This is a genomic window from Clostridium sp. BIOML-A1, from assembly GCF_009874105.1.
Classification (GTDB): domain Bacteria; phylum Bacillota; class Clostridia; order Lachnospirales; family Lachnospiraceae; genus Coprococcus.
In genome coordinates, this window is sequence record NZ_WWTL01000002.1 from 173015 (window position 1) to 230685 (window position 57671).

Sequence of the window (57671 nt, forward strand, 5' to 3'; positions counted from 1 at the left end):
TGGAACTGTTGCATCTGCATATGCATTTGTAAGCTTTGCAAGAGCCTTTGAGATGGTCTTCTCTTCTTCAACTGTTGCAGCAAAACCTGTTACATTTACAAGTGTAAGAACAGGAATGTTAAATGCATCACAGAAATCTACAAATTCTTCTGCTTTATATGCACCCGCTGTTGTGATCGTATCTTCCTGATTACCAACACATCCAACTGTGATACCATCCATACGGATCAGAGCTGTAACAACATCTCCTGCATATTCCTTCTTCATCTCAAGCACAAGAGAATCATCGGCAATATTCTGGATCACTGCTCTTGGATCGTTCTTGTAAGAATCAAGATTTGGGATAATTCTGTTTGGATTGTCATTTGCAGAAGCTTCCTTGTCGTCCAGATTACAGCTTGGAAGAACCTCAACCAATGCACGGATCATACCAAGTAATTCTTCTTCTGTCTCAAATACACCATCTACATTTGCTGTATTCTCACTTACATAATCAGCTGCGGAAGTATCTAACTTTGTAATATTGTTCTCTGCTAAAGCGTTTGGAGAATTTACAAATAACTTTGCACCTTCCTTTGTCATGAAAGTGAAGTCTGATAATGATGGAACAAGGGAAGCACCGCCGCCACATGCACCAAAAACAGCTGTGATCTGAGGAATAACACCTGAAGCCATAACCTGCTTGCCATATACTTCACCAAATGCATTCAGTGCATCTGTAGCTTCCTGAAGTCTGAGTCCTGCACAGTCGATCATACCGATGACAGGTGCACCCATCTTCATAGCCATATCATAAATTTTTGCAATCTTCTTAGCATGCATCTCACCAACAGAACCGCCTAAAACTTTAGCGTCCTGACTGTATACATACACTAAATTGCCATTGATAACACCATATCCGGTGATAACACCATCTTTTGGAGTATCCTTATCCTGAATGTTAAAATCAGTATTTCTTGCTTTCACATAAGCACCGATTTCAACAAAGCTTGCGTCATCAAGCAATGCATTAATTCTATCGCTTGCTGACAGGGTGAGTTTGTTGCTCATTTCTAGTCCTCCATTAAATTTATTTTTAGGAGTTACATAAAAGTAATTCCAAATTTATGCCGATTTTATTGTAAAGCCTTTACGAATTTATTTCAAGTAAAATTATCATTACGACACAGTTTTTTCAGCACTTTTTAACAATCGAACATCCCTGCTATTTTTACTTAAAAAACAAAAGGGGAAAGTGGAAGTAATTGTCAGAAAATACCCCATTTTCCCCATAATTGTCTATTTTGTGGTTAGTTGTTCATAACTATACAGCTTTTAACTTTATATTAATCCTTCAGGACATTTTTGTTTGATACCAGATAATCGATCAGTGAAATGATCGTTAATACAAGTGCAGCGTAGATCAGCACCTGTTCGATTACAAATATCACTTTTCCACCAAGATTACCGATCAGGAAACAAACCATGACCATCTGGACAACAGTCTTTAATTTGCCCCAGATACCAGCCGCAATAACAACACCCTTTTCTGCTGCAATCAGCCGGAATCCGCTAATGATAAATTCTCTCGCAATGATGATAATAACGATCCATGCAGGAATCCGTCCCTGATCGACCAGTGCGATCATTGCAGAACATACCAGAAGCTTGTCTGCTAACGGATCCATGAATTTTCCAAATGTTGTGACCAGATTACATCTTCTTGCGATCTGTCCATCTAATGTATCCGTGATCGCTGCAGCGATAAAGATACCAAGCGCAATCCATTTGGCTGCTGCAAAATCAAGATACATAAACACAACAAAAAATGGAATCATTATAACTCTCAATATTGTTAATTTGTTTGGTAAATTCATTCTATCATCTCCCCTGTCAGATCATATTCATTTGCATCTGTGATCCGAACCTGTACAAAGGTGCCGGACATCAGCTCATACGGTGCATCAACAAATACCATACCATCTACATCGGGCGCATCCCGATAAGTTCTTCCGACATATACATCGTCTTCTGCAACATAGCCTTCGATCAGTACTGTAAGACTCTTGCCAAGCAGCTCCTGATTCTTGTCGTATGATACTTCCTGCTGCAATGCCATTATATCATCCCGCCATTTTTCTGCAACCTCATTTTCAATCTGATTAGGAAATGATGCTGCCGGAGTCCCTTCCTCCGGTGAATATGTAAACACACCCAGGCGGTCAAATTCCGACTCATTCACAAACTCCATAAGCGCTTCATGATCCGCTTCTGTTTCACCGGGAAATCCTGCGATCAGCGTTGTACGGATCGCAATATCAGGAATCCGCATACGAAGCTTTGCGATCAATTCCACAATATTCTTTTTACAGGTACGTCTTCCCATGCGTCGCAATACAGGATCTTCTGAATGTTGGATCGGTATATCGAGATAATGACAGACCTTTTCTTCCTCTGCGATCGTATCGATCAGCTCGTCTGTGATCTCCTCCGGATAGCAGTACATCAAACGTATCCACTGGATTTCCTCGATCTTGCAGAGTTCATGTAATAATTTTGAAAGTGTCTTTTCACCATACAAATCCACTCCATAGAGTGTTGTTTCCTGTGCAACAAGGATCAGTTCTTTTACTCCCTGTGCAGCAAGCTCTTTTGCAGATGCCAGAAGCTGTTCCATCGGAATACTTCTGTATTTTCCTCTGATATATGGGATTGCACAGTAAGTACACATTTTTCCGCACCCCTCTGCGATCTTCAGATATGCCATAGAAGCTCCGGTCGTAACGATACGTCCGCCAACTGTCTCCGGCATATAATTAATATCCGTAACAAAGGAATGTTTCTCCTCAGAACTGATCGCATCTACGATCGCGTCATAATTTGCAGCTCCGACGATCGTATCGATCTCCGGCAGTTCTGCAAGGATATCATCTTTATATCGCTGTGACAGGCAGCCGGTAACGATCAGCTTCTTTAATGATCCTGTCTTCTTCAGCTCTCCGTATTCTATTATCGTATTAATACTTTCTTCCTGCGCATCTTTGATAAATGCACAGGTATTGATAACAACTGCCTCTGCCTCATGTTCATCATTTGTGATCTCATGTCCTGCCTTATGCAGAAGTCCGAGCATTACCTCACTGTCCACAAGGTTCTTATCGCAGCCCAATGATACCATCAATACTTTCATATATGTTCTTTCCTCAGGTTATTTTATATTGATCGAATCTACACAGTTATGCATAAGCATTGCGATCGTCATAGGACCAACTCCGCCCGGTACAGGTGTAATTGCTCCTGCAACTTTGCTTGCTGATTCAAAATCAACGTCACCACATAATTTGTTATTCTCGTCTCTGTGTATTCCGACATCGATCACTGTTGCACCCTCTTTGATATAGGATGCATCGATCATCTTCGGTCTGCCGATCGCAACTACAAGAATATCTGCGCGCTTACATACCTCTTTCAGATCCTTTGTCTTTGAATGACAGATCGTAACCGTTCCATTCTCGCGTAATAACAGCATTGCCATAGGCTTGCCTACGATATTGCTTCTGCCAATCACAACACATTCTTTTCCTGCGATCTCGATTCCGGAACGCTTTAAGAGCTGGATCACACCAGCCGGTGTGCAGGATACAAATCCAGGCTGACCGATACTTAATGCTCCGACGCTCATCGGATGGAAGCCATCAACATCCTTTAATGGTGAGATTGCTTTGATGATCTTGTCCTCATCGATATGTTTTGGAACCGGAAGCTGTACCAGAATTCCATTTACAGCATCGTCCTTATTCAATTTATCGATCAGCTCTAACAGTTCTTTCTCCGTTGTCTCTTCCGGAAGCTCATAAGACAAAGAATCAATACCGATATAAGCACATGCCTTTTTCTTATTGCCGACATATACGGAAGATGCCGGATCATTCCCTACCTGAATAACTGCCAGACAAATCTTTATACCTTTTGCCGAAAGCTCTGCTACCTGTTCCTTTAATTCATCTTTTATCTGTTTTGATATTGCTTTTCCATCAATCAGTTGAACCATATTCAATTTATTCCTCCTTAGAATAATCCGCAGATTACACCGTCATCATTTACACTGATATTTTCAGCGGCCGGTACCTTAGGCAGACCAGGCATTGTCATGATTGTTCCTGTGATTGCAACCACAAAGCCGGCACCTGCACTGACATATACTTCACGGATATTAATATCAAATCCTTCCGGTCTTCCAAGCTTCTTCGGATCATCCGAAAGTGAATACTGATTCTTTGCCATACATACAGGGAAGTTTCCAAATCCCATTTCTTCAATCTTAGCGATCGCACGATCTGCTTCCGGACTGTATGTTACATTTGCTGCACCATAAATCTCTGTTGCAATGCATGAGATCTTTTCTTTAATTGACAACTCATCTTTATATAAAACTTTAAAATCACTCTTTTTGTTCTCAAGTGTATTTAATACTGCATTTGCAAGCTCGATACCGCCTTCGCCGCCTTTTTCCCATACATTTGCAAGAGCGAAATCACAGTTTCTGTCCTTACAGAATTTCTCCACAAACGCAAGTTCCGCATCTGTGTCTGTGATGAAACGGTTTAAAGTAACGACAACAGGAACCTGATACTTCTGAAGATTCTCGATGTGCTTTTCAAGGTTTACGATACCTTTCTTTAATGCTTCCAGATTCTCCTGACCAAGCTCTGTCTTCGGTACACCGCCGTTGTACTTCAATGCCTTTACGGTCGCAACCAGAACAACTGCATCCGGCTTCAGTCCGTTCATACGGCACTTGATATCAAAGAACTTCTCTGCACCAAGATCTGCTCCGAATCCAGCCTCTGTAATTACATAGTCTGCCAGCTTTAATGCTGTCTTTGTTGCGATTACACTGTTACAGCCATGTGCGATATTTGCAAATGGTCCACCATGCACAAGTGCAGGTGTATGCTCCAACGTCTGGATCATATTCGGCTTGATCGCATCCTTTAATAATGCAGCCATAGCACCAACCGCTTTCAGATCCTTTGCTGTTACAGGCTCGTTCTGATAATTATAAGCAACAATGATCCTGCCAAGTCTCTCTTTCAGATCATTGAAATCCGCTGCAAGACAGAGGATTGCCATGATCTCTGATGCAACCGTGATCACGAAGCCATCTTCTCTCGGTACACCATCTACACGCTTTCCAAGTCCGATCACGGTATGACGAAGCGCACGGTCATTCATATCCATACATCTTTTAAATACAATACGGTTCACATCAATGCCGAGTGCATTTCCCTGATGAATATGGTTATCCATCATTGCTGCAAGCAGATTGTTTGCAGATGTGATCGCATGGAAATCACCCGTAAAATGAAGATTCAGATCCTCCATCGGAACTACCTGTGCATATCCGCCGCCGGCAGCACCGCCCTTGATACCAAAGCAAGGACCAAGTGATGGTTCACGAAGTGCGATAACCGCTTTCTTGTTCAGCCTTCCCATAGCTTCACCAAGTCCGACTGTGATCGTTGTTTTTCCTTCTCCTGCCGGAGTCGGATTGATCGCTGTAACTAAGATCAGCTTACCATTCTCATTTTTCTGTACGGAAGCGATCAGCTCATCTGACAATTTTGCTTTATATTTGCCATACATCTCGATATCATCTTCTTTGATGTCAAGCTTTGCCGCAACCTCCTTTATATTCTTCATCTCTGCCTGCTGTGCAATTTCGATGTCGTTTAACATTTAATATGTCCTCCCTGAGTGTAATTTTATCCTATATCAGGTAAAATCTGCCTATGCACGCTATATCCCTTCACCGGCATTTTCCCTGTATAAATATCATTTGAATCTGTATTATAGATTATTATCTATATATTCGTCAAATTCTTCCTGCGTCATAAGTATCTTTCTTGCCTTTGTGCCCTCCTCCGGACCTACAACCCCGGCACCTGCAAGCTGATCCATGATACGTGCCGCACGGTTAAAGCCAATCTTAAACGCGCGCTGCAGCATTCCGATCGAGGCCTTTTCTTTATCAATGATAAAGCGTCCGGCTTCTACAAAATAATCATCCTTATCACTTCCACCGCTCATACCGGGTGCACCGGCCGCTCCGGTCTGTGTAATAGACTTAGATATATCATCATCATAAGTTCCGACACCGTTCTGTTTCTTCAGATACTCCACAACGGCTGACACTTCTTCATCCGAAACAAAAGCTCCCTGCACACGAACCGGTTTTGGATAACCGGTCGGATAGAATAACATATCACCCTTACCAAGAAGTTTCTCTGCACCATTCATATCTAAGATGGTTCTGGAATCTACACCGGATGATACAGCAAATGCAATTCTCGATGGAACATTTGCCTTGATCAGACCGGTAATAACATCTACCGATGGACGCTGAGTTGCTATAACCAGATGGATACCTGCCGCTCTGGCAAGCTGTGACAGACGGACAATCGCATCTTCCACTTCTCCGTGAGCAACCATCATCAGATCGGCAAGCTCGTCCACGATCACAACGATCGTCGGCATCTTCTTTAGCTTCTCATCATCTACTGATCCGGAAGCAAGTGCCTGTTCTACTTTGTCATTATATCCCTGTATATTTCTGACTCCACATTCTGCAAACATCTGATATCTTCTGGTCATTTCCTCTACTGCCCAGTTAAGTGCGCCAGATGCCTTCTTCGGATCGGTTACAACCGGGATCAGCAGATGCGGGATGCCATTATAACAGGCAAGCTCAACCATCTTCGGATCGATCATGATCAGTTTTACTTCTTCCGGTTTTGCCTTATATAAGATACTCATGATCAGCGTATTGATACAGACCGATTTACCGGAACCTGTCGCACCGGCGATCAAAAGGTGCGGCATCTTGGCTATATCCGTAACGATAACCTGTCCACTGATATCTTTACCGACTGCAAACGCGATCTTAGATTTGGAATTCTTGAAATTATCCGATTCCACCAGTTCACGGAATGCAACGATTGAATTTTCTTTGTTTGGCACTTCGATTCCGATTGCTGCCTTACCGGGGATCGGGGCTTCGATACGAATATCCGCGGCTGCAAGATTTAACTTAATATCATCGGCAAGACCAAGGATCTTACTGACCTTCACGCCCTGCTCCGGCTGCATCTCAAACCGGGTAACCGCCGGTCCGCAGCTATAATTTGTGATCGTAACATTAACACCGAAGTTTTCCAATGTATTCTTCAGCTTGATCGCTGTAGAGCGTACCTGTGCATCCCGGTTCGCATTGTGATTCTTCGGCGGCTGTGCCAGAAGATTGGGTCCCGGAAATTTATACTTTGCTCCCTCTTTATAGTTCTTCTGTCCGGGCTTGTCTGCCGCCGGTGCAGGCTTCTTCACCGTCTGAGAGTTCTCTGCCTTTCCTGTCACACTGGAAAATGCAGAATCCATATCCGGATCATAATCATCCGGTATCACACTGACAACCTCCGGATGCTCATTTCCATTGATCGCACCGGAAAGAACATCTTCCTCATCATCAAATTCAGCATCAAAGATGTCTTTTGTCTGCTGAACAGGAATCTCCTGTGTATCACCCATAGGAACTGCCGACGAAACACCGGCTGCCGTTTCCACAGAAGCAGGCTCTGATTTTCTCCTGCTCTTTGTAACCGACGTTTTCTTCGAAAACGATACCGGTATCTGTTCTTCTCTTTCATCATGAAGTACAATCTTCTCTACATCATTATTGAATGTAAGGAAATCGTCATCCGGTACATTTATTTCATGGATCTCATCCTCATTCTCAAAGAAGTCTTTCGCTTTACCCTTATGCTTTTCATCGCTTTCATAGACTTTCAGATTCTCAAGCCTTACCTGATTATTTGCAGACTTTTTCTTATTCTTCTTGACCGGTCTGTGTTCCTGCTCCGGTTCTTCATACTCTTCTTCCCTGTAAAAACTATTGATCAGATTCTTAAAGGTATCAATCACAGAGATTCCTGTGATCAAAACAAACATAACAAGCGCACCAAGTATAATTACCAATGTTACACCCACAATACCGATCGTATTCCGGAAGATAAAGAACAGACCGCCACAGATAATTCCACCGCCCATATGCTCCTTATATCCATCCAGATATAACTGTTTTACCGATAAATAATCAGTTGTGAAGATCATCTGGCTGATCATCGATATGATCATCAGAACCACACCGATATAGATTACTTCATTTCTGACCTTTTTATTGCCCAAATTGGAAATAACAAATGCCGATGATATAAAAAGATACACCGGGAATATGTACTCAGCAAATCCGATCACCCCAAACAGAAACCCGGATATTGCATCGCCGACCTTTCCACATTTGCCAAAGTTAGCGATCATCAAAAATATGGAAAAAGCAAGAATGACTAAAAGGATTACTTCCAGACGTACTTCCCTGTTATCTTCTTCTATCTGCTGTTCCATCTGCTTTTTTGATGTATTGGGGTTTGATACTGTATTTGACTTTTTAGCTGTACTATTTTTCTTTCCCGTCCCGTTTTTCTTTCTGGTTTCAGCCATTTTCTTCTCCCACTTACTTACTTAAATTAACGTACAAAATAATAAACAACAGATATCACACCTGCGCATAAACAATAGATGGAATATCCTTTGAATTTATTGTTCTTTACTGATTTCAGCATCACTTTGATACAAAGGAAGCCTACAACGCCCGCAACGATCATACCGCTCACATAATTCAGGATCTCTGACCCGGTAAGACTTGCTCCTGCCAGATCCGGAATCTGAAGAATACATGCTCCAAGGATTGTCGGAATCGACATGATGAATGAATATTTTACTGCAAATTCTCTGTTGAATCCACATGCCAGACCTGCTGTAATCGTAGAACCCGATCTGGAAATACCGGGAAGAGTTGCAATACCCTGCGCCAGACCGATAAATAACGAATTCTTATATGTAGCCTCTGCAGGTCCTTTATTACCCTTCTGAACACGATCAGCAATAAATAAGATCACAGATGTGATACAGAGACAAAATCCCGGAACTAATAAAGTATTTCCGGCATTTTCAATCTTGCTCTCAAACGGAAGTGCGATCACCATAGTTACAAGTGTTGATAAAATAACAAGCATTACAAATTTACGGTATTCCGTTTCAATGATCTTACGATATGGTTTCTTCTCCTTGGAAAACAGATTTGCAAAAAATCTCCCTACATTGCAGCAGGCAAGACCGATAATAGTAAATCCTTCTACAATCAGTTCAACAATATCCTTCCAATACACAATAAAAATGGCAACCAACGTACCAAAATGAAGCAGAATATCAAACATGATACCTGTATCTGTATTTACATGAAACATGTTCTTAAAAATTGCGAGATGTCCTGAGCTGCTGACGGGAAGGAACTCGGTTGCTCCCTGAATGATTCCCATAATGATTGATTCTAATAGTGACATAATTGCTCCGATCTGCTGTATGAACCAGCACTGTTTTATTATTTTTCTCTATCTATACCGTTTTTCTATGTACTGGCCAAAAGCCGTAAAAAAACGAACCATCAGCCTATTTTACTATCATTCCATCAATTTATCAAGTCATAGAGTATGTTTAATGCATCCGATATTCCTCCTATCCGGTCAATAATGCCGCATTTGACTGCTTCTTTTCCGACGAGAACCGAACCGATATCTTTGGATAATTCCTGTGTATTGAACATGATCGATCTTAATGAGTCTTCATCGATCTTGGAATGGCAGGACGTAAACTGTATGATTCGATCCTGCATCCGTTCGATATATTCGTAATTTTGTCTCACACCTAATACGGTATCGGACACTCTGAGAGGATGTACGACCATTGTTGCTGTCGGTACAATAAATGATACATCACCCGATACCGCAAGCGGCACACCGATCGAATGACTTCCTCCAAGCACCAGTGTAACAACCGGTTTGCTGATCGATGCCAGCATCTCTGCTATTGCAAGACCAGCTTCTACATCCCCGCCTACTGTATTTAATAATACGAGTACACCTTTGATGCTCTCATCATCCTGAACAACCGCAAGCTCCGGCAATACATGCTCATATTTTGTAGTCTTGGTATCAGATGGCAGACTGACATGCCCCTCAATCTCCCCGATGATATCAAGTAACAATATATTATATTTTTCTTTGTTTCCGTTTATGATGATCTGACCATTTTCTACAATAAGTTCCTGTCTTTTTAATTCCTGATCCATATAAACGACTTCCTTTCTTATAGTCAGAAATGTTCCACCTGTATAAATACGAATATCATTTTTGTTTTTCCATTCAACCACAACTTTTTTTGCAAAAAATAACAGGCAGGAAGATTTTTTCATTTCTTCCTGCCTATTGTTTGATACTTTATATGAAATTATTCATAAATTACATAACGAGTGTAATCTCATTTACATCATCCAGTTCATCAAACCGAATGTAGTTATCTTCCATTACCTTTCCATTTACAGTCATGCTCTGGCAGCCACTTTCATGTCCATCCGGATTTGTAACATGAATATTTAACTTCTTACCACGATAGTTCTTTGTGATATCGAACTCTTTCCAGTCAGATGGTACTGCAGGCGCGATCTTAATTCCATAGAAATCAGGACGCATACCCATGATACCTTCAACACATCCAACCATACAGGTAGATGCTGTTCCTGTCAGCCAGTGAACATGGGAACGGCCTTCATAAGGACTTCCAACTGACTCCGTGAACTGACCATGGCAGTAAGGCTCTAACTTACGAACCTCGGCCTTATCATTCATAGATGCCGGTGAACTCTCGTCAAAGTATTCAAATGCACGATTACCATGTCCCATCAATGCTTCAGCAAGGATGATCCAACCCTGTGGCTGTGAAAAGATACCTGCATTCTCCTTTGTTCCTGCATTGAACAGAAGCATTAACGCTCCGTCAAACGCATGCTCCTTATATGGCGGGAACATCAGTCTGACACCATATGGTGTATTTAATTCTCTGTGAACAGATTCCAATGCAAGCTCGCTCTGTTCTCTGGTAGCAAGGCCACTGATAACTGCCCATGACTGAGGGTTCAGCCACATGCTTGCTTCAGGATCATTCTTGGAACCGATCACCATACCGCCCTCTTTATATCCACGGATATAACGGTCATCCTCCCAGCACTTCTCCTGAATGGTGTTACCCATCTTATACTGGATCTCATTGATATAGTCAATATAATCTGCATCATCTTTTAACTCTGCAAAATACTTAATTACAGTCATTGCATAATAAAGCTGCATTGCTACAAATGTAGACTCTCCACGCTTGCCAAGTCTTAAGCAGTCGTTCCAATCCGCATGAAGTCCTGCAGGCATTCCATTGTCACCCAGACGATTCATAGAGAAGTCGATTGCTCTCTTCAAATGCTCGTATACGGTTCCTTCATCCTTATTTGCAAATGGGATAACCTCATCTATAAAACCGATATTACCTGACTCTGCGATATATTTGTAAATGGTCGGGAATAACCATAATGCATCATCTGCACGATATGCAGGATGTCCGGTCTCTTTTACATAAGATGGATCATCTGGTGTATCCTCATGACCAGGGTTGTGTGTGTACTTAACCAGCGGAAGTCCGCCACCATTATCTACCTGAGCGGATAACATGAAACGAATCTTTTCCAGTGCCATTTCCGGTGCAAGATGGATGATACCCTGAATATCCTGTACGGTATCTCTGTAGCCATAACCGTTTCTCAGGCCACAGTATGTAAAGGATGCAGCTCTTGACCAGATAAAGGTCATAAAGCACTGATAAGAATTCCATGTATTGATCATGTTGTTAAATGACTCGCTCGGTGTCTTAACCTGGAAGTTATCTAACTTGCCATGCCAGTAATCGATCAGCTCCTGAAGCTCTGCAGCGCAGGTCTTCTCATCTTCATAGGCTTTCATGATCTCATTTGCTGTAGCTTCATCCTTCATGCCAAGAATAAATGAAAATGTCTTTGATTCGCCCGGCTCAAGTGTGATCTTTGTCTGAAGTGCACCACAGGAATTCTCGTTATAATTTAATTTATTACCACAGTCACCATTGATAACAGCAACCGGATCAGCATATGTGTGATACATACCAAGGAATTCTTCTTTATCTCCACAGTAAGAAGCAACTTCACTGCCTGCAAGTCCGAAGAAACGCTTGTTTACAGCATTTCCATCCACTGAATCATTCACTACATTCTCATTGATCACCTGAAGGATTTTCTGATCTCTGTAGTAGGTTCTTGAAATAAATAATGTATACTGTAAGTTTACCTGATCCTGCTCATAGTTGCAGTCGTTTGTAAATTCACAGAAACCGATCGCAGACAGATGTCTGGTCTTATCGGATTTGTTTGTAAGAGTTACATTCCATACCTCATGTGTCTTATCCAGCGGTACATAATAAAGTACCTCAGAATGGATACCGGAATAATCTGCCATGATATTGGTATAAGCAGTTCCGTGATGACACTCGCTCTTATACTCATCCAGGCTCTTGCCTACCGGCTGCCAGGATGCTGACCAGAAATCTGAAGTATCGTCATCCCTTAAGTATACATATCTTCCAGGTTGATCAAAGCTGTTGAAGATGTAACGGATGATTCTTCCGTTTGCACCGCTCTTTTCAAAGCTGTAACCGCCTGCATTATTAGAGATGATCGCACCATAGGCAGGCGAACCAAGGTAGTTCGCCCAAGGTGCAGGAGTATCCGGTCTGTCTATTACATATTCTTTTCTGGTTTCATCAAAATGTCCGTATTTCACACACATACCCTCCCGTATAATTTTTGTATTTATTTATTCTCAACATCCTTTAAGCTGAGACTGATACGTCCAGCTCTTTCATCGATCTTGATAACCTTAACAACAACATCGTCGCCTACATTTACAACGTCTTCTACCTTTGCAACTCTCTTGTCAGAAAGCTTTGAAATGTGGATCAGACCATCTTTGTTTGGTGCAAGTGAAACGATCGCACCACAGTCAAGGATCTTAACAACCTTACCCTTGTAGTCATCACCAACAACAAGCGGCTCAACGATCATCTTGATCATGTTCATAGCCTTGTCCATGCTCTCCTGCTCAACACCGCATACAGATACATTGCCGTCATCATCGATATCGATCTTAACGCCTGTCTCCTCGATAATCGTATTGATCGTCTTTCCTCTCTGACCGATTACTTCACCGATCTTATCAGGATCGATCTTGATCTGAACGATCTTTGGAGCAAATTCATTAACATGTGTTCTTGGTGCAGGAATTGCACTGCTCATAACGCCATCCATAATGAATAATCTTGCTTCTCTTGTTCTTGCGATAGCTTCTTCTACAATCGGTCTTGTCAGTCCGTGGATCTTGATATCCATCTGGATTGCTGTGATACCCTTATAAGTACCTGTTACCTTGAAGTCCATATCTCCGAAGAAATCTTCCAGACCCTGAATATCTGTTAATACTACATAATCATCATCTGTATCGCCTGTAACCAGACCACAGGAAATACCTGCAACCATTGACTTTAATGGTACACCGGCAGCCATCAGTGACATACAGGATGCACAGGTAGATGCCATGGAAGTAGAACCATTTGACTCAAATGTCTCAGATACGGCACGGATCGCATATGGGAACTCTTCTATAGATGGTAATACAGGAAGTAATGCACGCTCAGCAAGTGCACCATGTCCGATCTCACGACGTCCCGGTCCTCTGGATACCTTTGTCTCACCTACAGAATATGATGGGAAATTATAATGATGCATATATCTCTTAGATACTACATTCTCATCTAAGCCATCGATCTTCTGGATCTCTGATAATGGAGCCAGAGTTACGATATCGCAGATCTGTGTCTGTCCACGAGTGAACATTGCAGAACCATGTACTCTAGGGATGATATCAACCTCTGCAGCAAGTGGTCTGATCTGGTTGATCGCACGTCCATCCGGTCTCTTACGATCTTTTAAGATCATCTTTCTTACTGTCTTCTTCTGATACTGATATAATGCTTCAGGAATCAGAGCAAGCCATTCTTCATTGTCAGCAAATGCTTCTTCGAATTTCTCTCTGATCTGTCTGATATTTTCTTCTCTTACCTGCTTCTCGTCTGTAAATACAGCAACTTCCATCTCAGCAGGAGTTACGATCTCTTTCATAGCTGCAAATAATTCTTCCGGAATTGCACAGCTTACATAATCATGCTTTGGCTTACCAACTTCTTCTACCATCTTGTTGATGAATTCAATGATAGAAAGGTTTACATCATGTGCCTTGTAGATTGCTTCGATCATCTTGTCCTCAGGGATCTCATTTGCACCAGCCTCGATCATGATAACCTTTGTGCTTGTAGATGCAACTGTAAGCTTCAGATCACCCTCGTCCCACTGTTTCTGGGATGGGTTAATGATGAATTCTCCATCGATCATACCAACCTGTGTCATTGCACATGGTCCGCAGAATGGAACATCTGAAATAGCTGTTGCAATTGCAGAACCAAGCATGGCAACCAGCTCCGGTCTGCACTCAGGGTCAACAGATGTAACAAGGTTGTTTAATGTAACATCATTTCTGTAATCCTTAGGGAATAACGGACGCATCGGACGGTCGATAACACGAGATGTAAGTACTGCATTCTCAGATGCTTTTCCCTCTCTCTTGTTGAATCCGCCTGGGATCTTTCCTACTGCATACATCTTCTCTTCATATTCAACGCTTAATGGGAAGAAGTCGATTCCGTCTCTTGGTTTCTCGGATGCAGTAATTGTTGATAATACAGTTGTATCACCATAATGCATAAATGCGGCGCCGTTTGCCTGTGCTGCTACTCTGCCGATATCAACACGAAGTGTCTTGCCAGCAATGTCCATAGAATAAGTCTTGAATTCTTTGCTCATTTTCTTTTCTCCTGTTTTTCTGTTATTAACCGCAGCAGGCTCGAAACAACTACAAGACGCACCTTATAGATACAGCTTGTAGAAGTCTCGAATTGCCATGCCGCAATCTCTTAAAGTTTAGCATACTCATATGTCAAATACAAGATTGAATCAAAAAAAAACAGGTCAAAAAAAAACAGGTCATCCCAACATACATCGGAACAACCTGTCTTTCTTATCTGTGATGCAGAAATTATTTTCTTAAGCCAAGGCTCTCGATCAGCTTTCTGTAACGCTCAATGTCTTTGCTCTTTAAGTAAGCAAGCATGTTTCTTCTCTGACCAACCATCTTTAACAGACCACGATTTGAGTGGTGATCCTTAGGATTAGCCTTGAAGTGCTGGTTTAAGTCATTGATTCTTGCTGTAAGAAGTGCGATCTGTACTTCTGCTGAACCTGTGTCATTTGTATCCTTGCCGTACTTAGCAACGATTTCCTGTTTCTGCTCTTTTGTTATCATAATAACAATCCTCCATAATATTATACTTGGCCTGAACTGGGTAAAAGGACGGAGACTCCTTAAACTAAGTACAGGCTGACCTTTGTCAGACTACCACACTTTCAAAGGTGTGTCAACTTTAAAATCAAGGTTTTCTGTGTTTTTCACTGCACAAAACGTATTTTTTGTTTTTCAACTACTATATAATAAGCATTTTCTGTTGCTTTTTGTTTTTCAACTACTATATAATAGCATCGTGATGGTATGAAGAGCAATATAAATATACTGTTCTTCCGGCATCTGACACAGATACATCAAATGCAACATGCTGTCTGTGTTTATTCTATCTGAAGGAGATTACATATTATGTCAGGTTCAACATTTGGAAATAAATTCAAGATCACAACATGGGGCGAATCACATGGAAAAGCACTCGGTGTTGTCGTTGACGGCTGTCCTGCCGGTCTTCCACTTACCGAGGATGATATTCAGGTATACTTAAACCGCAGACGTCCGGGCTTCTCCCAGTTCTCAACGCCAAGGAAGGAATCCGATCAGGTAGAGATCCTTTCCGGCGTATTTGAGGGAAAGACCACCGGCACTCCGATCTCACTGATGGTGCGGAACACCTCCCAGCGTTCCGGTGATTACGGCGATATCGCTACCTACTATCGTCCGGGACATGCTGATTATACCTTCGATCAAAAATATGGTTTTCGCGATTACCGTGGTGGCGGCCGTTCCTCCGGCAGAGAAACAATCGGCAGAGTTGCCGCCGGTGCGATCGCTGCAAAGATCTTAAAGACATTAAATATCTCATTTACAACCTATGTATCATCGATTGGTGATATCGTATCCGACCCTGCCGACTTTGATGCAGACTATATTACAAAGAACGAACTGAACATGCCGGATGCCAAAAGCTGCGAAGCTGCATCTGCATATCTTTCCGATATCATGGCACAAAATGACTCAATCGGTTCTACTGTCAAATGTATCGTATCCGGTGTTCCGGCCGGTCTGGGTGATCCGGTCTTTGATAAATTAGATGCCAATCTCGCCAAAGCCCTTATGTCGATCGGTGCTGTGAAAGCAGTTGAGATCGGTGATGGCGTCATGGTATCTGAAAATACCGGCTCTTATGATAATGACGGTTTCCATATCGAAGATGGTGTTGTAAATAAGAACTCGAATCATGCCGGTGGAATCCTTGGGGGAATCAGCGATGGTTCTGATCTGTTGCTCACCTGCCATTTCAAGGCAACGCCATCGATCGCCAGCACACAGAAAACGATCAACAAATCCGGTGAAAATATCGATGTATCGATCCGTGGCAGACATGACCCGATCATCGGTCCCCGCGCTGTAGTCGTTGTAGAATCCATGGCTGCGATCACGATCGTGAATGCGCTGTTTGACAACATGTCCGCAAGAATGGACAGGCTGGTGGAGTTTTATAAATAGTGGAGGGCTTTCCTCTACAGCATGGGATTCCCTACATACAACCAAACTGCCCTATACAGATAACTTGTTGCGATTTCTATTCGATGCATATGCCTGATTCGTAATACTCCTGTGTTAACTCACCTACGGATCAAACAAGCATTTGTATTTACTGGCAATATACATCGAAAAACGAAATCTTCACAATGTTATTCTATATAGGGCAGTTGTATTTTGTATATCTGGAATATTATTTTATTTCTACAAATCTTCCATTTCTTGCATCCAGTAGAATAAGCTGATCTGGAACCTGTAACTGCGCATCAATATTTGCCAAAAGCCATACAGGAATATAACAATATCCCTCCTCTGTTTCTTCTAAATAGTATGTTAGTTCTACATGATTAAATGCAATTTGCGAATATGACGCACCATGCTTTTTGATGTATTCCGGCAAGCCATTTTTCAAGGCTTCCATAATCTCATCCCACGTTAAAAGCTGTTCCACTTTTTTCGCTTTTTCATCCTGTTTCACCGGCATTACACAACCAATGCCAACCACACCTTTCGAAGATATTACAATGCGTAATATTGAACCATTTGTCATAATGCTTGATTGGCTGTCATTTCTGTTGTCATATTGACCTGCTATACTTTCTACATAATACAAATCTGACACAAAAGGAGTAACTTGTTCAATTTTCGGAAGAAATGTTATAGAATATCCATCACACAAAAGTACTTCTTCCTCTGTTTCACCCTTTATATAGGATACACAAAATGGTTCTACACATCCCGTATCAACAGGCAATGAGACACATGCACCAGCATAGCCCAAAGCGGTATCTATCGCTTCCTCTATTGTTTTACTACATCGATTCCCGGCTGAAAGATCTTCTTCATTTTCACTATAATTCAAAAGATCCGAATACAGCAACTCATTTTCAGACAAGATATCTGTCGGTTGAACAAATCCATATCCGTTATCAATCTCAAAAAATTTCTCCATTGAATTCTCCGGATACAACATTAGTTCAAAGGATTCACAATAGTCTTCGTTTCCATAAAATGTAAGAAGATATTTTTGATCGTTAATCATACCAATGTACTGATCCGCCGAAAAATCAATATTCTTTTCTCTTATCTCCTGTGCAGTTTTTTTCTGTTGCTCTAGCTCCTCAATACTCGCCTGGTAATATTGTTTATAAAAGGTATCCGAAATATTTTGCTTGTTTTTGCAATATTGGATTTGTTCATCACATTCAGATATTAATGGGGTGCCATCATATATATACAGGACTGTTTCGCCAAATATTGCTTCTGAAATCTTCTTTTTGTATGATGCATCCAGTCTCTCTCTGCTGCACTTCATTGTATAAAGTTGTTCTACATCTGGAATACAGACAGACTTATCTGATATCAATATTGCTTGTAAGTCGGCATCTTCTGTTTTCATCTTGCAATCGATGCTTTGCGGTACCTTCATTTTTTTCCCTAATTCACTATTTTGAACTTCTCCCTGTATCGACATTTCCTCCTGATCCAGCACAAACATATCATCACTTTCTTTTTTTTCACAACCTGAAAGCAATATAACAATTCCGCCTATCAATAATAAATATTTTTTAATTCTTTTTTGTATCAGCAACAATCTTTCCATCCTCAATCTGTATTATACGATCAGCATGTTCTGCTATATCCATATCATGTGTTACAATTATCAAGGTCTTTCCCTGCTCATGCAGTCCTTCTAAAAGTTCCATAACCTTAATGCCTGAGTTTTTATCCAGAGAACCTGTCGGTTCATCCGCAAGTACAACAGGAGTATCCATAACCAAAGCTCTGGCAATTGCACACCGCTGTTGTTCCCCACCCGAAAGTTCACTTGGCTTTTTCTTATACAAATCCTGAATTCCAACCTGCATCAATGCGGAAAGAACTTTTTTCTTACGTTCTTTCTTCTCTATTCCCTTTGCCAAAAGCGGTACTTCGACATTTTCATATACACTATACTGATTCAATAGTGCAAATCGTTGGAATACAAAGCTCACATATTCCTTTCGAAACAAATGAAGCGCATGAGAATTCATTTTGCTAACATTCTTTTCATCATACAGATACTGACCATCTGTTGTCTGATCCATCCCACCTATGATATTTAAAAGTGTACTTTTTCCCGATCCGGATGTTCCAATAATTGCAACATATTCTCCATTTTCTATAGTCAGGTCTATCCCATTCAACGCAGGATATTCTGTCCTGCCATTTTTGTATATTTTTTTTGCTTCTTTTAATTGAATCATTTATTTTCCTCCAAGTAATTCCGCCGGAGATATTTTCTTTAACAGAATTGACGGTACAATACAGACCAAAAGAACAAGCAATATCCCTATCATTCCAATCGTCAAGATTAACCGACTGTAAATCGTATTCTTCAACATATAAAATGTCATATTCTCTACCATAATGTTCGCTGCCAGTTTACCGGCTATTACGCACGTCATAATCAGAATTGCAATGATCATTTTTTTTATATTATCGATCAATACCATCTTTATAATATCTCTATGCGATAACCCATAAGCAAGAAGTATCCCAAACTCTCTTCTCTGTGCCAATATCGTGTTAATTTCAAAGCACGACAGAATCAAACACACAATCACAGTGACATACACAAATAACCCAGTCATTTCTTTTCTTTCTGATTCCCTGCTCATATTATCCAGATATTTTTCTACACTATTGATGTAAAATTCTACATCCGGGTTCAAATTTAACGCATCCAGATAACTTTGAACATCATCAAATGAATAACCATCTTTTAATGTAAAAAAACAATTATATGTATTGTCCATTTCTGAATTTAAAATTATCAAAATGCTATAATCAAGTATTTGATAGGGTATCGCATTCTGGTCTTCCGGATACATGTTCATCAGATCATCACTATTTGGAGCTAATACACTGTTCTTCTTCAGAATTCCCTCTACAACATAAACCTCTTCTCCATGTATAAGGCGGGTTCCCGGCTGCACTTTATCTTTATAACGATACCCCAGATAGATTGGAATCGCGTCACCATATAAAGCATAATCAATCTCATAAGGACATCTGCCTTGCAGCAGATCAATTTTCATCATATCCCACGCTCCAGCGTCTAGCCAGGTAGTTTCCAAACTTTTCCCCTGTATTGCATATCCGGGATCATAAACATTCTTTTTTTGTATATCTTGCAGTAATTTCAAGTCTTCATCTCTGTATTCCGATGCATCATATTCGATACGCCAGTCTCCGGATATTGCCAGTGAACCATTTCCCCATCCAGATGAACATGCATCTATGCCACTAAAACTTTTAACAACTTTCAAAAGATTAAAATTTGAATTATACTGAATATCTGAAGGATTCCCTTCAATACTTATGCTTCCTAATGTTTTTATTTCTTTTCGTATAGAACGCTCTACCGACTTCTTCGTATCTGTTTCAAGACTGACAAAATACACCAGAAGTCCAATTATTGTAATTCCAACAATATATAGAATAACATTAAAAAAACTTCGAATTCCTTGTTTCCATTCATTATCCAACGTGATTTTCCATAAATACCTAAGTTTCATTTATAGATCCATAATCCCTTCTGCCAGATTAATCCGACGCAACTTCATAATTATGATGAAAATTGACATATAAACAAGAACAACCGATGTTCCTGCCATAAACGCAACACCTTCATATGAAATACTATACCATACAGAATCTGTCAGCCAGACATTATATACGCTATTTGCAATAAAAACTGCAATAAATGAACAGATAAACATTGGCAGCATCTCCATAAATAATCTTCTTGCGATCATATTGCAGTTGCAACCACAGGCACGATATATTACATAATCTTTATATCTTTTTTTTGTAAACATATCAATCACCTGAATATAAACAACAATACAAAAGAATAACAATAATACATATATTATAATTAACACTTTTATTTTTTCATTCGGTGATGCAATCGAACGATCTATTACTTTTATATCAAATGTTGTATCGGATATTTTTTCAAGTTCCGAAATAAATTCATCTATTTCATTTATATCAAAACTATTTTCTGATCCAATATAAACTCCAAATATTCCCCACTTCATATTAGAAATTGAAAAAATATTATCTATAAAATTCCTGCAGAATTCCTCAAATTGATATTCTGTTTGAGGAAAATAGGCAAAACACACATCTGCCTTATCTGCAACAGGTTCATAAATTCCAACAACTTGATACTCTTCATTATTAATTTTTATGTAATAATATTCTTCTTTTTTCACCATTGTATTTATCATATCCTCAGATACAATTGCAACACGAGCTTTTTTCTCTAAATCGTCCGAACATATTGATCGTCCTTTAGTGATATTAAATGGCAATTCATCCTTCAATGAAAAAACTGCCAGTTCTGACCTTTCCTGAAGCATTCCACTAACCCGAACATTGGCATATGAATACACTGTGAACTTTCTTCCATACATTGCTTTTATAATCATTTTGGCAGTTTCAAGATGTTCCTTCTGTCTATGCTTATCTGGAACATCAATCGACATAGCTTCAAGTTCACCCGCCTGATTATATTCTGCCTTAAGATGATTCATACATACATCACACTTTGTTTCAATTCCCGCCAAATTAGAATAATTGCCATTATATAACCTTCCCTTTAACTCAGCCTGCATTTTATTAATAATATCAAAGCACTGAAAAATAATCACAAACATAAGTGTATATACGATCAAAAACAATCTAAAAAATTCTTTATCTCTTATCTTCATTTTAACTTCCTTTGATAATCTACAACCATTATATGTACATCTTCTTGTATTATATATTAATCGTGTGCATATATTTCTTTAGAATCTGCACCTTTTAATGATATTGTAACAGTAAAAACACTGTACGCATCACTAACAATTTTTGAATCAGAATAGGTTTTATTGCTTTTATCTAAATAACCTGTATCCAATCTTTTTACTTTTACATCTATACCCTGTATTTTACCAGATATCGAACCTGATGTAACTTCAGATGCATTTCCTCCCCCAAATGCTGCAGTCATGATGCATTTATCTTTTTTCTTACTATAATCATACATACGCGCCGATCCTGTTAATGTTGCAACCCCATCAGTTATAGAGTTGCTCGCCGATGTTGCCGAAACAACAAATGAGCTAAATAATGTAATACAACATGCTAATAATATTATATTTCTTTTTATCTTCTTCATTTTTCCTCCCTTTTATGCAATATAATGGTTGCAATTATAGTATTGCATATACGCATTACATATGTCAACATATATTTATATTTTCTAAATATATGTTGACATATAGTATATTAAAATTACAAAAAAAGACCTTGTAGTCGTACATAACTACAAGGTCTTTTTTATCATATCTAAAATACTGTTTTCTTTTTTATTTCTCTTTCTTATCAAGTACCAGATGCGCTGCATACAGTCCCAGTGATACAATGATGCCGCCACCAATAATGTTACCAAGTGTAACCGGCAGCAGGTTGTGAACAAAACCACCAACTGTAAGTGTATCTGAAATCTGTGTGGATGTATATCCATAAAGCTCACAGGCTTTATCTACATATTTGCTGTTGCCTGATGCAATGATTCCTGCCGGAATGTAGTACATATTTGCAACACAGTGTTCGAAACCTGAGATAACGAAGATCAGAATTGGAAAAAATGCTCCAAACAGCTTACCGATCAGATCTTTCGCTGCACTGCTCATCAATACTGCGATACATACCAGAATATTACAAAGGATACCGGAAAAGATTGCTTTGCTGATATCGATATCTGCCTTACCCATGGCAACCTTGATCGTGAATGCACCAAGTGCTCCATCTGAGTAATCATATTGACCGGAAGCATATACACAAGCTGCTGTCAATATAGATCCAAGCATATTGCTGAAATATACAACTACCCAGTTCTTTATCATCTGTAATGCTTTGATCTTATGGTCTGCAAGTGCCATTGTAAGCATACAGTTTCCTGTAAATAACTCACCGCCGGTTACAACTAACATCATAAGACCGATCGGGAAGATCACGCCGGTTAACGTTCTTGCAACACCAACGCCTGTCAGATTATGAGCTGCAAGGTTTGAACCCTCTGCTCCGATCGCAATGAACATACCTGCGAACATACCAAGCAATATCATCTTAAGCAGGCCCATGTTTGCTTTATTGATACCTGCCTTTATATTATTTTCCAGAATCTGTACCGGTGAGTAATAATTGTTCTCCATTTTTTCTTTCTCCTGTCGTCCTTCACTTTTAAACTTTTATCAACCGAAAGGATTATATTCTATTTTACAGACAAGATGCAACTATTTCCATGTACTTTTTTTCGTACAATCCATACTTTACTGCGTATTAACCTTGTATACGGCATAACCGCCCACAAATATGTTTCTGCTATGTACATTCAGCAGCTTATGCTTTGCCCAGCCAATAGCCCGTCGGCTGGCGTTTATCGTTTTCTGCTATATTCATTCCGCTTATGCCCGCGGATGTGCTTTCTGATATTCCTCTTTTAAGCGGCTCTGCTTGCTGTTCAGATAAATCTGTGTCGTTGAGATATCTGCATGTCCCAACATTTCCTGTACAGCCTTTAAATCCGCACCATTATTTACAAGATGTGATGCAAACGAATGACGGATCATATGTGGTGTAATATCCTTATCAATTCCTGCTTTATCAGCATATACCTTGATGATCTTCCAGAAGCCTTGTCTGGTCATCGGTGTTCCCTTGCAGTTTGAGAATAAATATTCTGAATCCTTACACATATCTCCTCGAACATTCGAGATATAATTATCAAGTGCGCGCTGTGCCGAATCTTCGATTGGAATAATTCTCGACTTTCTGAGGTCATGGCATTCAATATACCCCATCTTCAGATTCACATCTGTAATCTTCAATGTAACAAGCTCCGATACACGGATTCCTGTTGCATATAACAGTTCCAGCATTGCACGGTCACGGATCTCCTTCGGAGACTGGTCTCCCGGCTGGTCAAGAAGCCGGTTCACTTCCTCTATCGTTAAGATATCCGGCATTTTCTTTTCAATCTTTGGCGGCTTGATATTAACTGACGGGTCATCCATCAGTATCTTCTCCCGGAAAAGGAATCCGAAAAACGACTTGATCGAGGCTATGCTTCTTGATACAGTTGCCATTGATTTTCCGTTTTTTTCTAAATACAGAACATAAGTGTTGATATTTGTCTCATTTATCGAACGAATATCCTCTGTTCCATTCTCCCGATAGAAATCAGAAAACTTAACCAGATCACGCCGGTAAGAAGCTACTGTATTTTCACTTGATTTCTTAATATTTTTGAGATAATCAACATATTTCTCTATGTAAATTTCCACGCATTTTTCCCCTTATTATGTAGACTAAATATCATTATAAATACAAATTTCTATAAAATCAAACATAATTTTTACAAGTAAAATCAAGGTTTTTCACTATTTTCTGTATTTTTACCAAATCATGTGTCCATCCAGAATTATGTATACCACATGTAGTAAAACTCTTTTCAAAAAAATTTCAGAATTTTTAACTCAAAAATGCAGTTTATTAATACAATTGTAATAATAACTAATCGTTTCACCAGATTTTTTCGCCCTTGCGGCTCACGAATACCACATTTTTCCGACCCATCTACAAGAATCCAACGAATCAATCCCATATAAACCATCACCATTACACAAACTATCATACCATACAGCAGACATCCAAAAAAATATCCGCTATATGCCCGTATGGATACCGTCACTCCGATTATGCATCCCGCCAGACAGGCGAGCGCGGGCATTCTTATTTTTTCAGGAAGAATATATATAAACCAATAGCATAATATAAGCCCCAACCCACGTTTTAACACAAGCATCCCATAAACAGGCAAGCTCCACGCCATCGGTTCACCGGAAATAAATGCTGTCATATCAAATTGCGTATTTATCAGCACAGTTCCAAGGATCAGACCAATAACGTAAACATAGATAAGCAGATTCTTCTTCATTACACCCTCCCCATGCATTCAGGATACTTGTATTTTATATGTCGGAATGAAATATTATATACCCTGTCTGATCTGCTTTTTTAATACATGATTCGCATATGCATAGATTGCTATCAATGTCTTTGAATCGATGATTTTTCCATCTTCAATCATCTGCATTGTATCTTCCAGTGAGTACTTTTCAAGTTTGATAAATTCTTCCCGATCGGGCATCTGTTCCCCATGCGTCAGACCAGTTGCTATATAAACATATGTCATCTCATTGCTGGTTCCTATCGCCAGACATGTTTTTGTCACAAACATAAGCTGTTCTGCTGTATATCCTGTTTCTTCTTTTAATTCGCGTCTGATACACTGTTCCGGCGTTTCCCCTTTATCCATACAACCGGCAGGCACTTCCAATGTCATATCATCCAATGCATTTCTATATTGTCTGACAAATATCAACTGTCCATTCTCATCCACCGGCAGAACACAGCACCCGGGTATATGATCGATAAGATCATATATCACCTTCTGTCCATCCGGCAGGATCAGATAATCATTATATACATCAAATATATGTGCATGATAAGCCAGTTCCTTTTTCTCTCTGATAAATCGTTCTTCCATATTTCTCTCCTTATCTAAACATCTTATCTATAAATAACGTCTCCTGTAAATCTTCCATCCATTTATAAACAATTATATATACTTAACTCTTATTTATAGTTAAATTTTCTTTATAGTTAAATCTTCTTTATAGTTAAAAACAGCCTGTGGAATTTCTTCCACAGGCTGTAAAACTTTTACTTAGCATAATCAACTACGCGAGACTCTCTAATAATATTAACCTTAATCTGACCAGGATACTCAAGCTCATTTTCAATCTGCTTTGCAATATCTCTTGCCAGTAATACCATATCGGAATCATTGACGTGTTCAGGAACAACTATTACTCGAATCTCTCTACCTGCCTGAATAGCATATGTCTTCTCCACGCCCTTGTAGGAATTTGCAATATCCTCAAGTTTCTTAAGACGTGTAGTATAGGTTTCCAGTGTTTCTCGTCTAGCACCCGGTCTTGCAGCTGAAATTGCATCAGCAGCCTGTACAAGACATGCTATCAAAGATTCTGGCTCAACATCACCGTGATGGGCTTCCACTGCATTTACAATAATCGGAGACTCTTTGTACTTTCTACATAAGTCTGCACCAATCTGTACATGGGAACCTTCCATATCATGATCGATTGATTTACCGATATCATGAAGTAATCCGGCACGTTTTGCAACCTTGACATCGACACCTATCTCTCCGGCCAATAAACCACATAAATGTGCTACCTCAATCGAATGCTTTAATGCATTCTGACCGTAGCTTGTTCTAAACTTCATCTTACCAAGAAGTCTTACTAATTCAGGATGAATACCGTGAATACCAACTTCCAGAGTTGCTGCTTCACCTTCTTCACGCATCATGGTTTCAACTTCCTTCTGCGCTTTTTCTACCATTTCTTCGATTCTTGCTGGATGGATTCTTCCATCAACAATCAGCTTCTCAAGTGCAATTCTTGCAACTTCCCTTCTTACCGGGTCGAAGCTGGAAAGGATAACTGCTTCCGGTGTATCATCAATGATCAAATCTACACCTGTCATTGTTTCGAGTGTACGGATATTACGTCCCTCTCGACCAATGATTCTTCCCTTCATCTCGTCATTTGGCAACTGTACCAGTGAAATTGTTGTCTCAGCAACGTGATCAACTGCACATTTCTGAATTGCAGAAACAACATACTCCTTTGCCTTCTTGTTCGCTTCTTCTTTAGCTCTGGTTTCTAATTCCTTGACCATGACTGCTGTTTCATGTTTTACTTCATCTTCAACAGTCTTTAATAAGTATTCCTTTGCTTGTTCAGAGGTTAAACCTGAAATTCTTTCCAGTTCCTGTAAACGTTTTGCCTGAAGCTCTTCCACTCTTGCTTTCTGCTTTTCGAGCTGACCTTCCTTGGATGCAAGACTTGCTTCCTTTTTCTCGATTGCTTCGGTCTTTCTGTCAATGCTTTCTTCACGTGCAAGAACTCGTTTCTCCATTCTGGAAATTTCACCACGTCTGTCCTTGACTTCTTTTTCAAGATCATTCCGTGTCTTTAAAGCATCTTCCTTAGCTTCGAGTAAGATCTCACGTTTCTTTGCTTCAGCATCTTTCTGAGCTTCATCTATAATTTCTCTTGCTGCAACTTCTGCTTTGCCGATCTTTGCTTCTGCAATATTTTTTCTATATGCAATAGCAATGAACCATGTAGCTACAATACATACAACAAGGATGCAAATATAAATGATTATCCACGCAACATCACTCACAGGAGCACCTCCTTATTAAGTTTTCATTGTACACTTATACAACTATTTTAGTTTAATATTTTTTACTAATTATGTCAAGTGAAAACAAACAAAAACAACAATTTTCTGCCTCATTTTCTGTGCAAATTTTCTTATATAACCGCTGTTTCATCTCTTAAAATATCGTCTACGCAGGTCACAACCAACCTATATGGATATCCTTTTCGAAGCAGATATGCAATAACCTTATCCCTTCTGTCCTTCAATTCTGAAGCCGGACATTTCTTTTGTATCAATCTCATCACTATCTCACGTTCGTCAGGAAGCGGATTTTCTTCAAAGGCTTCCTCAATCCATTCATCCGATATCTTCTTTGCTGATAACGCATATGTGATTTCCCTTCTGCTTTTACGATTAATATGACTTCTGACATATACAGATGCATATCTGGCATCATCTACATATTTATATTTTTTTAATTTCTCAACCGTAGTTTCAATCACTTCGTTATCATAACAAAGCTCTTGTAGCTTCTGCCTGATATCATATTCACATTTTTCTGAATATTTAATCGCCGCAATGGCTTTATCCATTGCTCTCTTAAAGAAATAATCTTTTCGGAACTGTGTAAGCTTCTCCGCATCTGTATTCTCTCCTACAATCAGCTTTAACCGCTTGATATCCGAAGCATACAATGGTCCAAACGCCTCATAATCAAGATACAGACAGAATCTTTTATCGTCAATCCGTTTTAAATCCGTTACCAGCATATATAAACAGCCTTTCTATTTCTCTGTTCCTACTCCTCTGTTCCTTTTTCTTCAGCATCCTCAGATTCAACCAGACCAAGCTTCTCTCGGATCTTCTCATCTATCTCATCACAGATTGCCTGATTCTCTGCCAGAAATGTCTTCGCATTCTCACGTCCCTGTCCGATCTTATCGCCCATGTAAGCATACCATGCACCGGATTTATCAACGATATCATTTGCAACGGCAAGATCCAGTATATCACCTTCTCTGGAAATGCCCTTTCCAAACATGATATCAAATTCTGCCTCTTTAAACGGAGGAGCAACCTTGTTCTTTACTACTTTAACTCTGGTACGGTTACCTACGATCTCTCCACCCATCTTCAGAGTATCGATTCTTCTGACATCCATTCGCACGGATGCGTAGAACTTCAACGCACGTCCACCGGTCGTTACCTCAGGATTACCAAATACAACACCAACCTTTTCACGTAACTGGTTGATAAAGATAACAACACAGTTCGTCTTACTGACAACAGCCGTCAGCTTACGAAGTGCCTGTGACATCAGTCTGGCATGAAGGCCCATGTGTGAATCACCCATCTCTCCATCGATCTCTGCCTTTGGAACAAGAGCCGCTACAGAGTCAACGATAATTACATCTACCGCACCGGAGCGGACCATCGTCTCTGTGATCTCAAGTGCCTGTTCACCACAATCCGGCTGTGATATATATAAATCGTCAATATTAACACCTATATTCTTCGCATATACCGGATCAAGTGCATGTTCAGCATCAATAAATCCGGCAATACCTCCTCTTTTCTGGATCTCGGCAACAATATGCAAAGCAACTGTTGTCTTACCACTGGACTCAGGTCCGAATACTTCTATAATTCTTCCTCTCGGAACTCCACCAAGGCCAAGTGCAATATCAAGGCTTAATGATCCTGTTGGTATTACTTCTATATTCATATTGGCTGAAGAATCTCCTAACTTCATAACAGATCCTTTACCATACTGCTTCTCAATCTGTGCTAATGCAGCATCCAATGCCTTCTTCTTATCATCATCTTTTATCATCTTTCTACCTCCATAAACAAATGTTCGATTCCTGTTATTATACTACTAGCCTTTCTCTTAAATGTCAATCCTGAAAATCGAATTCACTCCTGTTTTTTTCTGCAAGACTTCTTCTTATCTGTCCTGTTTAACAGCTCCCGAAATCTTCTGTTTCATCATACATGAACCCATGTGATAAAAATCGTACATCTTCACGAAAAAAAGGCCAGACTACGCCGACCATGCACATTCCAATTATACCATACTTTACAGAAAATAAAATATAAAATATAATGAAGAAAAAAAGCACTTGCTTGCAAGGGATGCTTTTTTTCGAATGCATTGAATATGCGAAGCATATGAAATAATGAAGAAAAAATCCACTTGCTTGCAAGGGATGTTTTTCTTTGAATGCATTGAATATGCGAAGCATATGAAATAATGAAGAAAAATCCACTTGCTTGCAAGGGATGTTTTTAAAAACACGGAGGTATAATATGTCAACAGCCGGAATCATAGCAGAATACAATCCTTTTCACAACGGCCATCTGTATCAGGCGGAACAGATTCGTTCCACGCTTGGATGCGAGCATATTATCTCTGTTATGAGCGGTGATTATATCCAGCGTGGTCTTCCTGCCGTTTGCAGCAAATATCTGCGTGCGGATATGACTGTTTCAAACGGCATTGATGCTGTATTTGAACTTCCAATGGTCTTTGCGACAGCCAGTGCCGGAGATTTCGCATTTGCCGGAGTCTCCCTGCTTGAAAAACTTCATGCTGTTGATTATCTTGTCTTTGGTGCGGAATGTGATGATGTTGATCTTTTAAATACAATTGCAAATTTTCTTATAGATGAGCCTACCGAATTCTCAGATTTGATCCGGCTGTATCTTTCAGACGGTAACAGTTATCCGGCTGCACGTGCAAAAGCATTTGCCGGCCTTTTACCGGATGCTGTTCCTGTTATTGCTGAACCAAATAATATTCTTGCGATCGAATATCTTGCCGCCTTAAAGAAATTGAATTCATCGATAAAACCATACATCATCAAACGTGAACATGCTGCATATAACAGCACCGATATTAATGGTACGATCTGCTCCGCTTCTGCCATTCGATCTCTTATTCAGGAAACAAATAAAGCTAATATTTCTTCAAATATTACTGATACCATAAAGCAGATCCTGCCGGATGCATCTGCCTCTTTATTTTTGCCTGAATATGGCAAATCACTCCCTGTATTTGAAAATGATCTCTCTGCTTTGTTACAGTACCGGCTGTTGCAGCAAACAACCATGCCGGATACAGCCGATATGACACCTGAGCTTTATAATAAGCTCAAAAAGGCAGATACATGCAGCTGCTATCATGACATCCTTGAATCTGTAAAATCAAAAGAGATCACTCAGACACGTATCAATCGTGCGATCCTGCATTTGCTGCTTGATGTGAAGAAAACAGATATGGAACAGTTCAAGGATAAAGGCTGGAGCTTTTACGGACATATCCTTGCCCTTCGCAGAAACGGTTCATCCGTCTTAAAAGAGATAAAGCAAAATGCCGCCTTTCCTGTTTTTACAAAAACAGCAGACGGCATCAGGCAATTAGATACTGTAGGATATAAAATGCTTTCTTATGATATAACAGCTACAAGAATTTATAATCATACAGTTTATAATAAATTCGGAAATAAGCTTCCGGATGATTTTACTGTACAGATCCCTGTAAGATAAATATTAACGCAAATCTAATCTATACCATATACAGCTGATTTACCGAGTTCCTCCTCAATCCGGATCAGCTGATTGTATTTTGCGGTTCTTTCACTTCTCGCCGGAGCACCGGTTTTTATCTGCCCACAGTTCATGGCTACTGCAAGATCTGCAATAAACGTATCCTCTGTTTCTCCTGAACGATGTGATATCACAGATGAATACCCTGCTTTATGAGCTGTCTCAACTGCATCCATTGCTTCTGTCAGCGTTCCGATCTGGTTTACCTTCACAAGAATTGAATTTGCAATTCCATCTTCAATTCCGTTTAACAAACGCTTTTTATTTGTAACAAACAGATCGTCTCCTACAAGCTGTATCTGTTTTCCAAGTCTGTATGTCAGAACCTTCCATCCGTTCATATCATTTTCATCCAGTCCGTCCTCAATTGAATAAATCGGATATCTGGTAACAAGGTCCTCATAAAATTGTACCATTTCCTCTGAATTTCTTCGGATCTCTTTTCCGGTCATTCTCGACTCTCCCGGGAAGATATACCGGTCAGATGCTACATCATATAATTCAGATGCAGCTGCATCCATTGCTATCTGCACATCCACGCCGGGATTATATCCGGCTTTTGCGATTGCTTCCACAAGAAGATTTAATACATCATATGTCGTTGCCAGATTCGGCGCAAAACCTCCCTCATCCCCGACACCTGTACTTAAATTTCTGATATTTAATTCTATCTTTAATGTATGATAGATCTCACAGGCAATCTCCATTGCTTCCCGAAAGGATTCTGCCCCAACCGGAGCGATCATAAATTCCTGAAAATCTACTGTATTATCGGCATGTCTTCCTCCATTTAATATATTCATCATCGGAACAGGAAGTCTTTTTGCATTAACACCTCCCAAATACCTGTAAAGCGGCATTCCAAGTGCCATCGAAGCCGCCTTTGCGCAGGCCAGAGACACACTGAGCATTGCATTTGCACCATAACGTGTCTTATTGTCCGTTCCATCTGCTTCTATCATGATCCTGTCGATCTCGTTCTGTCTTGAAACATCCATACCGATCAACTTATCTGCAATTCTGTTATTTACATTATTACATGCCCCATATACGCCTTGTCCCATATATCGTTTCTCTCCATCACGGAGTTCATGTGCTTCATACTGTCCGGTTGATGCACCGGATGGAACCATTGCCCGGCCTTTACATCCACATGCCAGTGTAACATCTGTTTCAACTGTCGGATTTCCTCTTGAATCAAGTATTTCTCTTGCTTTAATTTCAATTATTTCCAATCTGTTCATATGATTCTCCATTCTGCCTTTCTATCCGTACAATTATTGGCAATTTTTATTCTTTTATAGTATTCACACTTTTTATCAAAGTATTCATCTTATAACGAATCGGATTTCATATGATGTAAACAGATCGTAGAAACTCTATATGATCTTAATAAAATGTTTTTATCTGACAAAAAACTTTCCTGCAATAAAAAAATACCTGTCGGAGAAATCATCTGTTACCATGATCCTCCGACGGGTATTTTCAATTCATTCTTATTCTGATACATGAATACGAATAATGTAGAATATCAATCATTTTTATTCTTCTGCTTTTACTGTCGGTTCTACATCAGATGTACAATACATACACTTTGTAGCCTTAACATCAATGTCACCATAACAATATGGACATTTTCTTGTTAAAGGTGCCGCAGCTTCCTCTTTCTTACCGAGAGATAACAGCTTTTTTATTCCCTTCATCAGAAGGAAAATGATAAACGCCATGATGATGAAGTTGATCACTGCTGTAATGAAAGAACCATAATCAATATACTGATCTCCCAGCAGATGAATCTTACCCTGTACTTCAGCACCACCGATGCATCCAATGATCGGATTGATAAAACAGTCTGTCAGCGACGTTACCAGTCCTGAAAATGCACCACCGATGATAACGCCGATCGCCATATCCAGAACATTTCCCTTTAATGCAAATTCTTTAAACTCCTGAAAAAATTTCTTCATTTATTTGTACGTTCCTATTTTTTATTTCTTAATAAGCAGTGATTTACCTGTCATTTCCTTTGGCTGTGGAAGCTCCATGATCTCAAGAAGTGTAGGTGCGATATCTGCAAGACATCCACCTTCTCTTAAACCATAGCTCTCATCATAGTTTACAAGTACAAATGGTACCGGGTTTGTTGTATGAGCTGTATGTGGCTCACCGGTCTCATAATTGATCATCTGCTCTGCATTACCGTGATCTGCACAGATAAATAATACACCATCTGCCTTCTTAACTGCTTCTACTGCCTTTCCTACGCAAGCATCAACAGTCTCTACAGCCTTGATCGCTGCCGGAATAACACCTGTATGACCTACCATATCAGGATTTGCAAAGTTAATAATGATCACATCGTATTTATCAGAACCGATAGCATCCACCAGCTTCTCACATACTTCCGGAGCACTCATCTCAGGCTGAAGATCGTAGGTTGCAACAGCAGGGGATTTTACAAGGATTCTGTCTTCACCCTTATTTGGTTCTTCTACACCGCCATTAAAGAAGAAAGTAACATGTGCATACTTCTCTGTCTCTGCAAGACGAACCTGTGTCTTGCCATTTGCTGCAAGATACTCACCAAATGTATTGTCGATTTCTTCTTTCTTAAATGCAACAATCTTGTTTGGTATAGACTCATCATAATCTTTGAAGCATACATATACCAGTGGGAATCTTCCGTTTGGTCTGTTAAAGCCATCAAAATCATCACAGCAGAATGCTCTGGTGATCTCTCTTGCTCTGTCTGGTCTAAAGTTAAAGAAAATAACCGAATCATTTGGCTTTACAAGTGATACCGGCTTACCATTCTCTGTAATAACGGTAGGAAGGATAAACTCATCATATACTTCTTTGTCATAAGATGCCTGTACTGCAGCAACAGGATCTTCTGCCTGTACACCCTCACCTGTTACAAGTGACTTGTACGCAAGTTCAACACGATCCCATCTGTTATCACGATCCATAGCATAATAACGACCGGATAGAGAAGCGACCTTACCTACGCCGATCTTCTTCATCTCTGCAATCAATTCCTCTAAAAATCCTTTTCCTGATGCAGGAGCAGTATCTCTACCATCAAAGAACGGATGAACATATACATTTTCAAAATTCTGTTTCTTACACAACTCAAGGATCGCATACAAATGTGTATTATGGCTGTGTACACCACCACTTGATAATAATCCCCATACATGAAGATCAGAATTGTTCTTCTTGCAGTTCTCGATAGCTTCTAACATTTCTGCATTATCAAAGAATTCACCATCCTGAATGGACTTTGTAATTCTGGTTAATTCCTGATATATAATTCTTCCTGCACCGATATTCATATGACCAACCTCAGAGTTACCCATCTGTCCGTCCGGAAGTCCAACTGCAAGACCGGAAGCAGCCCCCTTTACATAAGGATACTCAGCCTTTAGCTTATCCATAACAGGAGTATTTGCAAGTGCGATCGCATTGCCTTCTGTCTTATCACTAATTCCATAACCATCAAGTACCATTAAAACTACAGGTTTTTTACTCATTGTTATTCTCCTTCTACTTTTTCTTTTTACCAGTATCCGTCGCTTCTATCATCGCTTCATACTGATTTGATATCTCATCTATTCCTCCAATGGCTTTTAACGTGCCATGGTCAAGGATCATTGCCCGATCACAGATTCTTCGAACCTGTGCAAGAGAATGAGAAACAAATAAAACGGTTGTTCCACCCTCCATAAGCTGCATGATCTTAGCCTCACTCTTTTTTCGGAACTTTGCATCTCCTACGGATAACACTTCATCCAGGATTAAAATATCCGGATTCGCAATCGTTGCAATCGAAAATCCAAGTTTGGACTTCATACCGGATGAATAATTCTTGATCGGCACATCGATAAATTTCCCAAGCTCGGAAAATTCTACGATCTCATCATATTTTTCTTCCAGATATCCCTTTGTATATCCAAGAACAGTTCCATATAAAAATATATTTTCTTTACCGGTGTACTGCTGGTCAAAGCCTGCCCCAAGCTCCAACAGAGGCACCACTTTCCCATGACGGATCACTTTACCTTCCGTTGGTTTATAAACGCCGGAAATAACCTTTAACAGCGTACTCTTTCCAGCACCGTTTAATCCAAGGATTCCCATTCGTTCACCCTTGTTCATTGTAAAACTGACATTCCTTAAAGACCAGAATTCATCATAACTGATCTGATGTTTAATAGATTTAATAATATATTCTTTTATATTATCAACCTTTTCACTGCTCAGGTTGAATTTCATACTGACATTATCAACAATAAGTGCTTCTTTACCCATTCCTGTCCCCTTAAATATGAAGAATAAATTTATCCTGTTTCTTATAGAACGTGTATGTTCCGATTATAATAGCAACTATCGAAAAAATAAATGCATACAGCATATAATTCCAATTCAATGGATCACCCATCACACATGCACGGAAATTGTGTATAACACAATATAATGGATTATACTTTAACAGCCAGGAATATCCACTTTTTAACAAACGCGTCGGATAATAGAAAATCGCACATGTATACATAATGATCATTAGAAATACATCCCACAGATATTCCATATCCCGGAAAAATACCGTAACAGTTGCTAGGATCATTCCAACACCGAATGTCATAAGCAGCAGAATCAACAACGGGATAAACATCAGAAGTATCTGCAGCTTCGGCACATGATGACAAAAAACAAATAATGGTATCATTACTAATAATGATATCATAAAAATTATAAAATTAAAAAGAACCGATGACATTGGATACAGATACTTTGGTACATATACCTTTTTAATCATACCGGCATTTGCACGAATTGCCTTGGAACATGCCTTTGTTCCACTGCTAAAAAACGAATACAACAAACGTCCGCTTAAAATATAAAGCGGGAATAACTTATTTTTGTTGTCAAACAATGTTCCGAATACAACAGTTAATACTGCTGTTGTCATCAACGGTTCCAGCAAGGACCATAAAATACCAAGATACGAACGTCTGTATTTTAATTTGATTCCCTTCTTTACCAGTTCAGCAAGCAGATATCTTCTGCTCCAGAATGTCTTTAAATATTCCATATTTACATCCTTTTTCTTTTAATTTGTTCAAAAATCGTTTGAATTATATCACAGTTAAACATAATCGTCAACGAAGTATAGATTGCCGGGATGTACAAAAACCATTGTATGAATCTATTCATTTAGCACGAATTACCAATTAAAATAAAAATACCGCAAAATACACAGTGCACATTTTGTCGTCATCTGGTATTTTACGGTATCTTTATTGCATTAACTTTGTATATTTCAAATATATGAGTTACAAAAATTACTGCAAAATTAATTACTTATTGTAATTTACAATCTTTCCAAAGTCAGCCTTCAGTGAAGCACCACCTACAAGACCACCATCAATATCAGGCTTTGCAAGAAGCTCTGCTGCGTTACCGGCGTTCATAGATCCACCATACTGGATTCTTACAGCTTCTGCTGTGTCTGTATCATATACTTCAGCGATGCAGTCACGGATTGCCTTACATACTTCCTGTGCCTGATCGGATGTAGCTGTCTTGCCTGTTCCGATAGCCCAGATCGGCTCGTAAGCGATTACCATGCTCTTAACCTGATCTGCTGTGATATCTTTCAGATCACTCTTGATCTGAAGGCGGATGAAGTCAAGTGTGATACCCATTTCTCTCTGCTCTAATGACTCACCACAGCAAAGGATAGGTGTAAGGCCTGCTTCAAATGCCTTCTTAACTTTCTTATTTAAGAGACAGTCACACTCTTTGAAGTAGTCACGACGCTCTGAATGTCCGATGATGACATACTTAACACCGGCATCAACTAACATTTCTGCTGAAATCTCACCTGTGTATGCACCCTTTTCTTCGAAGTACATATTCTCAGCACCAACTTCTACATTTGTGCCCTTAACAGCTTCTACTACAGGTACAATATCAATTGCAGGTACGCAGTATACAACATCTACGTCGTCATTTGCAACTAATGGCTTTAACTCTTCACATAATTTTACAGCCTGGCTTGGAGTCATGTTCATCTTCCAGTTACCAGCGATGATTTTCTTTCTTGACATGTCTTTTATCTCCTTGAAAATATTATTTTCATTATCTGCATATTTTTCCATCCGATTCAGATGGAGCATGTACATAATTTATTTGTCGTTTGCAGCAGCAACGCCCGGAAGTTCCTTACCCTCTAAGAATTCAAGGGAAGCTCCACCACCTGTTGAGATGTGGCTCATCTTAGAACCATATCCTAACTGGTTAACAGCAGCAGCAGAATCACCACCACCGATGATAGTTGTAGCATCTGTCTCAGCAAGAGCAGCAGCTACAGCCTTTGTACCGGCAGCAAGTGTAGGATTCTCGAATACACCCATAGGTCCGTTCCATACAACTGTCTTAGCTGTCTTAACAGCATCTGCATATAATTTGATTGTCTTAGGTCCGATATCACAGCCCTCTTTGTCTGCTGACATCTTGTCTGCATCAAAGATCTCTGTCTCAACCGGAGCATCGATCGGATTAGGGAAATCGTCGATCATAACGGAATCAACCGGAAGTAATAACTTCTTACCAAGCTTCTCAGCCTTTTCCATCATTTCCTTACAGTAGTCGATCTTAGACTCGTCAACTAATGATTTACCGATCTCATATCCCTTTGCCTTTAAGAATGTATACGCCATACCACCACCGATGATCAGTGTATCGCACTTCTCAAGTAAGTTAGAGATAACATTTAACTTGTCTGCAACTTTTGCTCCACCAAGGATAGCTACGAATGGTCTTACCGGATTCTCTACCGCATTTCCAAGGAAGTCGATCTCCTTCTGCATTAAGTATCCAACAACTGCTGTATCAACAAGACCTGCAACACCTACATTTGAGCAGTGTGCTCTGTGAGCTGTACCAAATGCATCATTTACAAATACATCACAGATAGAAGCAAGATCCTTAGAGAATGCTTCACCGTTCTTTGTCTCTTCCGGTCTGAAACGTGTGTTCTCAAGTAAGATAACTTCGCCATCTTTCATAGCTGCTACAGCTTCTCTTACCTTTGGTCCAACAACTTCAGGCTCAGCAACAAACTTAACTTCCTGTCCAAGAAGCTCTGAAAGTCTTACCGCAACCGGTGCAAGAGTCTTTGTCTTCTTGTCTTCTTCTGTCTTAACCTTGCCAAGGTGTGAGCAAAGAATAACCTTTCCACCATCAGCAATTAATTTCTTGATTGTAGGAAGTGCTGCTACAAGACGATTCTCGTCTGTGATCTTACCTTCCTTTAATGGTACATTAAAGTCACATCTGCAAAGGACACGCTGTCCCTTTACATTAATATCATCTACTGATTTTTTGTTTAATGACATTACTATTAAACCTCCTGATTTTTATACTTTTATCTTCATATTTGTACAGAGTGCAAATACATCTCCGTAAAAGAAATATAGGGTCCGGTCCATGAAGACCGGACCCCTTGTAAGGTCAAATTAATTACTACAATTTGTCAGTCAATTATGCTAACTCTGCGAAGTACTTAATTGTTCTAACCATCTGGCTTGTGTATGAGTTCTCATTATCATACCATGATACAACCTGAACCTCATATAAGTCATCAGCGATCTTTGATACCATTGTCTGAGTTGAATCAAATAATGAACCATATCTCATACCGATTACATCTGATGAAACGATAGGATCTGTGTTGTAACCGAATGACTCTGATGCAGCAGCCTTCATTGCAGCGTTGATTCCATCAACTGTTACGTCAGCACCCTTAACAACTGCTGTAAGGATTGTTGTTGAACCTGTTGGAACTGGAACTCTCTGAGCTGATCCGATTAACTTACCATTTAACTCTGGGATAACAAGACCGATAGCCTTAGCAGCACCTGTTGAGTTAGGAACGATATTAGCAGCACCTGCTCTTGCTCTTCTTAAGTCGCCCTTTCTGTGTGGTCCGTCAAGAATCATCTGATCGCCTGTGTAAGCGTGGATTGTTGACATGATACCTGACTGGATTGGAGCATAATCATTAAGAGCCTTAGCCATTGGTGCAAGACAGTTTGTTGTACATGAAGCAGCTGAGATGATCTGATCATCTGCTGTTAATGTATCCTGGTTAACTGAGAATACGATAGTCTTAAGATCATTTCCTGCTGGAGCTGAGATAACAACCTTCTTAGCACCTGCATTGATATGAGCCATTGACTTTTCCTTTGAGCAGTAGAAACCAGTACACTCAAGAACTACGTCAACACCGATCTTACCCCAAGGAAGATTGTTTGCATCTGCTTCCTTGTAGATTGTAAGTGTCTTACCATCAACTGTGATTGTGTTAGCCTCATCATCAGCTGAAACTGTATGAAGGTTCTCACCAATCTTACCACAGTAACCACCCTGTGCTGTATCGTACTTGAGAAGATCTGCAAGCATTGAAGGCTTTGTTAAATCGTTGATTGCAACAACTTCATATCCTTCTGCTCCGAACATCTGTCTGAATGCGAGACGACCAATACGTCCAAAACCATTGATTGCTACTTTTACTGCCATTTTTTATTCCTCCTAAGTTTTGAATAATAAAAGTATTTATAATATACTGCAAAGCGCAGTAATTAATCGTGCTATTCACACAACAAAATCATACCTAATTTGTGTGTAAATTTCAAGTCTTTCTCAAAAAAAAATTGTCCAATTCACGCAAAAATAAACAAACACTATATTGCAAAATGTACAAAGAATCAACTTTTTATGATATTTTCATATTTATTGCAACCATTAAACCCGTATTTCGAGATATTTCACACATGATTCTTGTGTTACCAATATATGCTTCTTTTGTATGATTTCTTCTTATCTTCGGCTCTTCTTCACTATTTTTTCAGTCCCTGTAGCTGTGTTTTATTTTCTAACGTGCTATAATAACATTAATTTTCACAACATCTGCAGTCAACAGGAGGTTTTACATATGAAGCTTTGCGATCATCATTTACATTCCGGATTCTCCGATGATTCTGAAACAGGACTTACAGATATTGCTGAACAGGCAATTCATCTTGGTATGTCTGAGATCTGCATTACAGATCATCATGATATTGATTATCCAAAAGACGAGGAAGGCCATACCTTTCTGTTAGATACAGACCGATATATTTCTGCTGTAAGAAAGTTGCAGGAACAGTACAAAGACAAACTTACGATCCACCTCGGCATCGAACTCGGTCTGATGTCTCATATCGCAGACAAGATCATTGCTTACACAGATAAATATCATGATTTTGACTTTATTATAGGGTCCTCTCATCTTGTATATGGCAAAGATCCCTACTATCCCGCTTACTATGAAGGACGTTCGGAAAAAGAAGCACTACTGGAATATTTTGAATCCATTCTTGCAAATGTGCAGACCTTTGATAATTATTCCATATACGGCCATCTGGACTATGCCGTCCGTTATTGTCCATCCGGCGAAGCAGCCTTCCGCTTTTCTGATTATGCAGATGTCTTTGAAGCAATTCTGAAAACAATCATCGAACATGGGAAGGGCATCGAGATCAATACCGGAAGCCTGTATAAAAACATGACTTATGCACATCCTCATCCGTCTATTCTTAAACTCTACAAGGAGTTAGGTGGTGAGATCATCACTGTCGGAAGCGATGCACATATTCCAAAATACATTGGCTATGACTTTGAAACCTATGCCAGAGACATTCTGACCGCCACAGGTTTCCGCTATTACTGCACCTTTAAGCAGATGAAGCCTGTATTCCATAAATTATAAAGTGACGCTGGTGTGGATGCTATTACAAAAAATCTTGCTGTTCTACCACATATTCACTATTATGGAGCAAGCCTTGTCCGAGGCCGGTACTTAGCAAGCCACTTTGTGGCGAGCTTAGAACCGCTGCACGAGGACTAGAACGGAAGTGTCTTGCGTAATAATAGGTGAGTATGTGGCAGAACAATAATAATTTTTTAAATAATAGCATCCACACCAGCGTCATTTTTATTCCTATCGTATGATCTCTTTTATTGTACCGCCTCCGACAATATGGTCATCTTCATAAAAGACAACCGCCTGTCCTTTGGTCGCTGCCCGGACCGGTTCATCAAATACAACCCGGACCCTGTCAGCATCCAACATGTAGATCCTGCATGGCGCGCCCTTATGTGCATACCGGATCTTTCCGATCACCTGCATCCCATCTTCCGGCCGCTCGACAGACATAAAGTTCGTTTTATCTGCGATCAGTTCTTTTGAAAATGTATCTGCATTTTCTCCGATCACCACTTCATTTGTCTCCGGGATAATATCCACAACAAATACCGGGTGTCCCATTGCAAGTCCAAGTCCCTTCCGTTGTCCGATCGTATAATGGATTATACCTTTATGTGTACCAAGGACTTTTCCATTCATATCTACAAAATTTCCAGGTACTGCCTTTAAGCCCTCTTCCCGTTCCAGATATCCGGCATAATCACCATCCGGTACAAAACAGATATCCTGACTGTCCGGTTTATTTGCTACCTGGATACCGATATCTGCGGCAATCTGCCGGATCTGTGTCTTATTATATTCCCCAACCGGCATCAACGTCTTTGATAACTGATCCTGTGTCAGATTATAAAGTGCATAGGTCTGATCCTTCTCGATTCCTTTTGCCACGCGTAAGGTATATCTGCCACTTGAAAGCTGTTCCACTCTAGCATAATGTCCGGTAGCAATATAGTCTCCACCGATACTTAAAGACCTTCTTAACAGTGACTCCCATTTTACATACCGGTTGCATGCGATACATGGATTCGGAGTTCTTCCGTTCCGGTATTCATCTACAAAATAGTCAATGACGTATTTTCGGAAATCCTCTTTAAAGTTCATTACATAATAAGGAATCTCAAGCTGTGCAGCTACTCTTCTCGCATCATCTACCGCCGACAAGCCACAGCAGCCGCCATACTCACTGATCTGATCTGCATCCTCATCCTGCCAGATCTGCATAGTCACACCAATCACGTTATATCCCTGTTCTTTTAAAAGATATGCGGCTACAGAAGAATCCACGCCTCCTGACATACCGACACATACTGTCTTTTTATCCATCTTATCTTCCTTCCTGCAATTCCTGCTTGCAGTATAGAACCGGATTTCTCCGGCTGTCAAGTATACAAATACTGTTTAATCTTCCAGTTCTCTCACCATCCGGTCTTCAATATCCTGTACCGGTCTTACAAGTCCCGGAATCTTGATTCCATGTTTTTCTGCATAGTCCCACAAAGCTGCATGCAGTGTTTCTTCTGCAAGCAGGGAACAATGTTCTTTTTCCGGCGGAAGCCCATCCAATGCTTCCATAACTGCTTTATTTGTAAGCTTCATTGCCTCAGCAACTGTTTTTCCTTTGATCATCTCCGTTGCCATGGAACTGGATGCTACTGCAGCTCCACACCCATAGGTCTTAAATTTGCAGTCTATGATCACCTGTTCCTCATTAATCTTCAGATACAACCGCATCATATCCCCGCATTTAGCATTTCCAACCGTACCGACACCGGAGGCATCCTCAATCTCTCCGACATTTCTTGGATTCTGGAAATGATCGATCACTTTATCACTGTACATATCTTTCTCCTTCACACTTGGGGCGTTTTATCTCACGCATTTCACAATTGCATTCTTATATTCACTCCGACCGAATCTGATCTTTCATTTCTAACAATCTTACTGTATATGATTTTTCTTGACAAAATCCTCATATAAAGGTGACATATTCCGAAGATTTGTAATGATCCGTTTCAGATTATCGACAACCATATCCATTTCTTCTTTCGTATTCTCATATCCAAGGGTTAGCCTCAGAGAACCGTGCGCAATCTCATGCGGAAGTCCGATCGCAAGCAACACATGAGAAGGATCAACAGAACCCGATGTGCAGGCAGAGCCACTGGATGCACAGATACCCGCCATATCTAGCATGATCAGAATGGATTCTCCCTCCACGAACTGAAAGCTGATATTGACATTATTTGGCAGTCGTTTCTTTGAATGTCCATTCAGTCTGGTATACGGGATTTCCTTCAATATCCGTTCGATCAGATAATCTCTGAGCTCCGTCTCCTTTTTCATCCGTTCTTCCATTTCTGCCATTGCGATCTCACACGCTTTTGCAATACCTACGATTCCCGGTACATTTTCTGTACCGGCTCTGCGTCCTCGCTCCTGCTGGCCACCATGAATAAAGCTCTTTAACTTTAAGCCTTTTTTGATATATAAAAAACCAATTCCCTTTGGTCCGTTAAACTTATGTCCGCTCGCACTTAACATATCAATATTCATTTCATCTGCGCGAATCGGGATCTGTCCAAATGCCTGAACTGCATCCGTATGAAACAAAATACCGTGTCTGTGTGCGATCTCTCCAATTTCTTTTATTGGTTCAATCGTTCCAATCTCATTATTTGCAAACATGATCGAGATCAGAAAGGTGTCCGGCCGGATGGCTGCCTCAAGTATATTCAGATCAACCAATCCATTTTCATCTACATCCAGATACGTTACATCATACCCTCTATTCTCCAGATACTTACAGGTATGCAGGATCGCATGATGCTCAATCTTAGTCGTAATGATATGTCCCCCATGTACTCCATAGGCTTCTGCCGTACATTTTAACGCCCAGTTATCGGACTCAGACCCACCTGCCGTAAAATAAATTTCTTCCGGTTTTGCACCAAGAACTCCGGCTATCGTCTCTCTTGCCTCTGTCAATTTATTTTTATTATTTGCCGCAAATCCATAAACACTGGACGGATTTCCGAATTTATCTGTAAAATATGGCAGCATTTCTTTTAAAACATCCGGATGAACTGCCGTTGTTGCCGCATGATCAAGATAGATCAAATCACTCATTTCTTTTCCTTCTTTCTGATTCTTTATGTACTATAGCTATATCCTGAACCATCATTTTCTACAGATCATTTATAAATTATTTTGCTATTTTATAGAATATGCTCTTTACTGACAAATGTTCCGCTTATTCCTGTACTACTTTCACCGAATTCTTCAAAGGATCGATAATTTTCTTTTTTGTCTGTAGCGCCATGAAGACCGAAAGAATCACACTGACAACCTCCGCGATCGGGAAAGACAACCATACCAGCTCGAGATTGTGTGTCAATTTTGCAAATGCATAAGCAACCGGAAGCAGCACGATCAACTGTCTGGCTAGAGATACGATCAGACTGTACACACCTTTACCAAGCGCCTGGAACATACCGGAACATACAATACAGATTCCTGCAAACAGGAATGAAATGCTCATTGTTCGAAGTGCCGGAATACCGATCGCCATCATGTCCTCCTGTGCATCGAATACCTTAAGGATCAATCCCGGAATTACCTGCATCGCAGTCAGACACAAAAGCATGAAACAGATCGCAGCCATCATTGTATATTTAACAGCTTTGAGCATTCGATCCGGTTGTTTTGCTCCGTAATTATATGATACGATAGGGATCATACCATTATTCAGACCAAATACCGGCATAAATGCCATACTCTGTACTTTATAAAAAATACCAAACACTGAAACTGCGATCGGTGTAAATGTAAATAAAATACGATTAAATCCATATGTCATAACTGAACCTACCGCAACCATCGCGATTGAAGGAACAGCAATGGACAAAATTCTGCCGATCACATCTCCCTCCGGCCGAAAGCTTTTAAATGATAACTGGATATCCGGATTTTTTTTCAGATTATAATAGATTGCAAGTGATGCCGCAATACACTGTCCGATAACTGTTGCTATTGCCGCACCTGCAGCACCCATTGCCGGAAGTCCGAAATATCCAAAGATCATAATCGGATCAAGTATAATATTAATAACGGCTCCAAGTGCCTGTGTCTTCATTGTGTAAAGCGTCCGTCCTGTTGACTGCAGCATACGTTCAAATGTCATCTGTGCAAAGATACCAAAGGAACAGATACAGCAGATACGTCCATAATCCACTCCATAATCAATGATTTTTGCAACATCCGTCTGGCTCTTCATAAATGCATCGATCCCAAATAAACCGATCAATAAGAAAATTGCAAATCCAATAAGTTCCAGAAAGATTCCCTGTCTGGCTGCATCATTTGCTTTTTTCTGATTTTTTTCACCAAGTGACTTGGATATCAATGCATTAAAACCGACACCGAGACCGGAGGTAACTCCGATCATAAGATTCTGTAACGGAAATATTGTCGATACTGCCGTCAGTGCATCCTGATCAAAATGCGATACAAATACACTATCAACTACATTATAAAGTGCCTGTACCAGCATTGAAATTACCATCGGAAGTGATACTGATATCAATAACTTCCCCATCGGCATGGTGCCCATCTTATTTTCTCCGGCAGTATTGTTAGTTTTGCTTTCTTCACTTGCATCTGTCATTTTTACATCCATACTGTCGCCTGTCAATTTTGCGTTGTCAACCTCTGTTTTTAACAGTTGCCCTTCCTGACTTAATTCTTCTCGTTTTAATTCTTCCTGTGTTTCATACTTACTCATTTTTCTCATCAACCCTAATCTTCTTTTATCTAACTATCATTTGTCTTTTTCGCAACAGTATTTATCATACAGCATTGTTTTTATTATTTCAACAGGGAAATCTGTAATAATACATTCTCTTTCATGCCCCATCTCTTCCACCGCACAGCAATACATTCTCTTTTGTGCGTGAAAGAACATTCTCATGTTCTTTCACGCCCCATCTCGCCTGTCGGCTCGATGTCGCCTATTCGCCAAATACAGATATTCATATAAGCACAGATATTCATGCAAGCATAATATCTGTGCTTATATGAATATCTGTGCTTGGCTCATTTACACACAAACTGCCGGGTATAAAACCCGGCAGTCCAAAATGTCCATTTTCAATTATAAACTGAATTACTTGTTAGCAAGCTCAGCCTTGATTGCTTCTGTAAGAGCAGGAACGATCTTGTTCAGATCTCCAACAACACCATAATCAGCTACATCAAAGATAGGAGCATCCTCATCCTTGTTGATAGCGATGATGATATCTGACTCTTCCATACCGGCTACATGCTGGATCGCACCTGAAATACCAATTGCGAAGTATACCTGTGGACGAACTGTCTTACCAGTCTGACCAACCTGAAGCTCCTTTGGCTTCCAGCCTGAATCTACAACTGCACGTGAGCATGATACCTGTCCGCCAAGTACTTCTGCAAGATCATCAAGAAGCTTGAAGTTCTCTGCTGAACCAACACCACGACCACCTGAAACAAGGATCTTAGCGTCCATGATATCTTTGATATCTGAAACAGCCTTTGAGATTTCAAGGATCTCAACATACTTGTTGTTTGGAGTAAATCCAGGATTGTACTCGATCACTTCTGCCTTCTTGCCAGCTACTCTGTCAAGCTTCTGCATAACGCCCGGACGTACTGTTGCCATCTGAGGACGATTATCAGGACACGCGATTGTAGCGATTGTGTTACCACCGAATGCAGGACGTGTCATAAGAAGCTGATTGTGCTTCTGCTCCTGATTTGGAAGTGCAACAAGAGGGAAATCACCGATTTCAAGTAATGTACAGTCTGCTGTAAGACCTGTAGCTACTCTTGCTGATACTGTAGGACCAAGATCACGACCAATAGCTGTAGCACCAACTAAAACGATCTCCGGCTTGTACTCATTGATAACTGAAGCAAGTGCATGTGCATATGGCTCAGTTCTGTATTCTTTTAATTCTGGATCATCAACAACGATAACTCTGTCTGCACCGTACTCTGCAAGTTCGTCTACAAGACCCTTTACGTCGGAACCGATCAGGACTGCTGTAACCTTTTCATTAAGCTTATCTGCAAGTCTCTTTCCTTCACCGATCAATTCAAATGAAATACCACTTAACTTATTATCTACCTGCTGTGCAAAGACAAATACGCCTTTGTAGTTCTTCATATCTTCTGCGTTCATTGCGCCCATTTTATTCACCACTTTTCCTTTACTATATTAGATTACATGCTTATCTTTTAACTTGCCAACAATATAGCTAACTGCTTCATCTGGAGAATCAGGTACAACCTTCTCGCCTGCACCCTTTCTTACCTTATCAGAAGCCTTTGCGATCTTTGTTGGTGAACCTTTCAGACCAAGGTTTGAATCATCAACATCTACAAGATCTGCTCTGCCAAGTGTTGTGATCTCTGCATTAACTGCATCGAAGATTCCACCTGGAGTCATGTATCTAGGCTCATTTAACTCTGAAAGTGCTGTTACAAGGCAAGGCATCTTAGCCTTTAACATATGATATCCATCATCATACTGACGCTTAACGATTACGGAATCTCCATCGACCTTGATCTCCTGTGCATATGAAATAACCGGAATTCCAAGATGCTCAGCAATCTGTGGTCCAACCTGAGCTGTATCTCCATCGATAGCCTGACGACCTGTAATAATAAGATCATAATCAAGCTTTCTGAGTGCTCCGGCGATTGTTGTTGATGTAGCCCATGTATCAGCTCCACCAAGAACACGATCCGTTACAAGAACGCCCTTGTCAGCGCCCATAGCGATTGCTTCCTGAAGAACATCTGCAGCCTTTGGAAGACCCATTGTAAGAACTGTAACTTCTGCTCCATACTGATCCTTTAATCTAAGTGCAGCTTCAAGACCTGCCTTATCATCAGGGTTCATGATTGTAAGCATTGCTCCTCTGTTTAATGTACCATCTGGGTTAAACTGAACGCCACCCTTTGTATCAGGTACCTGCTTTATACAAACTATAACCTTCACGTTAAGTACCTCCTAATTATTTTAATAAGTTTGCAGAAATAACCATACGCTGAACTTCTGAAGTTCCTTCGTAGATTTCTGTAATCTTAGCATCACGCATCATACGTTCTACATCATACTCTTTGATATAACCATAACCACCGTGTAACTGTACACACTTTGTTGTTACTTCCATAGCTACTTCTGCAGCATACAGCTTAGCCATAGCAGCTTCTACAGAGTATGAAGTCTTGTGATCAGCCTGGTACTGCTCTTTCTTCTTAGCTGCCTTGTATACCAGTAACTTAGCTGCCTCAACCTTTGTTGCAAGATCAGCAAGTACAAACTGAGTATTCTGGAACTGAGCGATTGAACGACCAAACTGCTTTCTTTCCTTAACATAGTCGATTGTGATATCAAGAGCACCCTCAGCAATACCAAGAGCCTGAGCTGCGATACCGATACGACCACCATCAAGTGTATGCATTGCAATACCAAATCCCTTGCCCTTCTGTCCGAGAAGTGCATCCTTAGGAATACGGCAGTCTGTGAAGATAAGTTCATATGTGGATGAACCACAGATACCCATCTTGTTTTCTTTTGTTCCGAATGTAAATCCCGGAGTGCCTTTTTCTACGATAAATGCTGAAATCTCTTTCTGCTTTCTACCACGTTTTTCAATTGTACCTGTAACTGCAATGATAATATATACATCTGCTTCTTTACCATTTGTAATGAAACACTTAGATCCGTTAAGAACCCACTCATCACCATCAAGAACAGCCTTTGTCTGCTGACCCTGTGCATCTGTACCAGCACCCGGCTCTGTAAGACCAAATGCGCCAAGCTTTCTACCGGAAGCAAGATCTGGGAGGTACTTAGCTTTCTGATCTGGTGTACCGTATGTCTGGATTGGATCTACACACAGAGATGTATGTGCGGAAACAATAACACCGGTAGTACCACAAACCTTTGAAAGTTCCTCAACACACATAACATATGTTAAAGGATCACAACCCTGTCCACCATCTTCCTTAGAAACAGGTATTCCTAAGAAACCATACTTTGCCATCTTCTCTACTGTCTCTCTAGGGAATCTGTGATTTTCATCAATTTCCTGAGCAAGAGGCTTTACTTCATTCTGCGCAAATTCTCTGAATAAGTTCTGCGCCATTTCATACTTCTTGTCTAAAGCGAAATCCATTCTATTTCTTCCTCCATAAATATATTTATCAGTCAATTACTGAGCATCAACTGGTGTCTTTGTGCGGTCAGCATTGTATACATAGAATCCCTTACCACTCTTAACACCAAGGTTGCCGCCACGTACCATCTTACGAAGTAATGGACATGCACGATACTTGCTGTCGCCTGTCTCGTTATAGAGTACATCCATAATAGCAAGACAGATATCAAGACCAACGAAATCACCTAATTCAAGAGGTCCCATTGGATGATTTGCACCAAGTTTCATAGCTGCATCGATACCAGCGATATCTGACACACCTTCCATCTTGATAAATGCAGCTTCATTGATCATTGGAATCAAGATTCTGTTTACAACAAATCCGGCAGCTTCATTTACCTGTACAGGTGTCTTACCGATCTCTTCTGAGATCTTAACGATCTTATCAACAGTCTCTGCCGGTGTGTTAACACCTGCGATAACTTCGATAAGCTTCATTCTGTCAGCTGGATTGAAGAAGTGCATACCGATCATAGGACGGGTAAGACCATTTCCAATCTCAGTGATGGAAAGTGAAGATGTATTTGATGCAAATACACACTCTGGCTTGCAGATCTTGTCAAGCTCAGAAAATGTTGTCTTCTTAACTTCCATGTTCTCGAAAGCAGCCTCTACGATAAGGTCACAATCTGCGCATAAGTCTTCCTTAATACCCGGAGTGATGCTGGCAAGAATACCATCAACCTTCTCCTGTGTCATCTTTCCTTTTTCAACAAGTCTGGCATAACCTTTAGCGATCTTGTCCTTACCGCCTTCAGCCCATTCCTGCTTAATGTCGCAAAGTGCTACTTCATATCCGTCAACCTGAGCGAATGCCTTAGCAATTCCCTGACCCATGGTTCCTGCACCAATAACGCCAACTTTCATTTTAATATCCTCCTAAAAATTATTTTTAAGCAAACATGAGAAATTCATATACGTTTCGTTTGACATGCTTACTTTGGTATATCAAACATTTAGGATGGTTGATTTCGATTTCAAAATAACCACCCTAAACGTCAATATCAAGATTGTTGATTTATTTATTCTGGAAAGGAACAACCTTTAATTTCTTTTCCTTATCTTTCTCAAGGAAGTTGCCCATTCCTGCCTTCTGATCCTCTGTCTCGAAGCAATCGCCGAATAATTTCTCTTCTACAACGATTGCATGATCCATATCAACCTGTAATCCATCATTGATTGCTTTCTTACAGTTACGAACTGCGATCGGAGCATTTGCTGCGATGATAGAAGCCATCTTCTTAGCTGCCGGTAATAACTCCTCTAATGGATATACAGCATTTACAAGACCGATTCTGTATGCTTCATCAGCTTTGATATTTCTTGCTGTGTAGATCAGCTGCTTTGCCATTCCTGCACCTACAAGACGGGCAAGTCTCTGGGTTCCGCCAAATCCAGGTGTAATTCCAAGGCCAACTTCAGGCTGACCAAATACTGCATTCTCAGAACAGATTCTGATATCACAGCTCATGGAGATCTCACATCCACCACCAAGTGCAAATCCATTTACGGCTGCGATTACAGGGATTGGGAATGTCTCGATCATGCGGAATACGTCATTACCCTTTTTACCGAAAGCTTCGCCTTCAGCCTTTGTAAGTGTTGACATCTCTCCGATATCTGCACCTGCTACAAATGATTTCTCTCCTGCACCGGTAAGTACAAGACATCTTGTTGTATTCAGGTCAACAGCTTTGAATGTTGCATCCAGTTCTTCAAGAACTGTGCTGTTTAATGCGTTTAATGCCTTTGGACGATTAATAGTGATAACACCAACAAATCCGTCCTGTTCATATGTTACGAATTCCATCGTTTATCTCCTTATATAGAAATGTAATATGGTTTTTCAGCCGACCGGATTAGTCTTCGATCTTAACAACTGTTGAGCAGCCCATACCACCGCCGATACAAAGTGTAGCAAGACCTGTCTTAGCACCCTTTGCCTGCATCTCATGAAGAAGTGTAACAAGGATACGGCATCCTGAAGCTCCTACCGGATGTCCAAGTGCGATTGCACCACCATTTGGGTTAACCTGCTTGTCAACATCAAATCCAAGATCCTTAGCTACTGCAACTGACTGAGCTGCAAATGCTTCGTTTGCTTCGATGATATCGAAATCTTCAATCTTAAGACCTGTCTTAGCCATTACTTTCTTTGTTGAAGCAACTGGTCCGATACCCATGATAGATGGATCAACACCACCAAGAGCACCTGCTACCCATGTAGCCATTGGCTTAACACCAAGTTCTTTAGCCTTTTCTTCGCTCATAACAACGATAGCTGCTGCACCATCATTGATACCTGAAGCATTACCTGCTGTTACGAAACCATTTGGATTGATAGTTCTGAGTCTTGAAAGTGTCTCAACTGTTGTACCAGGTCTTGGTCCCTCATCCTTCTTGAACTCAACCATCTCTTTTTTCTTCTTAACCATAACTGGAACGATCTCTGCGTCAAATGCACCTGACTCCTGAGCTGCTACAGCCTTCTGCTGGCTCTTTGCTGCAAACTCATCAAGTTCTTCACGAGTAAGTCCCCACTGCTCACAGATGTTATCAGCAGTCTTGATCATATGGTAATCATTGAATGCATCCCAAAGAGCATCATGTACCATTGTATCTACAAGTTTACCATCATTCATTCTGTATCCGAAACGTCCCTGCATTACAGCATATGGAGCCATTGACATGTTTTCCATACCACCTGCTACAACGATATCAGCATCTCCTGCTTCGATCATCTGAGCAGCCATATTTACACAGTTCAGACCTGAACCACAAACAACATTAACTGTAACAGCAGTTGTCTCAATTGGAAGACCAGCTTTAATTGATGCCTGACGTGCAACATTCTGTCCAAGACCTGCCTGGATTACACAACCCATATATACATGATCTACCTGATCTGCAGGAACTCCTGCTCTGTTTAAAGCTTCCTTGATAACGATTGAACCAAGTACCGGAGCTGGTGTTGTGCTTAATGATCCGCCCATAGTACCGATAGCTGTACGGCATGCGCCTGCTAATACAATTTTCTTTGCCATAATAATGAAATCCTCCGTAATTTTTTATAATGTAAGTGTTATATCATGGTACATTTATGCTGTAAACGGCACAATAATGACCATTATTGACATAACAACACACTTTCTGGCTACATTCTAGCACAAAAGAAAGTACCACGCAACCAAAAATGAAATGCACGCATTAGAAATCATTATTTTTTCATTTCTGGTTATTTTCTTAATTTTATATAAAATATCAGTGTTTTTTCTTTCCTGTTTTCTGTTTTTGATATTTTTTATCATTTTGTCCTGCAGGTTTACCGGTTCTGCTGTTTCTGTTATCCTGCCCGGATTTATAACTTCCTGAATTTTTACCGGATTTATCCTGTTTTCTATGATTACTGTTCTTGTTATTCTGATTCCGTGTTGCCTGTCCTGACGGATTCTTTTTATGGACATCTTTATATCCCGAAGTATTCCTATCCATCTTTCTCGGAGTGATCAGACAATGTTTTTCGAATCCGATCAGATCTTTCCGTCCTGCCTTTATCAGGGCTTCCTTTACCAGATCATAATTTTCCGGTCTTCTGTACTGGATCAGTGCACGCTGCATTGCTTTCTCATGTGGGTCTCTCGCAACATATACCGGTTCCATCGTACGCGGATCTACTCCTGTGTAATACATACAGGTCGAGATCGTTGATGGTGTCGGATAAAAGTCCTGTACCTGCTCCGGCATATATCCGATATCACGGATATATTCTGCCAACGCTACTGCATCTTTTAACGTAGAGCCTGGATGTGAGGACATAAGATATGGTACTGCATATTGTTTCAATCCATACTGCTCGTTGATCTTCTCATATTTTTTTATAAATGTCTCATATACCTGATTCGATGGCTTACCCATGTACTTTAAGACATTATCTGAAATATGCTCCGGCGCAACCCTTAATTGTCCGCTGATATGATACCGGCAAAGCTCCCGTAAGAAGGTATCATCGTGATCCGCAAGCAGATAGTCAAATCGAATACCGGATCTTACAAATACCTTCTTCACCCCGGGTATCCGTCTTAATTTACGAAGCAGCTCAACATAATCTTTATGACTGGCATTCAGGTTCTGACATGGTTTTGGAAACAGACACTGTTTATTCTGGCATACGCCGTATTTCATCTGTTTTTCACATGCCGGATGTCTGAAATTCGCCGTAGGTCCTCCAACATCATGGATATATCCTTTAAACTCCGGATCTTTCGTCATGCGCTTTGCTTCTTCAATGATCGACTCATGACTTCTGGTCTGAACGATCCTTCCCTGATGAAAAGTTAGTGCACAGAAGCTGCATCCGCCAAAGCATCCACGGTTGCTTGCCAGACTGAACTTCACCTCTGCTATAGCCGGGATTCCCCCATCCTTTTCATACATCGGATGATAGGTGTTCATGTAATCATACCCATATACGTCATCCATCTCCATCTGTGTGAGCGGATATGCCGCAGGATTCTGAACAACATATCCCCGGTTGCCATATCCTTCCACCAGCACTTTTCCGGAATATGGATCTGTATTGATATACTGTGTATAAAAGCTTTCTGCATATTTTAAACGGTCTTCCTGAAGTGCTGCATAATCAGGCAGGATCACCGGAGCTTCTACACCGGACAGATCTTTTGTCTTGTAGACTGTTCCTCTGATAAATGTGATATCCCTGACATCTATTCCGCTGTCTAACGCATCTGCAATCTCGACCATGCTGTGTTCACCCATGCCATAGGAAATCAGATCTGCCTGTGAATCGATCAGAATTGAATGCTTTAATTTATTCGACCAGTAATCATAGTGTGCAAGTCTTCTGAGACTTGCTTCAATCCCACCAATAATGATCGGAACATCCTTATACGTTCTACGGATCAGATTGCAATATACCACTGTTGCATAATCCGGTCTCAGCCCCATCTTTCCACCGGGAGAATAGGAATCCATACTTCTGTGTTTTTTTGAAACAGTATAATGATTGACCATAGAATCCATATTGCCACCGGAAACCAGAAAACCAAGTCTTGGTCTGCCGAATACATCTATACTCTTATCATCTTTCCAATCCGGCTGTGGAATCATACAGATCTTATATCCATGTGCTTCCAAAACTCTGCTGATAATTGCCGGGCCAAAAGAAGGATGGTCCACATAAGCGTCTCCGGTAATATAAACGAAGTCCGGCTGTTCCCATCCTCTTTCTATCATATCTTTTTTATTCACTGGCAGAAAATTATGTGTATTTGTCATTTTCTTTTCTCTGCTTTCTATGCATCTTCTTTTCTTGCTGCAATATCAACCGACATACCGGCACCAAGTGCAACTGCTTCTAACGCTTTATCCGAAACATACGTATCAATTCCCGTTTTTTCCTTGATCAGCTTATCCATTCCATACATCAGGCTGCCACCACCGGTCAGAACAATCCCATTTACCGATATATCCGCAACCAGCTCCGGCGGAGCCGTCTCAAGTACACCATGAATCGCCGTCAAAATATGAGAAGTTGTATCTGCAAATGCTTCTATTGTCTCATTTGCCGTGATCGTGATCGCCTTTGGAAGTCCCTTGATCAGATCTCTTCCCTTTACAACATAGGTGATGTCCTCCGGTCTCTCATAGACCGATCCTACCGCTATCTTTGCTTTCTCCGCAGTTTGTTCTCCGATCAGAAGATTATATTTTCTTCTGATATATCGGATCATCGATGCATTATAATCATCCCCCGCTGCTTTAATCGAACGGCTCTCTACAGCTCCTCCAAGTGATATAACTGCAATATCTGTTGTTCCTCCTCCGATATCAATGACCATATTTCCTTTAGCTTCCTCTATATCAACTGCTGCACCGATTGCAGCCGCAAGGGGTTCTTCCATAACATAAACACTCTTAGCTCCTGTTCTGTAAACAGCCTCTTCTACAGCTCTCCGCTCCACTTCTGTGACTCCGCTGGGAACACAGACACATATTTTCGGTCTGCCAACCCCGGTTCGTTTCTCCATAGCACTGCGGATAAATGCCTTTAACATCCGCTCTGTAACAATATAATCTGAAACTACTCCTTTTACGAGCGGTCTTACAACTTCGATTGATTCCGGTGTCTTTCCGATCATCTTTTTTGCTTTATTTCCAATCGCAATAATGCGTTTCGAACTTTTCTCATATGCAACAACAGACGGTTGGTTGATGACAACCCCACGACCTTTTACATATACCAACACATTCGATGTCCCCAAATCTATTCCTATATCCATACTATCTTATATCTCCTTTAAGTTTGACAACCATAAGAAACAACTTTCTACTCGTTTCTTACGTTATCGTACCGATTGTAAAAATCTCACACAAATACAGACTTTGATAACCGATCTGCGTAAAAAAAGTGCCAAGTTTACAATAATAAATATTATAAACATTGGCACCATTTTTTTCAACCAAAATATAAACTGGAAAATGTTATCCTACGATATTCACTTTTCATTACTTTATATCTGTCTTCATAACTTTCTTTGCTTCAGGATTTCTTGCATCTGCTCGTTCCATCGCTTCGTCTACAGCAGTTAACAACCTGTCAATATTACCAGTCTCCATCGCAAGAAGTAAATTCTTGATATTACCCTCAATACCATCTTCATATTTATACCCTTTTTCAATGATATATTCTTTGGCAATTACAATCATATTCTCTTCTTTAATCTGATCAAAATAAACACGATTGTTAAAGCTTCTTGCCTGTGTCATATTATCTGCAAGCATCTTGCTAAGTGCAACCTTTTCACCGGTAAGAATTATCTTAACATCATTCTTCTCCGAAGAACAAAGATCAACCATCTCTTTGAAACGCTCAGGTGTTATAAGTCCTGCACTCTCAACGATCAGGCATCCGCCTTTCAATTTTGTAACCGCACCGGCAAGCTTACCGCTATTGATTACTTTTGCTCTAACCTTTGCCTTTGCAGGTGATGTACAGAAACCAAGATCATAATAACACTCAGCAAAATCTTCTCCAACCTTTGATGAACCAAATCCATGCAGACCGAGAATAACGAGATTCTTTGAGCGTTTCGGATCCACTTTCATTGTCTGAAGAACATTCACAATCTGTGCGCCCGCAGGATTTACACAAAGATACTTATACAGATACTTTGCTTCCGATGGCAGGGCTTTCTTCATTTCCTGATTAATCTCACTCTGTTCAGCTTCTACAGCGGCTTCATCCGTTGCTTCTAAGGATACATCTATCTTAGATGCTTCTTCTACCTTTCCTGCTTTTAAAAGTTCAACCTGTTTTCTTGCTTCTTCTTCCTTCTTAACAGCTTTTTCAAGAACCTTTGCAGCAGCGGCAGCTCTGCCACTTACTTCTTCCAATTGCTTCTTTGTACTGATTTCTTCTTTCAGAAGAGAATCAAGATCATGCTTCTTTTTATCTTCTGCTTTCTTAACTGCCTCTTCATTTGCAGCTTTTCTGGCAACGACACGTTCTTCCTGTTCAGTTTTCAAACCGGCAATCTTCTGTTTTAGTTCTTCTTCTTTCTTCTTGGCATCATCAAGCAACTTCTGTGCTGTTTTCTCTGCTTCCTTCTGGGCATCAACAGCTTCCTTCTCTGCAGCCATTGCAGCGGACTGAACTTTCTCAAGTTCTGCAGCCTCGCCTGCTGCATATTTTTCTTCTTCATCTGCAAGGAACTTCTCGCGTGCATCCTCTCTGGACTTCTTATCCTTATCCAGTTTCTCTCTTCCATCTGAAGCAGTCTTTTCTGCATTCCGGATCTCTACTTCTTCTTCAATCTTAGCCTTCTCCAGAATTTCTTCTGCTTCTTCCTCTGCATTTTCTGCCTTGGAAAGAAGATCTTCTGCCTCTACTACGGATTTCTTTGCTGCATCAAGTGCCTGCTGTGCTTCAGTCTTTGCTGACTTAAAGGATTCTACATCTTTCTTTGTCGCAACAATATCATCGCTTGTTGTCTTCTTTTCTTTATTGAGTAAATCAATTTCAGACTGGAATTTCTTCTTATCAGCTTCACCCTTTGAAATTCTGGACTCTGCCGCTGCTTTTGCAGTTCTGGCTTCTTCCAGTTTCTTCAACGCTTCAGCTTCTTTTGCTTCTGCTTCTTTTAATGATTTCTTTGCTGAATCAATAGCCTTTGTTGCTGAATCATTGTTATTCGTCGCAGTCTTAAGTTTGCCTTCACTCTCAGCAAGCTTGCTTTCAAGTCCGGCTAATGTCTTTAATGACTCCGACTCCATATCTGTTGTATTCTTAAGGTTAAGAGCTGCTTCTTCCTCCGCCTTCTTGGAATCTGTGAAGATAACACCTGCACGCTGCTTATTCTTTTCTGCATCGTCCATCAGCTTCTTAGCTTTGTCATTCTGTGTCTCTTTCTTTTTCTTGGCAGCATCAATTGCTTTCTTCTTATCTTCCTCTAATTTTACGGAAGCCGTTTCTGCATCCTTGCAAGCCTTTGTATACTCAGCTTCGTGTTTTTCAATATTTGCTTTCTTAGCATCTGCAAGCTTTTTGATCACTTCATCAGCTGCAGCCTGTGCATCATTGATGATTTTCATCTTGATAGTCTCAGGATTGCTCTCCTTTAATACCTTATCTGAATCATCCTTTGCTTTCTTATTAGTATCTTCTATCTCTTTATTGATAGCTTTTACTTTTGTTTCAAGCTCTGCATTTTCTTT

General features: G+C 40.3%; 47 protein-coding genes (2 of these 47 running past the window's edge). 3 read left to right on the forward strand and 44 right to left on the reverse strand.

What is annotated here, in order from left to right:
• From GT641_RS02365 to rpsO, 11 genes are all read right to left on the reverse strand, one after another.
• Positions 1-1050, reverse strand: the 5' portion of a protein-coding gene (locus tag GT641_RS02365) for a carboxyl transferase domain-containing protein (protein ID WP_008400763.1). 363 nt of this gene lie to the left of the window's left edge; 1050 of the gene's 1413 nt are visible here — the first part of the coding sequence; the start codon lies at positions 1048-1050; the stop codon falls past the left edge of the window.
• Between the two features lie 275 nt (positions 1051-1325).
• Positions 1326-1856, reverse strand: a complete 531-nt coding sequence (pgsA, locus tag GT641_RS02370) for a CDP-diacylglycerol--glycerol-3-phosphate 3-phosphatidyltransferase (RefSeq protein ID WP_117784883.1) — start codon at positions 1854-1856, stop codon at positions 1326-1328.
• Positions 1853-3169 (reverse strand): 30S ribosomal protein S12 methylthiotransferase RimO, encoded by a 1317-nt coding sequence (gene rimO, locus GT641_RS02375; protein ID WP_161116735.1) that lies wholly within the window; start codon positions 3167-3169, stop codon positions 1853-1855. Before rimO ends, pgsA begins: the two co-directional genes overlap by 4 nt.
• An 18-nt stretch (positions 3170-3187) precedes the next feature.
• A complete protein-coding gene (gene folD, locus GT641_RS02380) occupies positions 3188-4030 on the reverse strand; it encodes a bifunctional methylenetetrahydrofolate dehydrogenase/methenyltetrahydrofolate cyclohydrolase FolD (protein WP_008400760.1) in 843 nt (280 codons plus the stop codon).
• Between the two features lie 17 nt (positions 4031-4047).
• Complete coding sequence (locus GT641_RS02385) at positions 4048-5718, reverse strand: formate--tetrahydrofolate ligase (RefSeq protein ID WP_008400758.1); 1671 nt, start codon at positions 5716-5718, stop codon at positions 4048-4050.
• A gap of 111 nt (positions 5719-5829) precedes the next feature.
• On the reverse strand, positions 5830-8532 hold the full coding sequence (locus GT641_RS02390) for a DNA translocase FtsK (protein ID WP_161116736.1): 2703 nt from the start codon (positions 8530-8532) through the stop codon (positions 5830-5832).
• 26 nt (positions 8533-8558) lie between these two features.
• Positions 8559-9434: an undecaprenyl-diphosphate phosphatase gene (locus tag GT641_RS02395; RefSeq protein ID WP_008400755.1), complete on the reverse strand. Its 876-nt coding sequence runs from the start codon at positions 9432-9434 to the stop codon at positions 8559-8561.
• A gap of 125 nt (positions 9435-9559) precedes the next feature.
• Positions 9560-10342: an ATP-dependent Clp protease proteolytic subunit gene (locus tag GT641_RS02400; RefSeq protein ID WP_347562828.1), complete on the reverse strand. Its 783-nt coding sequence runs from the start codon at positions 10340-10342 to the stop codon at positions 9560-9562.
• Positions 10343-10388: 46 nt separating this feature from the next.
• Positions 10389-12785: a N,N'-diacetylchitobiose phosphorylase gene (locus GT641_RS02405; protein ID WP_161116737.1), complete on the reverse strand. Its 2397-nt coding sequence runs from the start codon at positions 12783-12785 to the stop codon at positions 10389-10391.
• Positions 12786-12814: 29 nt separating this feature from the next.
• Positions 12815-14917: a polyribonucleotide nucleotidyltransferase gene (locus GT641_RS02410; protein WP_021943800.1), complete on the reverse strand. Its 2103-nt coding sequence runs from the start codon at positions 14915-14917 to the stop codon at positions 12815-12817.
• Between the two features lie 232 nt (positions 14918-15149).
• Positions 15150-15416, reverse strand: a complete 267-nt coding sequence (gene rpsO / locus GT641_RS02415) for a 30S ribosomal protein S15 (protein ID WP_161116738.1) — start codon at positions 15414-15416, stop codon at positions 15150-15152.
• 345 nt (positions 15417-15761) lie between these two features.
• On the opposite strand from rpsO, the gene aroC reads away from it, so the two are divergent.
• Entirely contained in the window at positions 15762-16859 is a 1098-nt protein-coding gene (gene aroC, locus GT641_RS02420; RefSeq protein WP_161116739.1) for a chorismate synthase, read from the forward strand.
• Between the two features lie 229 nt (positions 16860-17088).
• Here aroC and GT641_RS02425 read toward each other — a convergent pair whose 3' ends face one another.
• The 12 genes from GT641_RS02425 to recA form a co-directional block, all read right to left on the reverse strand.
• Entirely contained in the window at positions 17089-18486 is a 1398-nt protein-coding gene (locus GT641_RS02425; RefSeq protein WP_147352410.1) for a hypothetical protein, read from the reverse strand.
• Positions 18464-19141 (reverse strand): ABC transporter ATP-binding protein, encoded by a 678-nt coding sequence (locus GT641_RS02430; protein ID WP_008400747.1) that lies wholly within the window; start codon positions 19139-19141, stop codon positions 18464-18466. Before GT641_RS02430 ends, GT641_RS02425 begins: the two co-directional genes overlap by 23 nt.
• Positions 19142-20425, reverse strand: a complete 1284-nt coding sequence (locus GT641_RS02435; protein WP_161116740.1) for an ABC transporter permease — start codon at positions 20423-20425, stop codon at positions 19142-19144.
• A gap of 30 nt (positions 20426-20455) precedes the next feature.
• A complete protein-coding gene (locus tag GT641_RS02440; RefSeq protein WP_119963354.1) occupies positions 20456-21658 on the reverse strand; it encodes an ABC transporter permease in 1203 nt (400 codons plus the stop codon).
• Between the two features lie 56 nt (positions 21659-21714).
• Positions 21715-22110: a hypothetical protein gene (locus GT641_RS02445; RefSeq protein ID WP_008400744.1), complete on the reverse strand. Its 396-nt coding sequence runs from the start codon at positions 22108-22110 to the stop codon at positions 21715-21717.
• A gap of 190 nt (positions 22111-22300) precedes the next feature.
• Positions 22301-23149 carry a formate/nitrite transporter family protein gene (locus GT641_RS02450; RefSeq protein ID WP_161116741.1) on the reverse strand — a complete coding sequence of 283 codons (849 nt, stop codon included), beginning with the start codon at positions 23147-23149 and terminating at the stop codon, positions 22301-22303.
• Positions 23150-23401: 252 nt separating this feature from the next.
• Positions 23402-24280: a site-specific tyrosine recombinase XerD gene (xerD, locus tag GT641_RS02455; protein ID WP_161116742.1), complete on the reverse strand. Its 879-nt coding sequence runs from the start codon at positions 24278-24280 to the stop codon at positions 23402-23404.
• A gap of 167 nt (positions 24281-24447) precedes the next feature.
• Positions 24448-24933: a hypothetical protein gene (locus tag GT641_RS02460; RefSeq protein WP_161116743.1), complete on the reverse strand. Its 486-nt coding sequence runs from the start codon at positions 24931-24933 to the stop codon at positions 24448-24450.
• A gap of 54 nt (positions 24934-24987) precedes the next feature.
• Complete coding sequence (locus tag GT641_RS02465) at positions 24988-25545, reverse strand: NUDIX hydrolase (protein ID WP_161116744.1); 558 nt, start codon at positions 25543-25545, stop codon at positions 24988-24990.
• 176 nt (positions 25546-25721) lie between these two features.
• Positions 25722-27257, reverse strand: a complete 1536-nt coding sequence (gene rny, locus GT641_RS02470; RefSeq protein WP_342413207.1) for a ribonuclease Y — start codon at positions 27255-27257, stop codon at positions 25722-25724.
• Positions 27258-27406: 149 nt separating this feature from the next.
• Entirely contained in the window at positions 27407-28024 is a 618-nt protein-coding gene (locus GT641_RS02475) for a regulatory protein RecX (protein WP_161116745.1), read from the reverse strand.
• A gap of 29 nt (positions 28025-28053) precedes the next feature.
• The gene (recA, locus tag GT641_RS02480; RefSeq protein ID WP_161116746.1) at positions 28054-29088 is read right to left on the reverse strand and encodes a recombinase RecA; all 1035 of its coding nucleotides are present in this window, start codon (positions 29086-29088) and stop codon (positions 28054-28056) included.
• 476 nt (positions 29089-29564) lie between these two features.
• Here recA and GT641_RS02485 point away from each other — a divergent pair, with 476 nt between their 5' ends.
• Positions 29565-30803 (forward strand): nucleotidyltransferase family protein, encoded by a 1239-nt coding sequence (locus tag GT641_RS02485; RefSeq protein ID WP_161116747.1) that lies wholly within the window; start codon positions 29565-29567, stop codon positions 30801-30803.
• Positions 30804-30817: 14 nt separating this feature from the next.
• Here the strand turns inward: GT641_RS02485 and eno are convergent, their stop codons facing one another.
• From eno to gap, 8 genes are all read right to left on the reverse strand, one after another.
• Positions 30818-32107 (reverse strand): phosphopyruvate hydratase, encoded by a 1290-nt coding sequence (gene eno / locus GT641_RS02490; protein ID WP_165853051.1) that lies wholly within the window; start codon positions 32105-32107, stop codon positions 30818-30820.
• Positions 32108-32404: 297 nt separating this feature from the next.
• The gene (mscL, locus tag GT641_RS02495; RefSeq protein ID WP_161116748.1) at positions 32405-32830 is read right to left on the reverse strand and encodes a large conductance mechanosensitive channel protein MscL; all 426 of its coding nucleotides are present in this window, start codon (positions 32828-32830) and stop codon (positions 32405-32407) included.
• Between the two features lie 21 nt (positions 32831-32851).
• Positions 32852-34396 (reverse strand): 2,3-bisphosphoglycerate-independent phosphoglycerate mutase, encoded by a 1545-nt coding sequence (gene gpmI / locus GT641_RS02500; protein ID WP_008400728.1) that lies wholly within the window; start codon positions 34394-34396, stop codon positions 32852-32854.
• 13 nt (positions 34397-34409) lie between these two features.
• A complete protein-coding gene (locus GT641_RS02505; RefSeq protein WP_008400727.1) occupies positions 34410-35174 on the reverse strand; it encodes an ABC transporter ATP-binding protein in 765 nt (254 codons plus the stop codon).
• A gap of 10 nt (positions 35175-35184) precedes the next feature.
• Positions 35185-35958, reverse strand: coding sequence for an ABC transporter permease (locus GT641_RS02510; protein ID WP_008400726.1), 774 nt, complete (start codon positions 35956-35958; stop codon positions 35185-35187).
• A 265-nt stretch (positions 35959-36223) separates the two neighbouring features.
• Entirely contained in the window at positions 36224-36976 is a 753-nt protein-coding gene (tpiA, locus tag GT641_RS13100; protein ID WP_044945023.1) for a triose-phosphate isomerase, read from the reverse strand.
• A 78-nt stretch (positions 36977-37054) separates the two neighbouring features.
• A complete protein-coding gene (locus GT641_RS13105; RefSeq protein WP_008400723.1) occupies positions 37055-38266 on the reverse strand; it encodes a phosphoglycerate kinase in 1212 nt (403 codons plus the stop codon).
• 145 nt (positions 38267-38411) lie between these two features.
• Entirely contained in the window at positions 38412-39449 is a 1038-nt protein-coding gene (gene gap, locus GT641_RS02525; protein ID WP_004852921.1) for a type I glyceraldehyde-3-phosphate dehydrogenase, read from the reverse strand.
• A gap of 415 nt (positions 39450-39864) precedes the next feature.
• On the opposite strand from gap, the gene GT641_RS02530 reads away from it, so the two are divergent.
• On the forward strand, positions 39865-40680 hold the full coding sequence (locus tag GT641_RS02530; protein WP_161116749.1) for a histidinol-phosphatase HisJ family protein: 816 nt from the start codon (positions 39865-39867) through the stop codon (positions 40678-40680).
• Positions 40681-40911: 231 nt separating this feature from the next.
• On the opposite strand, the gene mnmA is transcribed toward GT641_RS02530, so the two are convergent.
• The 13 genes from mnmA to GT641_RS02595 form a co-directional block, all read right to left on the reverse strand.
• The gene (gene mnmA / locus GT641_RS02535; RefSeq protein ID WP_161116750.1) at positions 40912-42000 is read right to left on the reverse strand and encodes a tRNA 2-thiouridine(34) synthase MnmA; all 1089 of its coding nucleotides are present in this window, start codon (positions 41998-42000) and stop codon (positions 40912-40914) included.
• A 75-nt stretch (positions 42001-42075) separates the two neighbouring features.
• Complete coding sequence (gene nifU / locus GT641_RS02540) at positions 42076-42516, reverse strand: Fe-S cluster assembly scaffold protein NifU (protein ID WP_119963526.1); 441 nt, start codon at positions 42514-42516, stop codon at positions 42076-42078.
• A gap of 99 nt (positions 42517-42615) precedes the next feature.
• Positions 42616-43803 carry a cysteine desulfurase NifS gene (gene nifS, locus GT641_RS02545; RefSeq protein WP_161116751.1) on the reverse strand — a complete coding sequence of 396 codons (1188 nt, stop codon included), beginning with the start codon at positions 43801-43803 and terminating at the stop codon, positions 42616-42618.
• 124 nt (positions 43804-43927) lie between these two features.
• Positions 43928-45457 (reverse strand): MATE family efflux transporter, encoded by a 1530-nt coding sequence (locus tag GT641_RS02550; RefSeq protein ID WP_243143673.1) that lies wholly within the window; start codon positions 45455-45457, stop codon positions 43928-43930.
• Positions 45458-45838: 381 nt separating this feature from the next.
• Entirely contained in the window at positions 45839-46900 is a 1062-nt protein-coding gene (locus GT641_RS02555) for an electron transfer flavoprotein subunit alpha/FixB family protein (protein WP_008400714.1), read from the reverse strand.
• Between the two features lie 27 nt (positions 46901-46927).
• On the reverse strand, positions 46928-47713 hold the full coding sequence (locus GT641_RS02560; RefSeq protein WP_008400713.1) for an electron transfer flavoprotein subunit beta/FixA family protein: 786 nt from the start codon (positions 47711-47713) through the stop codon (positions 46928-46930).
• 16 nt (positions 47714-47729) lie between these two features.
• Positions 47730-48896 (reverse strand): acyl-CoA dehydrogenase, encoded by a 1167-nt coding sequence (locus GT641_RS02565; RefSeq protein WP_008400712.1) that lies wholly within the window; start codon positions 48894-48896, stop codon positions 47730-47732.
• A 36-nt stretch (positions 48897-48932) separates the two neighbouring features.
• Positions 48933-49805 carry a 3-hydroxyacyl-CoA dehydrogenase NAD-binding domain-containing protein gene (locus tag GT641_RS02570; protein ID WP_008400711.1) on the reverse strand — a complete coding sequence of 291 codons (873 nt, stop codon included), beginning with the start codon at positions 49803-49805 and terminating at the stop codon, positions 48933-48935.
• Between the two features lie 151 nt (positions 49806-49956).
• A complete protein-coding gene (locus tag GT641_RS02575; protein ID WP_161116753.1) occupies positions 49957-50748 on the reverse strand; it encodes an enoyl-CoA hydratase-related protein in 792 nt (263 codons plus the stop codon).
• Positions 50749-50797: 49 nt separating this feature from the next.
• Positions 50798-51982, reverse strand: a complete 1185-nt coding sequence (locus tag GT641_RS02580) for an acetyl-CoA C-acetyltransferase (protein WP_008400709.1) — start codon at positions 51980-51982, stop codon at positions 50798-50800.
• A gap of 217 nt (positions 51983-52199) precedes the next feature.
• On the reverse strand, positions 52200-54233 hold the full coding sequence (locus tag GT641_RS02585; RefSeq protein ID WP_161116754.1) for a YgiQ family radical SAM protein: 2034 nt from the start codon (positions 54231-54233) through the stop codon (positions 52200-52202).
• Positions 54234-54250: 17 nt separating this feature from the next.
• The gene (locus GT641_RS02590; protein WP_008400707.1) at positions 54251-55237 is read right to left on the reverse strand and encodes a rod shape-determining protein; all 987 of its coding nucleotides are present in this window, start codon (positions 55235-55237) and stop codon (positions 54251-54253) included.
• Between the two features lie 226 nt (positions 55238-55463).
• A protein-coding gene (locus GT641_RS02595; protein ID WP_243143674.1) for a hypothetical protein crosses the window boundary here: on the reverse strand, positions 55464-57671 show its 3' portion. The gene runs 1329 nt beyond the window's last position; only the last 2208 of its 3537 coding nucleotides appear in the window; its start codon lies off the right edge, out of view; its stop codon occupies positions 55464-55466.

Bases quoted from the DNA above. Each gene is read 5' to 3' on its own strand.
- GT641_RS02465 (WP_161116744.1), bottom strand. From the start codon at position 25,545: ATGGAAGAACGATTTATCAGAGAGAAAAAGGAACTGGCTTATCATGCA.
- gap (WP_004852921.1), bottom strand. From the start codon at position 39,449: ATGGCAGTAAAAGTAGCAATCAATGGTTTTGGACGTATTGGTCGTCTC.
- GT641_RS02400 (WP_347562828.1), bottom strand. From the start codon at position 10,342: ATGAAAAAATCTTCCTGCCTGTTATTTTTTGCAAAAAAAGTTGTGGTT.
- recA (WP_161116746.1), bottom strand. From the start codon at position 29,088: ATGATAAAAGATGATGATAAGAAGAAGGCATTGGATGCTGCATTAGCA.
- GT641_RS02390 (WP_161116736.1), bottom strand. From the start codon at position 8,532: ATGGCTGAAACCAGAAAGAAAAACGGGACGGGAAAGAAAAATAGTACA.
- GT641_RS02445 (WP_008400744.1), bottom strand. From the start codon at position 22,110: ATGAAGAAGATAAAAAGAAATATAATATTATTAGCATGTTGTATTACA.
- GT641_RS02585 (WP_161116754.1), bottom strand. From the start codon at position 54,233: ATGACAAATACACATAATTTTCTGCCAGTGAATAAAAAAGATATGATA.
- GT641_RS02450 (WP_161116741.1), bottom strand. From the start codon at position 23,149: ATGGAGAACAATTATTACTCACCGGTACAGATTCTGGAAAATAATATA.
- mscL (WP_161116748.1), bottom strand. From the start codon at position 32,830: ATGAAGAAATTTTTTCAGGAGTTTAAAGAATTTGCATTAAAGGGAAAT.
- GT641_RS02475 (WP_161116745.1), bottom strand. From the start codon at position 28,024: ATGCTGGTAACGGATTTAAAACGGATTGACGATAAAAGATTCTGTCTG.
- rimO (WP_161116735.1), bottom strand. From the start codon at position 3,169: ATGAAAGTATTGATGGTATCATTGGGCTGCGATAAGAACCTTGTGGAC.
- GT641_RS02530 (WP_161116749.1), top strand. From the start codon at position 39,865: ATGAAGCTTTGCGATCATCATTTACATTCCGGATTCTCCGATGATTCT.
- GT641_RS02550 (WP_243143673.1), bottom strand. From the start codon at position 45,457: ATGAGTAAGTATGAAACACAGGAAGAATTAAAACGAGAAGAATTAAGT.
- GT641_RS02505 (WP_008400727.1), bottom strand. From the start codon at position 35,174: ATGGGTAAAGAAGCACTTATTGTTGATAATGTCAGTATGAAATTCAAC.
- GT641_RS02385 (WP_008400758.1), bottom strand. From the start codon at position 5,718: ATGTTAAACGACATCGAAATTGCACAGCAGGCAGAGATGAAGAATATA.
- nifS (WP_161116751.1), bottom strand. From the start codon at position 43,803: ATGAGTGATTTGATCTATCTTGATCATGCGGCAACAACGGCAGTTCAT.
- GT641_RS02580 (WP_008400709.1), bottom strand. From the start codon at position 51,982: ATGGCAAAGAAAATTGTATTAGCAGGCGCATGCCGTACAGCTATCGGT.
- GT641_RS02570 (WP_008400711.1), bottom strand. From the start codon at position 49,805: ATGAAAGTTGGCGTTATTGGTGCAGGAACCATGGGTCAGGGAATTGCT.
- aroC (WP_161116739.1), top strand. From the start codon at position 15,762: ATGTCAGGTTCAACATTTGGAAATAAATTCAAGATCACAACATGGGGC.
- mnmA (WP_161116750.1), bottom strand. From the start codon at position 42,000: ATGGATAAAAAGACAGTATGTGTCGGTATGTCAGGAGGCGTGGATTCT.
- pgsA (WP_117784883.1), bottom strand. From the start codon at position 1,856: ATGAATTTACCAAACAAATTAACAATATTGAGAGTTATAATGATTCCA.
- tpiA (WP_044945023.1), bottom strand. From the start codon at position 36,976: ATGTCAAGAAAGAAAATCATCGCTGGTAACTGGAAGATGAACATGACT.
- nifU (WP_119963526.1), bottom strand. From the start codon at position 42,516: ATGTACAGTGATAAAGTGATCGATCATTTCCAGAATCCAAGAAATGTC.
- GT641_RS02590 (WP_008400707.1), bottom strand. From the start codon at position 55,237: ATGGATATAGGAATAGATTTGGGGACATCGAATGTGTTGGTATATGTA.
- GT641_RS02575 (WP_161116753.1), bottom strand. From the start codon at position 50,748: ATGGAATTCGTAACATATGAACAGGACGGATTTGTTGGTGTTATCACT.
- GT641_RS02460 (WP_161116743.1), bottom strand. From the start codon at position 24,933: ATGAAGAAGAATCTGCTTATCTATGTTTACGTTATTGGTCTGATCCTT.
- GT641_RS02440 (WP_119963354.1), bottom strand. From the start codon at position 21,658: ATGAAGATAAGAGATAAAGAATTTTTTAGATTGTTTTTGATCGTATAT.
- gpmI (WP_008400728.1), bottom strand. From the start codon at position 34,396: ATGAGTAAAAAACCTGTAGTTTTAATGGTACTTGATGGTTATGGAATT.
- GT641_RS02555 (WP_008400714.1), bottom strand. From the start codon at position 46,900: ATGGGCGCAATGAACGCAGAAGATATGAAGAACTACAAAGGCGTATTT.
- GT641_RS13105 (WP_008400723.1), bottom strand. From the start codon at position 38,266: ATGTCATTAAACAAAAAATCAGTAGATGATATTAATGTAAAGGGACAG.
- folD (WP_008400760.1), bottom strand. From the start codon at position 4,030: ATGGTTCAACTGATTGATGGAAAAGCAATATCAAAACAGATAAAAGAT.
- eno (WP_165853051.1), bottom strand. From the start codon at position 32,107: ATGAACAGATTGGAAATAATTGAAATTAAAGCAAGAGAAATACTTGAT.
- GT641_RS02430 (WP_008400747.1), bottom strand. From the start codon at position 19,141: ATGATTCAATTAAAAGAAGCAAAAAAAATATACAAAAATGGCAGGACA.
- GT641_RS02565 (WP_008400712.1), bottom strand. From the start codon at position 48,896: ATGGATTTCGCTTTAGACAAGAAGTATGAAATGGCGCAGAACTTATTC.
- GT641_RS02410 (WP_021943800.1), bottom strand. From the start codon at position 14,917: ATGAGCAAAGAATTCAAGACTTATTCTATGGACATTGCTGGCAAGACA.
- GT641_RS02485 (WP_161116747.1), top strand. From the start codon at position 29,565: ATGTCAACAGCCGGAATCATAGCAGAATACAATCCTTTTCACAACGGC.
- rpsO (WP_161116738.1), bottom strand. From the start codon at position 15,416: ATGATAACAAAAGAGCAGAAACAGGAAATCGTTGCTAAGTACGGCAAG.
- GT641_RS02395 (WP_008400755.1), bottom strand. From the start codon at position 9,434: ATGTCACTATTAGAATCAATCATTATGGGAATCATTCAGGGAGCAACC.
- GT641_RS02510 (WP_008400726.1), bottom strand. From the start codon at position 35,958: ATGGAATATTTAAAGACATTCTGGAGCAGAAGATATCTGCTTGCTGAA.